Annotated in this window: 58 protein-coding genes and 1 tRNA gene (1 of these 59 only partly in view); 22 read left to right on the forward strand and 37 right to left on the reverse strand. The window is 68.9% G+C overall.

The features are described from left to right. Positions 1–200: 200 nt before the first annotated feature. A complete protein-coding gene (locus A4X17_RS04725) occupies positions 201–1,097 on the forward strand; it encodes a DUF559 domain-containing protein (RefSeq protein WP_064294527.1) in 897 nt (298 codons plus the stop codon). A gap of 339 nt (positions 1,098–1,436) precedes the next feature. On the opposite strand, the gene A4X17_RS04730 is transcribed toward A4X17_RS04725, so the two are convergent. The 3 genes from A4X17_RS04730 to A4X17_RS04740 form a co-directional block, all read right to left on the reverse strand. Further along, entirely contained in the window at positions 1,437–2,411 is a 975-nt protein-coding gene (locus A4X17_RS04730; protein ID WP_064294528.1) for a carbohydrate ABC transporter permease, read from the reverse strand. Further along, positions 2,408–3,541, reverse strand: a complete 1,134-nt coding sequence (locus A4X17_RS04735) for a carbohydrate ABC transporter permease (RefSeq protein WP_064294529.1) — start codon at positions 3,539–3,541, stop codon at positions 2,408–2,410. The genes A4X17_RS04730 and A4X17_RS04735 overlap by 4 nt, the downstream gene beginning before the upstream one ends. A 130-nt stretch (positions 3,542–3,671) precedes the next feature. Next, a complete protein-coding gene (locus tag A4X17_RS04740; RefSeq protein WP_064294530.1) occupies positions 3,672–4,985 on the reverse strand; it encodes an ABC transporter substrate-binding protein in 1,314 nt (437 codons plus the stop codon). A gap of 298 nt (positions 4,986–5,283) precedes the next feature. Here A4X17_RS04740 and A4X17_RS04745 point away from each other — a divergent pair, with 298 nt between their 5' ends. Next, positions 5,284–6,333: a LacI family DNA-binding transcriptional regulator gene (locus A4X17_RS04745; protein ID WP_064294531.1), complete on the forward strand. Its 1,050-nt coding sequence runs from the start codon at positions 5,284–5,286 to the stop codon at positions 6,331–6,333. A gap of 113 nt (positions 6,334–6,446) precedes the next feature. Here the strand turns inward: A4X17_RS04745 and A4X17_RS04750 are convergent, their stop codons facing one another. The 4 genes from A4X17_RS04750 to rplJ all read right to left on the reverse strand — a co-directional run bounded on the left by A4X17_RS04750 (position 6,447) and on the right by rplJ (position 9,800). Continuing rightward, a complete protein-coding gene (locus tag A4X17_RS04750; RefSeq protein ID WP_082915919.1) occupies positions 6,447–7,745 on the reverse strand; it encodes an MFS transporter in 1,299 nt (432 codons plus the stop codon). Continuing rightward, positions 7,742–8,203, reverse strand: coding sequence for a MarR family winged helix-turn-helix transcriptional regulator (locus A4X17_RS04755; RefSeq protein WP_064294532.1), 462 nt, complete (start codon positions 8,201–8,203; stop codon positions 7,742–7,744). Before A4X17_RS04755 ends, A4X17_RS04750 begins: the two co-directional genes overlap by 4 nt. Before the next feature lie 613 nt (positions 8,204–8,816). Beyond that, positions 8,817–9,203, reverse strand: coding sequence for a 50S ribosomal protein L7/L12 (gene rplL / locus A4X17_RS04760; protein WP_064294533.1), 387 nt, complete (start codon positions 9,201–9,203; stop codon positions 8,817–8,819). 78 nt (positions 9,204–9,281) lie between these two features. After that, entirely contained in the window at positions 9,282–9,800 is a 519-nt protein-coding gene (gene rplJ / locus A4X17_RS04765; protein WP_064294534.1) for a 50S ribosomal protein L10, read from the reverse strand. 320 nt (positions 9,801–10,120) lie between these two features. On the opposite strand from rplJ, the gene A4X17_RS04770 reads away from it, so the two are divergent. Continuing rightward, positions 10,121–11,278: an AAA family ATPase gene (locus tag A4X17_RS04770; protein ID WP_064294535.1), complete on the forward strand. Its 1,158-nt coding sequence runs from the start codon at positions 10,121–10,123 to the stop codon at positions 11,276–11,278. Positions 11,279–11,302: 24 nt separating this feature from the next. On the opposite strand, the gene A4X17_RS04775 is transcribed toward A4X17_RS04770, so the two are convergent. The 4 genes from A4X17_RS04775 to A4X17_RS04790 form a co-directional block, all read right to left on the reverse strand. Then, positions 11,303–11,713, reverse strand: a complete 411-nt coding sequence (locus tag A4X17_RS04775) for a DUF5684 domain-containing protein (protein WP_082915920.1) — start codon at positions 11,711–11,713, stop codon at positions 11,303–11,305. Positions 11,714–11,814: 101 nt separating this feature from the next. Next, positions 11,815–12,435 (reverse strand): phosphoribosylanthranilate isomerase, encoded by a 621-nt coding sequence (locus A4X17_RS04780; RefSeq protein WP_064294536.1) that lies wholly within the window; start codon positions 12,433–12,435, stop codon positions 11,815–11,817. A 27-nt stretch (positions 12,436–12,462) separates the two neighbouring features. Further along, positions 12,463–14,058 carry a cell wall metabolism sensor histidine kinase WalK gene (locus A4X17_RS04785; RefSeq protein WP_064294537.1) on the reverse strand — a complete coding sequence of 532 codons (1,596 nt, stop codon included), beginning with the start codon at positions 14,056–14,058 and terminating at the stop codon, positions 12,463–12,465. Continuing rightward, the gene (locus A4X17_RS04790; RefSeq protein WP_079003251.1) at positions 14,055–14,813 is read right to left on the reverse strand and encodes a response regulator transcription factor; all 759 of its coding nucleotides are present in this window, start codon (positions 14,811–14,813) and stop codon (positions 14,055–14,057) included. The genes A4X17_RS04785 and A4X17_RS04790 overlap by 4 nt, the downstream gene beginning before the upstream one ends. A 235-nt stretch (positions 14,814–15,048) precedes the next feature. On the opposite strand from A4X17_RS04790, the gene A4X17_RS04795 reads away from it, so the two are divergent. The 4 genes from A4X17_RS04795 (at position 15,049) to A4X17_RS04810 (ending at position 19,843) form a co-directional block, all read left to right on the forward strand. Then, positions 15,049–16,572 carry an FtsX-like permease family protein gene (locus A4X17_RS04795; protein ID WP_064294538.1) on the forward strand — a complete coding sequence of 508 codons (1,524 nt, stop codon included), beginning with the start codon at positions 15,049–15,051 and terminating at the stop codon, positions 16,570–16,572. Between the two features lie 90 nt (positions 16,573–16,662). Next, positions 16,663–17,343, forward strand: coding sequence for an ABC transporter ATP-binding protein (locus tag A4X17_RS04800; protein WP_064294539.1), 681 nt, complete (start codon positions 16,663–16,665; stop codon positions 17,341–17,343). 233 nt (positions 17,344–17,576) lie between these two features. After that, positions 17,577–19,334 (forward strand): MDR family MFS transporter, encoded by a 1,758-nt coding sequence (locus tag A4X17_RS04805; RefSeq protein ID WP_079003252.1) that lies wholly within the window; start codon positions 17,577–17,579, stop codon positions 19,332–19,334. 17 nt (positions 19,335–19,351) lie between these two features. Next, positions 19,352–19,843 carry a MarR family winged helix-turn-helix transcriptional regulator gene (locus tag A4X17_RS04810; protein ID WP_158596512.1) on the forward strand — a complete coding sequence of 164 codons (492 nt, stop codon included), beginning with the start codon at positions 19,352–19,354 and terminating at the stop codon, positions 19,841–19,843. Between the two features lie 75 nt (positions 19,844–19,918). Here the strand turns inward: A4X17_RS04810 and A4X17_RS04815 are convergent, their stop codons facing one another. After that, positions 19,919–20,758 carry an NAD(P)-dependent oxidoreductase gene (locus A4X17_RS04815; protein ID WP_064294541.1) on the reverse strand — a complete coding sequence of 280 codons (840 nt, stop codon included), beginning with the start codon at positions 20,756–20,758 and terminating at the stop codon, positions 19,919–19,921. A 108-nt stretch (positions 20,759–20,866) separates the two neighbouring features. Between A4X17_RS04815 and A4X17_RS04820 the strand changes: the two genes are divergently transcribed. Next, positions 20,867–21,127, forward strand: coding sequence for a hypothetical protein (locus tag A4X17_RS04820; RefSeq protein ID WP_064294542.1), 261 nt, complete (start codon positions 20,867–20,869; stop codon positions 21,125–21,127). A 46-nt stretch (positions 21,128–21,173) separates the two neighbouring features. On the opposite strand, the gene A4X17_RS04825 is transcribed toward A4X17_RS04820, so the two are convergent. From A4X17_RS04825 to A4X17_RS04840, 4 genes are read right to left on the reverse strand one after another with little or no spacing between them, the layout of a single operon-like run. Further along, positions 21,174–22,208 carry a sugar phosphate isomerase/epimerase gene (locus A4X17_RS04825; protein ID WP_064294543.1) on the reverse strand — a complete coding sequence of 345 codons (1,035 nt, stop codon included), beginning with the start codon at positions 22,206–22,208 and terminating at the stop codon, positions 21,174–21,176. Further along, the gene (locus A4X17_RS04830; protein ID WP_064294631.1) at positions 22,205–23,323 is read right to left on the reverse strand and encodes a Gfo/Idh/MocA family protein; all 1,119 of its coding nucleotides are present in this window, start codon (positions 23,321–23,323) and stop codon (positions 22,205–22,207) included. The genes A4X17_RS04825 and A4X17_RS04830 overlap by 4 nt, the downstream gene beginning before the upstream one ends. Then, positions 23,320–24,429 (reverse strand): Gfo/Idh/MocA family protein, encoded by a 1,110-nt coding sequence (locus A4X17_RS04835; RefSeq protein WP_064294544.1) that lies wholly within the window; start codon positions 24,427–24,429, stop codon positions 23,320–23,322. Before A4X17_RS04835 ends, A4X17_RS04830 begins: the two co-directional genes overlap by 4 nt. Continuing rightward, positions 24,426–25,172 carry a sugar phosphate isomerase/epimerase gene (locus tag A4X17_RS04840; protein WP_064294545.1) on the reverse strand — a complete coding sequence of 249 codons (747 nt, stop codon included), beginning with the start codon at positions 25,170–25,172 and terminating at the stop codon, positions 24,426–24,428. Before A4X17_RS04840 ends, A4X17_RS04835 begins: the two co-directional genes overlap by 4 nt. 154 nt (positions 25,173–25,326) lie before the next feature. On the opposite strand from A4X17_RS04840, the gene A4X17_RS04845 reads away from it, so the two are divergent. Together A4X17_RS04845 and A4X17_RS04850 are read left to right on the forward strand one after the other, a co-directional pair. Next, complete coding sequence (locus A4X17_RS04845) at positions 25,327–25,989, forward strand: YqaJ viral recombinase family protein (RefSeq protein ID WP_064294546.1); 663 nt, start codon at positions 25,327–25,329, stop codon at positions 25,987–25,989. Between the two features lie 42 nt (positions 25,990–26,031). After that, positions 26,032–27,258, forward strand: coding sequence for an ROK family transcriptional regulator (locus A4X17_RS04850; protein WP_064294547.1), 1,227 nt, complete (start codon positions 26,032–26,034; stop codon positions 27,256–27,258). Here the strand turns inward: A4X17_RS04850 and A4X17_RS04855 are convergent. Both A4X17_RS04855 and A4X17_RS19410 read right to left on the reverse strand, forming a co-directional pair. Then, positions 27,225–27,998: a DUF998 domain-containing protein gene (locus A4X17_RS04855; RefSeq protein WP_064294548.1), complete on the reverse strand. Its 774-nt coding sequence runs from the start codon at positions 27,996–27,998 to the stop codon at positions 27,225–27,227. The two genes, A4X17_RS04850 and A4X17_RS04855, sit on opposite strands and share 34 nt — an antisense overlap. Continuing rightward, positions 27,995–28,624 (reverse strand): Pr6Pr family membrane protein, encoded by a 630-nt coding sequence (locus tag A4X17_RS19410; protein ID WP_064294549.1) that lies wholly within the window; start codon positions 28,622–28,624, stop codon positions 27,995–27,997. Before A4X17_RS19410 ends, A4X17_RS04855 begins: the two co-directional genes overlap by 4 nt. A 301-nt stretch (positions 28,625–28,925) precedes the next feature. On the opposite strand from A4X17_RS19410, the gene A4X17_RS04865 reads away from it, so the two are divergent. Then, positions 28,926–29,882, forward strand: coding sequence for an NADP-dependent oxidoreductase (locus A4X17_RS04865; RefSeq protein WP_139205323.1), 957 nt, complete (start codon positions 28,926–28,928; stop codon positions 29,880–29,882). Between the two features lie 137 nt (positions 29,883–30,019). Here the strand turns inward: A4X17_RS04865 and A4X17_RS04870 are convergent, their stop codons facing one another. From A4X17_RS04870 to A4X17_RS04895, 6 genes are all read right to left on the reverse strand, one after another. Next, the gene (locus A4X17_RS04870) at positions 30,020–30,577 is read right to left on the reverse strand and encodes a GNAT family N-acetyltransferase (RefSeq protein ID WP_064294551.1); all 558 of its coding nucleotides are present in this window, start codon (positions 30,575–30,577) and stop codon (positions 30,020–30,022) included. Positions 30,578–30,656: 79 nt separating this feature from the next. Beyond that, entirely contained in the window at positions 30,657–31,346 is a 690-nt protein-coding gene (rplA, locus tag A4X17_RS04875; protein WP_064294552.1) for a 50S ribosomal protein L1, read from the reverse strand. A 114-nt stretch (positions 31,347–31,460) separates the two neighbouring features. Next, positions 31,461–31,892 (reverse strand): 50S ribosomal protein L11, encoded by a 432-nt coding sequence (gene rplK / locus A4X17_RS04880; RefSeq protein WP_056014074.1) that lies wholly within the window; start codon positions 31,890–31,892, stop codon positions 31,461–31,463. 93 nt (positions 31,893–31,985) lie between these two features. After that, positions 31,986–32,942 carry a transcription termination/antitermination protein NusG gene (gene nusG, locus A4X17_RS04885; protein ID WP_064294553.1) on the reverse strand — a complete coding sequence of 319 codons (957 nt, stop codon included), beginning with the start codon at positions 32,940–32,942 and terminating at the stop codon, positions 31,986–31,988. Positions 32,943–33,081: 139 nt separating this feature from the next. Then, positions 33,082–33,354 carry a preprotein translocase subunit SecE gene (secE, locus tag A4X17_RS04890; RefSeq protein ID WP_056014068.1) on the reverse strand — a complete coding sequence of 91 codons (273 nt, stop codon included), beginning with the start codon at positions 33,352–33,354 and terminating at the stop codon, positions 33,082–33,084. Between the two features lie 41 nt (positions 33,355–33,395). Then, a tRNA-Trp gene (locus A4X17_RS04895) sits at positions 33,396–33,468 on the reverse strand. A gap of 249 nt (positions 33,469–33,717) precedes the next feature. Between A4X17_RS04895 and A4X17_RS04900 the strand changes: the two genes are divergently transcribed. Then, positions 33,718–34,278, forward strand: coding sequence for a DUF805 domain-containing protein (locus tag A4X17_RS04900; protein ID WP_064294554.1), 561 nt, complete (start codon positions 33,718–33,720; stop codon positions 34,276–34,278). Here A4X17_RS04900 and A4X17_RS04905 read toward each other — a convergent pair. Next, complete coding sequence (locus A4X17_RS04905) at positions 34,253–35,521, reverse strand: low temperature requirement protein A (protein WP_064294555.1); 1,269 nt, start codon at positions 35,519–35,521, stop codon at positions 34,253–34,255. The genes A4X17_RS04900 and A4X17_RS04905 overlap by 26 nt on opposite strands. Before the next feature lie 237 nt (positions 35,522–35,758). Between A4X17_RS04905 and A4X17_RS04910 the strand changes: the two genes are divergently transcribed. Further along, positions 35,759–36,832, forward strand: a complete 1,074-nt coding sequence (locus A4X17_RS04910; RefSeq protein ID WP_064294556.1) for an alkene reductase — start codon at positions 35,759–35,761, stop codon at positions 36,830–36,832. Positions 36,833–36,892: 60 nt separating this feature from the next. Here the strand turns inward: A4X17_RS04910 and A4X17_RS04915 are convergent, their stop codons facing one another. Next, positions 36,893–38,386 (reverse strand): helix-turn-helix transcriptional regulator, encoded by a 1,494-nt coding sequence (locus A4X17_RS04915; RefSeq protein WP_064294632.1) that lies wholly within the window; start codon positions 38,384–38,386, stop codon positions 36,893–36,895. 151 nt (positions 38,387–38,537) lie between these two features. On the opposite strand from A4X17_RS04915, the gene aceA reads away from it, so the two are divergent. From aceA to A4X17_RS04930, 3 genes are all read left to right on the forward strand, one after another. After that, positions 38,538–39,884, forward strand: a complete 1,347-nt coding sequence (gene aceA / locus A4X17_RS04920; RefSeq protein WP_064294633.1) for an isocitrate lyase — start codon at positions 38,538–38,540, stop codon at positions 39,882–39,884. A gap of 94 nt (positions 39,885–39,978) precedes the next feature. Continuing rightward, positions 39,979–41,634 carry a malate synthase A gene (gene aceB / locus A4X17_RS04925; RefSeq protein ID WP_064294634.1) on the forward strand — a complete coding sequence of 552 codons (1,656 nt, stop codon included), beginning with the start codon at positions 39,979–39,981 and terminating at the stop codon, positions 41,632–41,634. 121 nt (positions 41,635–41,755) lie between these two features. Continuing rightward, positions 41,756–42,985 (forward strand): pyridoxal phosphate-dependent aminotransferase, encoded by a 1,230-nt coding sequence (locus A4X17_RS04930; protein ID WP_064294635.1) that lies wholly within the window; start codon positions 41,756–41,758, stop codon positions 42,983–42,985. Positions 42,986–43,033: 48 nt separating this feature from the next. On the opposite strand, the gene A4X17_RS04935 is transcribed toward A4X17_RS04930, so the two are convergent. The 8 genes from A4X17_RS04935 to A4X17_RS04970 all read right to left on the reverse strand — a co-directional run bounded on the left by A4X17_RS04935 (position 43,034) and on the right by A4X17_RS04970 (position 47,726). Beyond that, entirely contained in the window at positions 43,034–44,170 is a 1,137-nt protein-coding gene (locus A4X17_RS04935; protein ID WP_064294557.1) for a UDP-N-acetylmuramate dehydrogenase, read from the reverse strand. Positions 44,171–44,181: 11 nt separating this feature from the next. Then, positions 44,182–44,613 (reverse strand): MaoC family dehydratase, encoded by a 432-nt coding sequence (locus A4X17_RS04940; RefSeq protein WP_231884290.1) that lies wholly within the window; start codon positions 44,611–44,613, stop codon positions 44,182–44,184. Further along, the gene (locus tag A4X17_RS04945; RefSeq protein WP_082915924.1) at positions 44,610–45,059 is read right to left on the reverse strand and encodes a MaoC family dehydratase N-terminal domain-containing protein; all 450 of its coding nucleotides are present in this window, start codon (positions 45,057–45,059) and stop codon (positions 44,610–44,612) included. The genes A4X17_RS04940 and A4X17_RS04945 overlap by 4 nt, the downstream gene beginning before the upstream one ends. 63 nt (positions 45,060–45,122) lie before the next feature. Next, positions 45,123–45,920 carry a sulfite exporter TauE/SafE family protein gene (locus tag A4X17_RS04950; RefSeq protein ID WP_082915925.1) on the reverse strand — a complete coding sequence of 266 codons (798 nt, stop codon included), beginning with the start codon at positions 45,918–45,920 and terminating at the stop codon, positions 45,123–45,125. Further along, on the reverse strand, positions 45,917–46,507 hold the full coding sequence (locus A4X17_RS04955) for a histidine phosphatase family protein (protein ID WP_064294559.1): 591 nt from the start codon (positions 46,505–46,507) through the stop codon (positions 45,917–45,919). Before A4X17_RS04955 ends, A4X17_RS04950 begins: the two co-directional genes overlap by 4 nt. A gap of 9 nt (positions 46,508–46,516) precedes the next feature. Further along, positions 46,517–46,870 (reverse strand): DUF3253 domain-containing protein, encoded by a 354-nt coding sequence (locus tag A4X17_RS04960; RefSeq protein ID WP_064294560.1) that lies wholly within the window; start codon positions 46,868–46,870, stop codon positions 46,517–46,519. A gap of 21 nt (positions 46,871–46,891) precedes the next feature. Further along, positions 46,892–47,338: an ImmA/IrrE family metallo-endopeptidase gene (locus tag A4X17_RS04965; RefSeq protein WP_165767072.1), complete on the reverse strand. Its 447-nt coding sequence runs from the start codon at positions 47,336–47,338 to the stop codon at positions 46,892–46,894. Next, entirely contained in the window at positions 47,283–47,726 is a 444-nt protein-coding gene (locus tag A4X17_RS04970) for a helix-turn-helix domain-containing protein (protein WP_157583338.1), read from the reverse strand. The genes A4X17_RS04965 and A4X17_RS04970 overlap by 56 nt, the downstream gene beginning before the upstream one ends. Before the next feature lie 244 nt (positions 47,727–47,970). Here A4X17_RS04970 and A4X17_RS19150 point away from each other — a divergent pair, with 244 nt between their 5' ends. The 3 genes from A4X17_RS19150 to A4X17_RS04985 all read left to right on the forward strand — a co-directional run bounded on the left by A4X17_RS19150 (position 47,971) and on the right by A4X17_RS04985 (position 49,818). Continuing rightward, positions 47,971–48,261, forward strand: coding sequence for a hypothetical protein (locus A4X17_RS19150; protein ID WP_197479020.1), 291 nt, complete (start codon positions 47,971–47,973; stop codon positions 48,259–48,261). 113 nt (positions 48,262–48,374) lie between these two features. After that, a complete protein-coding gene (locus A4X17_RS04980) occupies positions 48,375–49,025 on the forward strand; it encodes a M23 family metallopeptidase (RefSeq protein ID WP_064294564.1) in 651 nt (216 codons plus the stop codon). A 103-nt stretch (positions 49,026–49,128) separates the two neighbouring features. Further along, positions 49,129–49,818, forward strand: coding sequence for a M23 family metallopeptidase (locus A4X17_RS04985; RefSeq protein WP_064294565.1), 690 nt, complete (start codon positions 49,129–49,131; stop codon positions 49,816–49,818). A gap of 102 nt (positions 49,819–49,920) precedes the next feature. Here A4X17_RS04985 and A4X17_RS04990 read toward each other — a convergent pair whose 3' ends face one another. Continuing rightward, positions 49,921–50,622, reverse strand: a complete 702-nt coding sequence (locus tag A4X17_RS04990) for an SDR family oxidoreductase (protein WP_064294566.1) — start codon at positions 50,620–50,622, stop codon at positions 49,921–49,923. A gap of 92 nt (positions 50,623–50,714) precedes the next feature. Between A4X17_RS04990 and A4X17_RS04995 the strand changes: the two genes are divergently transcribed. Then, complete coding sequence (locus A4X17_RS04995) at positions 50,715–51,113, forward strand: MerR family transcriptional regulator (protein WP_064294567.1); 399 nt, start codon at positions 50,715–50,717, stop codon at positions 51,111–51,113. 54 nt (positions 51,114–51,167) lie between these two features. Here A4X17_RS04995 and A4X17_RS05000 read toward each other — a convergent pair whose 3' ends face one another. Further along, entirely contained in the window at positions 51,168–52,484 is a 1,317-nt protein-coding gene (locus A4X17_RS05000) for an ArgE/DapE family deacylase (RefSeq protein WP_064294568.1), read from the reverse strand. Then, positions 52,481–53,821, reverse strand: a complete 1,341-nt coding sequence (locus tag A4X17_RS05005; protein WP_064294569.1) for an MFS transporter — start codon at positions 53,819–53,821, stop codon at positions 52,481–52,483. Before A4X17_RS05005 ends, A4X17_RS05000 begins: the two co-directional genes overlap by 4 nt. 106 nt (positions 53,822–53,927) lie before the next feature. On the opposite strand from A4X17_RS05005, the gene A4X17_RS05010 reads away from it, so the two are divergent. Together A4X17_RS05010 and A4X17_RS05015 are read left to right on the forward strand one after the other, a co-directional pair. Then, the gene (locus A4X17_RS05010) at positions 53,928–55,046 is read left to right on the forward strand and encodes a CdaR family transcriptional regulator (RefSeq protein ID WP_082915928.1); all 1,119 of its coding nucleotides are present in this window, start codon (positions 53,928–53,930) and stop codon (positions 55,044–55,046) included. A gap of 115 nt (positions 55,047–55,161) precedes the next feature. Continuing rightward, on the forward strand, positions 55,162–55,185 hold the start of the coding sequence (locus tag A4X17_RS05015; RefSeq protein ID WP_064294571.1) for a hypothetical protein. The gene runs 540 nt beyond the window's last position; the window shows 24 of its 564 coding nt (coding positions 1–24); its start codon is at positions 55,162–55,164; its stop codon lies beyond the right edge, outside the window.

Genomic DNA, 55,185 nt, shown 5'->3' on the forward strand with positions numbered 1-55,185 from the left:
CCCCTGTCCCCGTCCCGCGTCGGCCTCCCGCTCAGTGTCCTTTCTCAGGAGTCCGCCGGCGCGTCGCCTCGCCCGCTCCCCGACCCGCCGCAACTGTCCTGAGATAGGGTCACCGCTCCCCAGGTCCACTGCGGGGCGGATCATCCCCAGATGAGCAGCGTGACTCGGCGGTCCGGCGAGACCGGGTGGACGATCGACCAATGACAGGAGGAACCGACGCCTTCCGCCCGGCGTACGGTATCGCCACGGTGCACCAGCTTCGGGCTCGCGGTCATTCCAAACGGTCGCTCCGACTCGCGGTCGAGATGGCCGAGCTGATCAGGGTGAAACGAGGCTGGTACGCGGACCCCGGTGCACCCCCGGAGATCGTCCAAGCCGTTCGGGTCGGCGGGAGACTCGCGTGCATCTCGGCGGCCGCCTGGTTCGGCTGGGCCACACCGGAAGACCAGCGCCTACACGTCGCCGTCCCGTCGAACGCGGGACGCCTCCGCGATGTGAGCGACCGCCGATGTCATCCGCCCGCGCAGGATCGGGACGACACGGTCCTGCACTGGGACGACGATCAACCGGTGGTCCCTCGGGGCGGCTCGATCGCGCCGCTTCTCGTGGTGAGCCGCGAGTCGGCCGTTCGTCAGATCGTCACCTGCCAGCACCCTGACGTCGCCGGCGCGATCTTGGACTCCGTCCTGCACCGAGAACCCCACCGCGGGCGGGCGCTCCGCGCGTGGCTGGACGAACTCCCGCAAGCGCGCAGGCGCAGACTCCCTCGGTTGGAGTCGGGATGCGAGAGTTTCCTCGAGAGCATCGGTCGCATCCGGCTCGAACGCGCTGGGATCGTCGGTCGACACCAGGTCGACATCCCCGGTGTCGGACGCGTCGACGAGCTGATCGACGATTGGTTGGTGGTGGAGTGGGATGGACGTGCGTTCCACGACACCCCGGACGCCCATGAACAGGATCGCTGGCGCGACGCCCAGTTGGCGATCCTCGGCTATCGCTCTCTCCGTTTCACGTATCGCATGGTGATGGACGACTGGTACGCAGTCATCGGAGCGGTCCGGGCAGCGCTCGCGCAGGGCCGTCCAAGGCACCGCTGAGCGGATCCGATCACCCTCGCACCTGCCAGCCTGAACTCGTCCCTTCCTCAGGAATCCTTCGGCGCGCCGGGCGTACCCCGGCATGACGCACCGCAACTCTCCTGAGAAAGGCCCACCCCGGTCACTCGTCGACCAGAATTCAGCTTCGTCTCTTTCTCTGGACTCCCCCGGCACGTCGGGCGCACGCCGGCACGACGCACCGCAACTCTCCTGAGAAAGGACCATGTGCACAGCCGTACAAGACGACCCGCAGACGCACGGACGCCCCGGGAGCATGAGCTCCCGGGGCGTTCGCGCACCGACGACGCTGTCGATCGGAGGATCGAACCGCGTGTCGGGTCAGCCCTTCGTCGAACCGGCCAGGAGCCCGCGGACGAAGTAGCGCTGCAGGGCGAAGAACACCACGAGCGGGACGAGGATCGAGATGAACGCGCCGGCCGTGAGCAGGTGCCACTCGTTGCCACGCGTACCGGTGATCTCCGCCAGCAGCTTCGTGATAGGTGCGACCTCGCCGTCCGCGAAGATGAGCGCGACCAGAAGGTCGTTCCACACCCACAGGAACTGGAAGATCGCGAACGACGCGATGGCGGGCATGGTCAGCGGCAGCACGATCCGGAAGAAGATCTGACCGTGACCGGCACCGTCCACGCGTGCCGCTTCGATGACCTCGGCGGGGATCTCCGCGACGAAGTTGTGCAGCAGGAAGATCGCCAGCGGCAGCGCGAACATGGTGTGCGCGATCCACACCTGGGCGAAGGTGCCGCTCGCGTCCAGTCCCTCGCCGACCTGCAGGCCGAAGATGTTCAGGCCGCGGGAGAAGGTCGACAGCAGTGGCACGAGCGCCATCTGGATCGGCACCACCTGCAGCGCGAACACGAGGATGAACAGGAAGTTCTTGCCGCGGAAGTCGATCCACGCGAACGCGTACGCCGCGAGGCTCGCCACCACCAGCGGGATCAGGGTCGCCGGGACCGCGATGGCGATCGAGTTGACCCACGAGCCCGCGAGGTTGAGCGTCGAGTTGCCGGCCTGCAGCACCTGCACGTAGTTGTCGATGGTGACCTGGAAGTCGGAGAAGATCGTCCACCAACCGGTGGTCTTCACCTGCTGCTCAGGTCGGAACGAGGAGACGAACAGACCGAAGGTCGGGACCGTCCACAGCACCGCGATGATGACGGCCGCGATGGTCGCCCCGCGGCTGGTGAGCCGCTTCTTCGTCCGTCGGCTCGCGGCCTCGATGCCGCGTTCCCCTTGGGCGAGCTGTTCCTTGGTGGATTCGTCGATCGGTAGTTCGATCGGCTGCACAGCACTCATCGGATCTCCCTCTGCTTCTTGATCTGCCGTGCGTTGTAGATGACGATCGGCAGCACGAGCACGAACAGGACCACGGCGAACGCCGCACTCCGGCCGTTCTCGAAGTTCTTGAACTGGGTGTACATCTCGTTCGCGATGACCGAGGTGCCGTTGTTGCCGGCGGTCATCGTGCGGACGATGTCGAAGACCTTCAGCGAGGCGATCGAGATCGTCGTGACGACCACGACGAGGGAGGAGCGGATGCCGGGGACGATGACGTTGATGAAGCGCTGCCAGGCGTTGGTGCCGTCGAGCTCGGCGGCCTCGATCTGCTCGGTGGGGACCCCCTTGATCGCGGCGGACAGGACGACCATCGCGAATCCGGTCTGCACCCAGATGAGCACGACGATGAGGAACAGCGTGTTCCACGGCTCGTTCTGCAGCCACTGCACCGGAGTGCCGCCGAACCACACGACGATCTGGTTGAGCAGACCGATCTGGGTCGCGTCGGCCTCGCGGTAGGCGTAGATGAACCGCCAGATGATCGACGCACCGACGAAGGAGATCGCCATCGGCATGAAGACGAGGATCTTGAAGTACTTCTCACCGCGGGACTTGTCGATGAACACGGCGTAGGCGAGTCCGAAGGCCGTCGACAGCGCCGGGACGAGCAGCACCCAGATGATCGTGTTGATCACGGTGCGGATCGCGCTCGGCTGCGTGAACAGCCAGATGAAGTTGTTCAGGCCGACGAAGTTCTTGCCGGACGCCGACATGAACGCGGCGATCGTCGTGTTGATCGACGGCAGGATCAGGCCGATCAGCAGCAGCAGGAACGCCGGTGCGAGGAAGCCGACGAGCTGGACGAGGTACCCGACGCCCTTCTTCGAGCGGTAGTCGAGGAGGAAGAGTACGCCGCCGAGGACGGCGGCGACGGCCGCGGCCCAGAGGAACGAGCCGAAGAAGAGGACGACGACGACGGGCACCAGAACGCAGAACGCCAGACGGATGACCGTGTACAGGGTGCCCTTGCGTGGCGCGATGTCCACGAAGAAGAGGAGGAGGGCCACCACCGCGCCGAAGGCGATGACGACGATCGGGATCTGGGCGAGCGGAGGCAGTCCGCCCAACCAGTTGAGGAAACCTGACATAGCTGGCCTTTCGAGTACGGCGTTGGACCCTGAGTGAACCCTAGGGGGTTCCACTGCCGAGGCGGAAGCGCCGGAGGGTGGTGATCACCCTCCGGCGCTCCCGCTCACGAGCAGCAGTTCCGGATATCGATTACTCGCTGGAGGGCCAGCCGGCTTCGATGTCCTTGAGGACCTGGTCGGTCTCGTCGCCGTTGATCCAGTTCACGAGGCCCTTCCAGAAGGTTCCGGCGCCGACGGCACCGGGCATCAGGTCGGAGGCGTCGAAGCGGAACGTGGTCTTCTCGTCCTGCAGGATCTCGATCGCCTGGCTGAGGATCGGGGTCGAGGCGTTCGCCGGGTCGAGGCCGTTGTTGGCGGAGATGACGCCGCCGAGCTTGACCCGCTTGTTCGCCCACTCAGGGCTCGAGAGGTACTCCTGGACCTTGACGGTGCTCTCGTCGTCGCTGAACGCGCCGACGATCTCGCCACCACCGGTGACAGCGGTCTCGCCCTCCTTGATGCCGGGGGTCACGAAGGCCCACACGTCACCGTCGGGGGCGACGGTCGCGCCGGCGTCCTCGAGGAAGCCGGAGAAGAACGATGCCTGGTGGTGGAGGGCGCAGGCGCCGGAGGCGAGCGCCGGAGCGACGTCACCGAACTCGGTCGAGTTGATCGAGGACACGTCGCCGAAGCTCGCGTTCACGTACTCCGGGTTCTTGAGGATCTCGCCGACCGAGTCGAACGCTTCCTTGATCTTCGGGTCGGTGAACTTGACCTTGTTGGCCACCCAGTCGTCGTAGACGTCCGGGCCCTGCTGGCGCAGGACGAGGTCTTCGATCCAGTCGGTGCCGGGCCAGCCCGAGGCGTCGCCGGAGCCGAAGCCGGCGCACCACGGTGCGGAACCCGTCTTCTCCTGGATGGTCTTGGTCAGCGTGAGCAGCTCGTCCCAGGTCTTCGGGACCTCGACGCCCCACTCCTTGAACTTGGCCGGCTGGTACCAGACGAGGCCCTTGACGCTCGCCATGAGCGGAGCGCCGTAGACGGTGTCGTTGACGGTGCCGTAGGCGGCCCAGTCCTTCGACCAGTACTTCTCGATGTTCGCCTTGACGCTGTCGGGCGCGGGCTTCAGGTAGTCGCGCTTGGCGAGGTCGGCCAGGAGGCCGGGCTGCGGGAAGATCGCCAGGTCGGGCGGGTTACCACCCTGGGCGCGGATGCCGATCTGCGACTCGAACTCCTTGGAGGACTCGTACTTGATCGTGATGCCGCTCTCCTTCTCGAAGTCGGCCCAGCTCTCCTCGAGCAGCTTCGCCTCGGTGTCGGCGATCGTCCCGTAGATGGTGACGGTCTTGTCGTCGTCGCCACCGCCGCTGCTGCCCGATCCGCCTGAACAAGCGGTGAGCGCGACGCCCGCGACGGCCAGGACGGCCAGCGGCAGGGCCGTCCGGCGGGTCCGAATGAAACTCATCTGTGTCCTCCTCATTGAGTGCTGCAGGTTCGAACGTCTCCAGGGTCGAGCCGTTCCGATGATGCACTGGTGCGGAATCGGTCCGGATGCGGAACCGTTTCCATGCGCCAAAGTACTTCACCCGGCGACAGGATGCAAGCACGAGAACATAACGAAATAGACAGTGAGAGCGCTCCCACCAAAATCACGAGGCCGGGCGGACCCTTCGTGCTCCAGTTGTTATGGATCAGTTCCAGTCGGCAGTTCCAGGTCTGTTCCAGATTCGCTATGGTGGTGCTACCCAACGGAGGGAGTCGGCATGAGTGGTGCCATCAGCGATGTCGCGGCCCTCGCCGGCGTCTCGAAAGCGACGGCCTCGCGAGCGCTCACCGGGCGCGGATACGTGTCGGCCGAGACCCGGGAACGGGTCGTGCAGGCCGCAGCCACGATCGGGTACGTCGCCTCGCCCATCGCCGCGAGTCTGTCCACCGGACGCACGCTGGCCATCGGCGTCCTCACCTCGTTCCTCAACCGCTGGTACTTCGGGGAGGTCCTGGAAGGCGCCGAGGGCGCCCTCCGTGCGCGGGGCTACGACCTGACGCTCCACCATCTGCCGCCCGACTCCCCGGAGCGCGATCGCATCTTCGACGCCTACCTGACGAACAAGCGCTTCGACGGCATGATCTCGATCGGGATCGAGGCCTCGCAGGACGAGATCGCGCGACTGCTCGCCAATCCCCGTCCACTGGTGTCGATCGGCGGCAACATCCGTGGCGGTCACTCCATCAACATCGACGACCAGGCACTCGGCCGTGAGGCGACGGAACATCTCATCACCCTCGGGCACACGCGCATCGCCCACATCACCGGGCACGACGCGGAACTGCAGACGGACACCGTGCACGGGAGGCGCCTGGCGGGCTACCTCGCGGCGATGGAGGATGCCGGACTCACCTCAGCCGTGCACGTCCTGCCCGCCGTCCATTCGTTACCGGGCGGGTACGAGGCCGCGGCGCAGTTGCTGCGGGACGCGAGGATCCGGCCGACGGCGGTGTTCGCCTCGACGGACGAGGTGGCGATCGGCATCATCATCGCGGCACGTCGCCTCGGGATAACCGTTCCGGCGGAGCTGTCGGTCATCGGGATCGACGGGCACTCCTATGCGGAGATGTTCGCGCTCACCACCTTCGAGCAGGAGCCCCGCGCGCAGGGACGGCATGCCGTCGAGATCCTCCTCCAGGACCTGGAGGACGAGCAGCGCGCGCAGGCTCCGGACTCCGGGGACCCGGGCACAACGGTCTCCGAGGTGCGCTGGCCGACCCGCCTGGTGATCCGACAGACCACGACGCGCCCCGAGCCCGCGGACTAGACGACCCGGCTGCGGTCCCAGCGCGGTGCGCTGGCACGAGCGCGCCCCACCGACGTGAGCGCGGGCCCCCGGAGGGTCGCGCTCGCGTCGGTGGGGCGCAGTGACCGGTCGGATCAGCTCGCGTCGGCTGCGGTGATCGCGATGGCCTCGTCGAGCTCACTCTCCACCGGGCCGTCGACCCGGGCGAGGTGCTTGCGTCCGAGGACCACGATGAGGACCGCGACGATGAGCGAGCCGGCGGCCACATAGTAGGGCGCGGCGGGCGAGATGAGCTTCGCGATCTCCGCGGCGGCCGGTGGCGCGATGGCCCCACCGAGGAACCGGACCGACGAGTAGGCCGAGGATGCGACGTTGCTCGGCAGGTCCGTCGCCTCCATGACCGCCTCGGTCAGCACCGTGTTCATGACGCCGAGCAGCAGCCCACCGACGACAATGCAGACGATGAGGCCGACGGTGGACTGCACGAGGAGTCCGGCCGCGACGAGGTCGATTGCCAGCAACGGCAGGACGAGCTTGATCACGGAGGTGCGACGCATCCGGGCCGTGAGCAGCGGTGCGACGAACACGCTCGTGATCGCCAGCGCGACACCCCACCCGAAGAAGGTGAACCCGAGACCCATCGCATCGAGGCCGAGTGGGAACGGCGAGTACGCGAGGAGCGTGAAGAAGCCGATGTTGTAGAACAGTGCGGCTGCCGCGAGGATGCCCAGCGACGGGATCGCCAGCGCCTTGAACGGCGCGGACAGCTTGAGCGGCGCGGGCTTGGGGCCTTCGGTCTTCAGCAGGGTGACGATCGCGATGAACCCGACGGCCATGAGCGTCGCGGTGCCGAAGAACGGCCACTTCCAGCCGATGCCACCGAGGAGCCCCCCGAGCAGCGGACCGATCGCGATGCCGAGCCCGAGGGCGGCCTCGTACAGGATGATCGCGTTGGCGCGTCCGCCCGCTGCGGCTCCGACGATGGTGGCGAGTGCCGTCGAGATGAAGAGCGCGTTGCCGAGGCCCCAGCCAGCCCGGAAGCCGATGACGGCACCGACGGAGTCGGAGAGGCCCGCGAGGAGCGCGAACAGGACGACGAGCGCGAGTCCGATGAGGAGCGTGCGCTTGGCACCGATCCGGCTCGACAGCCAGCTCGTGAACAGCATCGCCACGCCGGTGACGAGCAGATAGCTCGTGAAAAGCATCTCGGCCTGGGTCGGCGTCGCCTGGAGGTCTTCGGCGATCGCGGGCAGGATCGGGTCGACGAGGCCGATGCCCATGAAAGCGATGACGCTCGCGAAAGCGACCGCCCAGACGGCCTTCGGCTGGTGCAGGATGCCGCCGAGGCCGGCACTGTGGCCTGCGGCGTGGCCGTGGCTCGACGCTGCGGGGGTGGGCACGGAGGACGTGTGTGCGCTGGTGTCGGCGCTCATGCCGTCAGCTCCGAGGCGACCTCGACGGCCACGCGGGCCTGGATGATCTCGACGGTCCTGGCGATCGCGGCGAGGTCGTCGTCCTCGAGGTCGGTGAAGGCCGGCTCCAGGGCGTCGGTGAGCTCGTCGCGCCAGGCGAGGAGGGCGGCCGTCCCCTTGGGGGCGATGGCGATGAGCCACGCGCGGTGGTCATCGACGTCGGCGATCCGCTTGATCCAGTCGCGCTCGTCGAGGCTCTGCACCAGCTTCGTCATGGTTGGTTGAGACACCCGGCTCTGGCGGGCCAGTTCGCCGACCCGGACGGGGCCGACCGTGGTGAGCACGGAGAGCGTGCGCCAGACGGCGGGCGATTCGGAGGATCCGGTGGCCTGGGCGGCAAGGCGGGTGAGCCGGTGCGATGCCGTGATGAGGTCGCCGAGGATGGTGTGCAGGGGTGAATGCGTACGGTTCTCGGTCATGATGTGACCAGTATACATAGCCTGGCTATGCACTTGCACCTGCAGTCCGATGATCACAATTCAGGAGGCTCCCGGCGCGTCGGCACCGGGAGCCTCCCGCAGGGCGGGACTCGCCCAGGCGGTCCTGAATTGTGAACCGGGTCAGCGCATCCAGGTGGTGAAGGATTGGCTGACCCGTGGATCGGGCGGGTGGGCGTCGCTCGCCCGTTCCGACTCGGTGAAAGCGGATGCGAGCTGGGCTCGGATCCAGGTGATGGTTGCACGCCAGCGTGCGTGGGTGTTCATGGTGGTGGGTTCTCCCGATTCGGGCACCGCACCGACAGCCCCCGCTCACCGGGAGCGGAACGACGACGCGGATGCCTGCGTGAACCGTCGACGAACGTCGTCGACGGGGTGCAGAGCATCCGCGTGCATGGAGGGGCGCGACGAATCGCAGGCCCTCCGGTTAACCGACGGAGGGCACCGCTCCCGAACGAATCGGGGGCGATGCCCTCCGATCACGGATGTCTCTGCCGAGTGCACACAGCACTCGTCTCAGGAATATCCGCGATCGTCAGCGGCGACCGACCGGAGTCGGTCGCCAGCCCAGTGGTTGTCCCCCGCAGGGGACCGACTACTTGAGCGTGACGGTGGCGCCGGCAGCCTCGAGGGCTTCCTTCGCCTTGTCAGCGGCTTCCTTGTTGGCGCCTTCGAGGACGGCAGCCGGAGCGCCGTCGACGAGAGCCTTGGCCTCGCCGAGGCCGAGCGAGGTGAGCTCGCGGACCGTCTTGATGACCTGGATCTTCTTGTCGCCAGCAGCCTCGAGGATGACGTCGAAGTCGGACTTCTCCTCGACCTCTTCAGCAGCAGCGCCGCCGGCAGCAGCCGGGCCGGCAACGGCGACGGGAGCAGCAGCGGTGACCTCGAAGGTCTCCTCGAACAGCTTGACGAACTCGCTGAGCTCGATGAGCGTGAGCTCCTTGAACGCGTTGATCAGTTCTTCGTTTGACAGCTTTGCCATGATTGTTCTCCTTGTTTCATGCCCTGCAACCGCATCACGCGGCGCACAGGTACGGGGTTGATGGTTCGCGGAACCGAATTACTCGGCCGCGGACTCCTGCTTCTCGCGCAGCGCCTCGACCGTGCGAACGGCCTTCGAGAGCGGTGCGTTGAAGAGGTAGGCAGCTCCGAACAGCGAGGCCTTGACGGCGCCGGCGAGCTTCGCCAGCAGCACTTCACGGGACTCGAGGTCGGCGAGCTTGCGCACCTCGTCAGCGGTCAGCGGGTTACCGTCGAAGTAACCGCCCTTGACCACGAGGAGAGGGTTTGCCTTGGCGAAGTCACGAAGAGCCTTCGCGACGGTGACCGGGTCACCGTGCACGAATGCGATCGCGGACGGACCGGCGAGCTCGTCGTCGAACGACGAGATGCCGGCGTTGTTCGCCGCGATCTTGGTCAGCGTGTTCTTCACCACGGCGTAGGTTGCGTCCGCACTGATGCTCTTGCGCAGGGTCTTGAGCTGAGCAACAGTGAGGCCGCGGTACTCGGTCAGCAGAACGGCGGTCGAGCTCTGGAACTTCTCCGTGAGTTCGGCAACCGAGGCTTCCTTGTTCGCCATGGCCACTCCTTTTCGAATCTTGAATGCATGCAGCGGAGGCCGCACACACCAACCGCCGGACCGGTGAAGGATTCGGGCATGAAAAAAGCTCCGGCGCAAGCGCACGGAGCTGGGGAGAGGCGAGCCTCGATCAGATCTTCATACACCTGCGCTGGACGTCTCGTCACGAGAACCTTCGACTGTCTCGTTTGCACGCGACAGTGACCGGCGGTCTTTGGTTTCCACAACCATAACACACCCCCGACCCCGCTCCGACAGGCGTGCTCCGGGCGCTCACGACCGCCCGCCCGGATGTCCGAGGCGACCGGCACCATGGAGCCATGATCCAGACGCTCGCCATCTCCGGCTACCGGTCCATCCGAGACACCGTGCTGCCGCTGCACGGCCTCGACGTCGTGACCGGCGCGAACGGCACCGGCAAGTCCAACCTCTACCGGGCACTCCGACTCCTCGCGAGTGCGGGCGACGGCGATGTCGTCGGATCACTCGCCCGCGACGGCGGGCTCTCCTCGACGCTCTGGGCCGGCCCCGAACACGTGAGTCACGCCATGGTCGACGGCTCCGTCCCGGTCCAGGGCACGCGCCGCTCGGGGCCGATCAGCCTGCGACTCGGGTTCGCGACGGACACGCTGGGGTATCTCATCGACCTCGGGATCCCGCAGCCGTCCACGACCCTGTTCGGCCGCGACCCCGAGATCAAGCGGGAGCAGATCTTCGCCGGCGCACTGGCCAAACCGAGCAGCCTGCTCGTCGACCGGCACGGTCCGGCGGTCCGCGTCCGCGACGGGTCGTGGCGTCCGATCGGTCGAACGCTCGGCACCTCGGAGAGCATCCTCACCGAGTTCTCGGACGCCGACGCGACGCCCGAGGTCCTCCGCGTGCGCGGCCAGGTGCGCGGCTGGCGGTTCTACGACCAGTTCCGGACCGACCGCGAGGCCCCGGCGCGTGCGCCGCAGGTCGGCACGCGGACGCCCGTGCTCGGACACGACGGTGCCGACCTCGCCGCCGCGGTGGAGACGATCATCGAGTCCGGCGCCCGGGACCGCCTCGACGCCGCCGTCGACGACGCGTTCCCCGGCAGCGTGCTGCGTGTGCGCGCCGACGACGGGGTGTTCCGGCTGGAGCTCGAACAGCCCGGCATGCTCCGTCCGCTCTCGGCCGGCGAGCTGTCCGACGGCACGCTCCGCTACCTGCTGCTCGTCGCGGCACTCCTGACCCCTCGCCCGGCCGAGCTCATGGTGCTGAACGAGCCGGAGACGAGCCTGCACGGCGACCTCCTCCCGCAGCTCGCTCGGCTCATCACCGCGGCGAGCGCCGACACGCAGCTCGTGGTCGTCTCCCACGCCCGCCCACTCATCGAGGCCATGCTCGAGGCCGGCCAGGTGCATGAGCACCGGCTCGTGAAGCGACTCGGCGAGACGACCGTCGAGGATCAGGGCCTGCTGTCGACGCCGCCGTGGGCTTGGCCGTCCCGGTGAGCGTCCGGCCCCGGTGACCGCCGGCTAGGCGCGGTCGGCCTGCTTGCCCAGGTAGCGGTCCGAGCCGTAGCTGAGGATGAAGAAGCCGATCAGCTGGAACAGGATGAGCCCGAAGATCCGGAACACCGTGCTCTTGTCGAACTGCTTGCCGATGTGCCAACCGACGATCCAGCCGAACACGATGTTCACGAGCGGGATGAAGTAGAGGATGGTCGCCGCGCCCGTGAAGCCGGCGAGTTTGACGACGACGTACCAGTTGTAGATCGGGATGATCGCGGTCCAGCCGGAGCGGCCCGACTTCTCGAACATGCCCCACACGGAGGCGACGAACAGGGCGTAGCCGATGATGCCGCCGAAGACGTTGGCGGGGGCGTTCATGAACTCGATGGCGGCACGACCGTTGTCGTCCGCGGCGAGCAGGATGGTGTCGAACACGGTGGTGGCGCTCCTTGTCGTCGTCGCGGTCGACCGACCGCCTCATCCGACGAATGTAGCGTGCGGGTCACACCGCGGACCAGCGGGTGTCCCGTTGACGCTCAGACCGCCCGGGCGGTGCGGGCGGCGTGCACGAACGACCGGATGAGCTCCGGTGATTTCACCCCGCGCGAGGACTCGACCCCGCTGGACACGTCGACCCCCCAGGGGCGGAGCTCGGCGACGAGGCCCTGGACGTTCTCCGGCGTGAGCCCTCCGGCGAGGATCCAGGTGCGGGTGGGTGGGTTCGCCACCAGGGCGATCGTGTCGAAGGTCCTCCCGGCTCCCGGGTCCGGGGCATCGAGCAGCAGCAGCTCTTCGGCGTAGGCGGCGCGCTCGGCGGCGTTCTCGGAGGCGTAGCGCACCGCCGAGGTCGCCCGGAGCGTCCGCCACCCCATGGCCTGCAGCTCGTGGAACGCCTCCGGTGGTTCATCGCCGTGCAGTTGGACGGTCTGCACCCCGGCAGCACCGGCGATCCGCGAGACCTCCTCGACCGACTGGCGCCGGAAGACGCCGACCGTCAGCACCGACTCGGGGACGTCGGCGAGCAGCGAGGCGACCCGTTCGGGCTCGACGGTCCGGGGCGACCCCGGCGCGAACACGAAGCCGATCGCGTCGACTCCGGCGTCCACCGCCGCAGCGACGTCGGACGCCTCGGACAGACCGCACACCTTCACCCACATGGGGACCACGCTACCCGGCCGCATGGATCACTCCGCCGACGGGACGAGGACGTCCGCGGTGGCGACGGCCGGTAGCTCGACGCGGAACACCGTCCGTCCTGGTGCGCTCTCGCATCGGACGGTGCCGTGGTGCGCGGTCACGACGGCGTGCACGATCGCGAGCCCGAGGCCGGTGCTCCCCGTGGCCCGTGAGCGGGAGTCGTCACCGCGGACGAAGCGCTCGAAGAGGTTGGGTTGCAGCGCAGGGTCGATGCCGGGGCCGTCGTCCGACACGGTCAGCACGGCGATCTCGCCCGCAGGACCGCTCTCGACCGCCAGCCCCGTCCGTACGGTCGTCCCGGCGGGCGTGTGGGTCCGCGCGTTCGCCAGCAGGTTCACGATCACCTGTTGCAGCCGGGACGCGTCTCCCGTGACGAGGACGGGCTCTTCGGGGAAATCCAGTTCGAACACGTGGTCCGGCCCGGCGACATGGGCGTCGCCGACGGTGTGGATGACGAGTTCGGTGAGGTCGACGGGGCGCTTCGCGAGTTCGCGTCCCTCATCCAACCGCGCCAGCAACAGCAGGTCCTCGACGATCGTGGTCATGCGACCGGCCTCGGAGCGGATCCGGCCGAGGGAGTGGGTGACGTCCTCCGGCAGCGCGTCCGACTTCCGCGCGGCGAGTTCCGAGTATCCGGCGATGGAAGCCAGCGGGGTCCGGAGCTCGTGGCTCGCGTCCGAGACGAACCGGCGCACCTTGTTCTCGCTCGCCTGCCGGGCGTTCAGTGCGGACGAGACGTGCCCGAGCATGCGGTTGATCGCCGATCCGACGCGTCCGACCTCGGTCCGCGGGTCGGTGTCCGACTCCGGTACCCGGACGGCGAGCGCCACCTCACCGCGGTCGAGGGGCAGTTCGGCGACGACCGCGGCCGTCGCGACGACCCGGTCGAGCGGGCGGAGCGAGTACCGCACTATCGCGAACGCCGCCAGTCCGGCGAGCAACAGGACCACGACGCTCATGATCGCAATGAGGGTGACGAGCTGCATGACCGTCGACGCGACCTCGGCGAGCGGAAGCCCGATGATCCTCGTCGCGCCGCTCGCGTCGGTGACGGCGACGACGCGGTAGTCGCCGAGGTGCTCCCCGAGGTTGATGGTCGACGGCCGGTCGCCGGCCGACACCGTGAGGATCATGGCGTCCTGGCTCTCGGTGCACGGGACCGTGCTGCCGTCGGCGCTGAGGTATCCGGCGTTGACGATGGTGCCGTCGACGACGATCGCCCCGAGTGCGCCGGGCCCGAGGCCCGGAGCACCGATGAAGGCGGGCGGCTCACGCGTGCCCGAACCACCGCCGTAGCCGTCGGGGATGCCGGAGTCCGGCAGGGATTCCGGAGCGGGGAGCTGGCCGTTGCGGCCGTAGTCGACGATCCGCTCGGCGGCCTTCGTGAGCTGGTTGTCGACGCCCTCGGTGAGGAGGCCGCTCACCGCGACCGCGCTCGCGACGCCGACGATGGCGCTGCCGAGGGCGAGGAGGCCGACGACGACCACCATGAGGCGTCGACGGAGCGTCCACGGAGCGCGCTTGGGGCGGGTGGAGTCGACGGTCGTCGCTGTCGCGTCGGTGACGGGAGGTCTCGTGGTCACGAACCGACCGTCGGGATCTTCAACATGTAGCCGGCACCGCGCACGGTGTGGATCATGGGCTCGCGCCCGGCGTCGATCTTCTTCCGGAGATAGGAGATGTAGATCTCGACGACGCTCGCACGACCGCCGAAGTCGTAGCTCCACACCCGGTCGAGGATCTGGGCCTTGCTCAGCACCCGGCGCGGGTTCCGCATGAGGAACCGCAGCAGCTCGAACTCGGTCGCGGTGAGCTCGATGGGTTCGCCGTCACGCGTCACCTCGTGGCTGTCCTCGTTGAGCACGAGGTCGCCGACCACGATGTCCGGGCCGGACTCGTCGGCGGCCAGCAGGGTCGACCGGCGGATGAGCCCGCGCAGCCGCGCGACGACCTCTTCGAGACTGAAGGGCTTCGTCACGTAGTCGTCGCCGCCGGCGGTGAGGCCGGCGATGCGATCGTCGAGCGAGTCCTTGGCGGTGAGGAACAGCACGGGGACGTCGCTCCCCGAGGTCCGCAGGCGGTTCAGCACCTGCAGTCCGTCCAGGTCGGGCAGCATGATGTCGAGCACGATGGCGTCCGGTCGGAAGTCGCGGGCGATCGTGAGGGCCTCACGGCCGTCGGCGGCGGTCCGGATCTCCCAGCCCTCGTAGCGCAAGGCCATCTGCAGGAGGTCCGTGAGCGTCGCCTCGTCGTCGACGACGAGCACACGGACGGCGGTGCCGTCGGCGCGTTTGAGTGCGCTTCGCGCGGCACCGGGCGCCTGGGTCGGGATGTTCACGCGTTCAGTATTCGCCTCCGCCCTATGAGCTGTCTATGAACGGGCCAGACGGATGCTGTGCCCTCCCCGAGCCGGCGGAGTGCCCGCAGCGGCCTGGGCCGATTCATAGCGTCACCGAGGCGCAGGCCAAGCGAGCCTCCGTAGCGTCCGGTCCAAGTCATCCGCGACGTGCGGATCGTCGGCGTCGCGCAACGGGGACGCCGGCACGTGCACCAGAGCAGAAGGAAACGCAGACATGTTCGGAACCTATCTCCGGCGGGAACTCGTCGGTCGCCGCAAACAGACCATCATCATCGCCATCGGGATGGCGCTCGCCATCGCCCTCGTGATCATCGTCAACTCGGTCGCCGCCGGCGTGAAGACGGCGCAGGCGTCGGTGCTGGAATCCGTCTACGGGGTCGGAACGGACATCACGGTGAGTCAGGCGGCCGAGGCGCCGACGGACGGCGGCGGGCCCGGCCAGAACTTCGATTTCGGCTCAGGCGACGGGTCGACGAGTGACGGGACGACGACCGTCAACCAGTCGCGGTTGGAAGCCGCGCGCGGCACGTCGACCTTCGACGCGACGGCCCTCGGCACGGTCACCGACGTCGCCAACGTCGAGGCCGCCGCAGCCACCCTGTCGCTCACGAACACGACCTTCACGGGCGAGCTGCCCGACTTCTCACAGGCACAGGGGTCCGACGGGGCGGCAGGCGTCCCGGGCGGTGACGCGAGCGGCGCGACCCCGCCACAGGGTGGTCCGGACGGCGCAGGCGGGAGTTCCTTCGGCGTCGACTCCTTCACGGTCCTCGGTCTCGACCCCTCGGGCGACGCCGTGGGTCCGCTCTCGGCCGTCACCCTCAGCGACGGTCGCTCGCTCGCAGCCGACGACGCGGGCACGGACGTCGCCGTCCTCGACGCCTCCTACGCCACCGAGGCGGGGATCGCCACCGGCGACACGATCGACATCGCGGGCACCACGTTCAGCGTGGTCGGCACGGTGACCGCCTCCGGGGCCGACGCGACGACCGCATCGAACGTCTACATCCCCCTCGACGTGGCGCAGTCCCTCGCAGGGCTCGACGGCCAGGTCAGCGACGTGTACGTGCAGGCCGCCTCGTCGACCGACATCACGCAGGTGCAGACGGACATCGAGGCGGCACTGCCCGACGCGACCGTGAGCACCCAGGAGGACCTCGCGTCCACCGTGTCGGGCTCGCTCGCCTCGGCGTCGACGCTGGTGTCGAACCTCGGCACCTGGCTGTCGCTCATCGTGCTCGCCGCCGCGTTCCTCATCGCGATCCTCTTCACGATCTCCGGCGTCACGCGCCGGACCCGCGAGTTCGGCACGCTCAAGGCGATCGGCTGGAGCGACCGGCGCATCGTCGGCCAGGTCGCGGGTGAGTCCGTCGTGCAGTCACTCATCGGCGGCGCCGTCGGTGTCGCTGTCGGCCTCATCGGCATCATCGTGGTGAACCTCGTCGCTCCGACCCTCAGTGCAGCGGCGACGACCTCCGCCGGTGGTGGACTCGGCGTCCCCGGCGGTGCCGCGGGCATGCCGTCGGATGCGGCGGCGGGAGCGGCCGGTGGGTTCGGCGGTGCCCCGGGCGCTGCGGCCGCGACCACCACCGACATCGTGCTCCAGGCTCCCGTGACCGCGTGGATCATCGTCATCGCCGTCGGGATCGCCATCCTCGGCGGGCTGCTCGCCGGTGCGATCGGCGGGTGGCGCGCCTCACGACTGCGCCCGGCCGAGGCACTCCGCTCCGTCGCCTAGGCGACGCACCAGACACCGCCGGGTGGCCGTCTCCCCCGCGACCTCCCGGCGGTCCGACTTCTCACTCCGACCAGCAGAACGAAGGACCCCATGTACACGATCACCGGCCTCACCAAGCAGTACCGCCAGGCGAAGCGCTCCGTCACGGCGCTCGACGGCGTCGACCTCGAGATCCCCGATGGACAGCTCGTCGCCATCCAGGGCCCGACCGGCGGCGGCAAGTCGACGCTCCTCCAGATGCTCGGCGCACTGGACCGACCGACCGCCGGCAGCATCTCCCTCGCCGGCGACGACCTCTCGACGCTCAGCGAGACGAAGCTCGGCAGGATCCGCGCCACGGAGATCGGCTTCGTGTTCCAGGGGTTCAACCTCATCCCGACGCTCACGGCACAGGAGAACGTCGAGATGGCCCTGGTCCCGATCGGCACCCCGCGGGCAGAACGCGAGACCAGGGCTCGTGCGGCGCTCGCGTCCGTCGGACTCGCCGAGCGGGGTTCACACCTCCCCGCCGAGCTGTCCGGCGGGCAGCAGCAGCGGGTCGCGATCGCCCGTGCGCTCGTCAAGGAGCCCGAGGTGCTGCTCGCCGACGAACCGACCGGCAACCTCGACGAGGAGACCCGCGACGAGATCATGGACCTCCTCGAGGGCCTGTGGCGGGACCGCGGGCTCACGGTCGTGGTGGTGACGCACGACACCGCGGTCGCCAAGCGCGCCGAGCGTCGTCTGCACATCGCGAACGGGAAGCTCAAGGACGTCACGACTCGGCGCTGACCGGCCCCTCGGCAGGCTCGGGGAGCGGCTCCCATCCGCTCCCCGAGCCGCCCACCCCGGTCCCTGAGCCTGTCGAAGGGCCACGGGAATACGCCGCCACCGTGATTGGTTGACACCGATCAACTACTTCTCATATAGTTGACGCATATCAACTAGCTGACGTCACCACGATCGCGGAGCCCATGTCACACACCACCTCAACACCCGCCACGCCCGCTCGCGCGGACAACGGCATGACGCATCGCCAGGTGCTCGAGGCCCTCTCCGGCCTCCTCCTCGGCATGTTCGTGTCGATCCTCGCCGGCACCGTCGTCTCGACCTCCCTCCCCCGGATCATCTCCGACCTGAACGGCGACCAGACGGCCTTCACCTGGGTCGTCACGGCCACCCTCCTCGCCACCACCGTCTCGACGCCCATCTGGGGCAAGTTCGCCGACCTCTTCAACCGCAAGCTGCTCATCCAGCTGGCGCTCGGGATCTTCGTCCTCGGCTCGGCGCTCGCGGGCTTCTCGCAGGACACCGGCACGCTCATCGGCTTCCGCGTCCTGCAGGGCCTCGGCGCCGGTGGTCTCACGGCGCTCAGCCAGATCATCATGGCCGACATCATCAGCCCGCGTGAGCGTGGCCGGTACATGGGCCTCTTCGGTGCGGTCATGGCGGTCGGCACGGTCGGCGGCCCGCTCTTCGGCGGCCTCCTCACCGACTCGCTCGGCTGGCGCTGGAACTTCTTCGTCGGCGTCCCCTTCGCGATCGCCGCGATCTTCCTCCTGCAGCGCACGCTCCACCTCCCGAAGCGGAACGTCGGCAAGGTCAAGATCGACTACCTGGGCGCCGCCCTCATCGCCGGCGGCGTCTCGCTGCTGCTCATCTGGGTCACCCTGGCCGGGACGCAGTTCGAGTGGGCGAGCTTCACGACGCTCGTCATGGTGGGCATCTCCGTCCTCCTGCTCGCCGCGGCGGTCATCGTCGAGATCAAGGTCGACGAGCCGATCATCCCGATGTCGCTGTTCAAGAACCGCACCTTCACCCTCGCGGTCGTCGCGAGCATCTCGGTGGGTGTGGCGATGTTCGGCACCTCGGTGTTCCTCAGCCAGTACATGCAGCTGGCGCGTGGAGCGACGCCGACGGAGTCGGGCCTGCTGACGCTCCCGATGATCGGCGGCCTCCTGATCGCCTCCATCGTGGTCGGGCAGTTCATCTCCCGCTTCGGCCACTGGAAGCCGTACCTCATCGTCGGCTCGATCCTCCTCACCGCCGGCCTGTTCCTCATGAGCACGATCCACTACGACACGAACTACCTGCTCGTCTCGGTGTTCATGTTCATCCTGGGCGCCGGCGTCGGCATGGTGATGCAGAACCTCGTGCTCGTGGTCCAGAACGACGTCCTGCCGCAGCAGCTGGGTACGGCGAGCGCGGGTGTCGCGTTCTTCCGCAGCCTCGGCGGCACGATCGGCGTCTCGGTCATGGGCTCCGTGCTCGCGACGAAGGTCACCGACATGCTGGCCGACCGCCAGGCCGACCTGCAGGCGGCCATCGTCGCCCTCGGCGCACCCGGCGCCAAGATCGCCGAGACGCTCTCGAGCGGCACGATCCCGAAGGTGAGCACGCTGCCCGAGTCGGTGCGGACCATCATCGAATCCGTCTACGGTGACGCGGTGGCCGACATCTTCCTCGTCGCCGCACCACTCGCGATCCTGACGATCATCGCCGTGATCTTCCTCCCGAACAAGAAGCTCGGGTCGAAGAACGCCGTGCAGCGCATGGCCGAGCAGCGTTCCGGGGAGCCCGCCCTCGTCGGCGCGGCCACCGGGTCCGTCACGACGGCCACCGGGTCCACGTCGACCCAGTCATTCGCGACCGGTGCGCTCGACGTGGCCGAGGCCATGATCGGTGGCGAGGCGGACACCCGACTCGAGCGAGGACGGGACGAGACCGCCGACACCGACGGCGGCACGGAGACCGAGGCACACAGCCCCCGCCACGGCCGCTAGTCCGTACAATGCGAACGATGTCCATCGATCACGACGCCCAGGCCGGGCCGGCCGCTGCCGACGACGCAGCGGCCGGCACCGCGCACGACCTCGCGATCGGTGCCGTGGAGGAGCAGTTCGCGCTCCTCGTCAACCGCATCCGCAACGGTATCCGCGACCGCGCCGAGCGGATCTCCCCCGGACTCCAGCCGGCCGGCTACAAGTTGCTCAGCATGGTCTCGCGCTCCGGAGCGATCCGCGCCGGTGCCCTGGCCGAGATGCTCGCGACGGACAAGAGCGCGGTGAGCCGTCTCATCCACCAACTGGAGACGCTCGGCCTCGTCACGAGGACGCCGGACCCCGAGGACGGCCGTGCGAGCCTCGTCGTCGCGACCGCCGAGGGCGAGCGCCGGATGGAGTCGACACGGGCCAACGACCAGGCGATGCTCTACCAGCAGCTCTCGTCCTGGGACGAGGCCGAGGTGCGGCGGCTCGCCGAACTCCTCGCGAAGCTCAACGGCGCCCTCTGAAGTCCCTTTCTCAGGAGTCCGCCGGAGCGCCGGGCTCGCGAGCAAGCGACGCGCCGAGGAACTCCTGAGAACGGGTCAGCGCCAGCTGTGCTTCGGGTCGTACCCGAGGACCTCGCGGGCGTGGTCGATCGAGAGCAGGGTGCCGTTGCCGGCGATGTCGCCGGTGACGGGGACGTCCGGGAAGACCTCTGCGACGAGCTCGACGTTGTCGCGCGACATGACCGTGTCGGCAGCCGCGATGATGAACCGGTCGAATCCCGTGGCCTGGTGCTCGAGCGCGAGTCGCACGGCCTGCGCGCCGTCGCGGCCGTCGATGTAGCCCCAGAGGTTCCACTTGCGGAGGGTGGCGTCGGCGTCGAACGAGGGGAACGCCGCGTAGTCGGCCTCGTCCATCACGTTGGAGAACCGGAGGGCGATGATCTTGAGCTCGGGGTGCCACCGCGTGAGCTCGATCGCCAGCTGCTCCTCGAGGTGCTTCGACAGCGAGTACGTCGACTCGGGTCGTGCGGCGTAGGCCTCGTCGACGGGGATGTACGGGGGCGGGGTGTCGAACGGCAGCCCGAGCACGGTCTCGCTCGACGCCGTGACGATGTTCGTGATGCCGGCCTTGATGGCGGCGTTGAACACGTTGTAGGTGCTGAGGATGTTGTTCTGGAAGGTCGCGGTGTTCGTCGAGAGCCCCGGCGCAGGGATGGCGCTCAGGTGGACGACCGCGTCGAACCCGTTCGGCGCCTGCTCGTCGACACCGGTGAGGGCGTCGAACACCTGGCCCGCGTCACGCAGGTCGATGCGGACGAAGCCGTCACCGCGCTCTCCCGCCTGGTCGAGGTTGATCACCAGGTGACCGTGTTCCCGAAGATGGCCGACCACTGTTCGCCCGAGCTTGCCCGAGCCTCCCGTCACTGCGATTCTCATGACGCCATCCTGGTCCATCCGACGAGGAATGGGTGGGCGATTGACAACTCACCCAGGAACCGGCGGTCGCGGTGGAATGGCGGACCGTCGGCTCGCGTTGGAGGAGATGTGAAGCTCACCCTGTACACCTCCGCGTTCTGCGCCCCCTGCATGCAGGCTCGCGCCGTCCTGGCCGAGGTCCCGGCACTCGTGGCCGGAGCCGTCGTCGAGGAGCGCGACGTCGCCTTCCGTTCGGCGGAGGCGGAGGCCGACGGCATCCGTTCCACCCCGACGGTCATCATCACGGCCGACGACGGCACCGAGGTGTTCCGCGCGACCGGGGCACCCACGCTCAACCAGGTGCTCGTGGCGGCGGCGAAGGCGTTGTAGCCCTTCGACAGGCTCAGGGACCGGGGAAGCGACTCAGGGACCGGGGCTACTGGGTGCTGAACGCCGCGTCGAAGGATTGCTCGGGCAACTTCCAGAGCAGGTTCCGGATGTACCCGACGGCCTCCTCGGCTCCGTGCAGGCGGTCCATGCCGGCGTCCTCCCACTCGATGGAGATCGGCCCGGCGTAGCCGATGCTCGAGAGGGCACGGAAGGCGTCCTCCCACGGCACGTCGCCGTGACCGGTCGACACGAAGTCCCAGCCGCGTCGCGGGTCGCCCCAGGGCAGGTGCGAGCCGACGATGCCGGCGTGACCGGTGGCCGGCCGGATCCGGGTGTCCTTGCAGTCGACGTGGTAGATCCGGTTCGCGAACTCGACGATGAACCCCACCGGGTCGACGCCCTGCCACATCATGTGCGACGGGTCCCAGTTGAAACCGAACGCCGGGCGGTGGTCGATCGCCTCGAGGGTGCGGACACTCGTCCAGTAGTCGTATGCGATCTCGGACGGGTGCACCTCGTGGGCGAAGCGGACCCCTTCGGCGTCGAAGACGTCGAGGATCGGGTTCCAGCGGGTGGCGAAGTCCTCGTACCCGGCGTCGATGACGGAGGCCGGTACCGGCGGGAACATCGCGGAGTACTGCCAGATCTTCGACCCGGTGAAGCCGACGACCGTGTCGACGCCCAGCTTGCGGGCGACCCGCGCGGAGCGCTTCATGTCCTCGGCCGCGCGCTGACGTACCCCCTCCGCGTCGCCGTCGCCCCAGGTGTAGTCGCGGACGATCGCCTGGTGGCGGAAGTCGATCGGGTCGTCGCACACGGCCTGGCCGGTGAGGTGGTTCGAGATCGCGAAGACCTCGAGGCCGTGCCGGTCGAGGATGTCGAGGCGGGACTGCAGGTAGGCGTCGTCCTCATCCGCGCGCTTCAGGTCGAGGTGGTCGCCCGAGGCCGCGATCTCGAGGCCGTCATAGCCCCAGGAGGCGGCGAGGCGGGCGACCTCCTCGAAGGGGAGGTCCGCCCATTGTCCGGTGAACAGGGTCACCGGGAGGCGGCTCGCGTACTGCTTGTCGGTGGTGTCGGTCATGCGGTGATCCTCTGCTCGTCGTCGGTGGAGGTGGCGATCGCTTCCCAGCGACCGGTGTCGGCCGCGTCCAGAACGGCCTCGGTGATGCGCGCGGTTCGGAGTCCGTCCGCGAAGACGGGCAGACCGTCCGGCGACTGTCCGGCCATCGCCGCGTAGCTGTCGGCCACGAAGGCGTTGAAGGCGTCCTGGTAGCCCATCGGGTGCCCCGAGGGGACGATGGACAGGCGTGCGGCGTCCGGGTGCAACTGGTCGGCGTCGCGAGGCAGCACCTGCGTCCCCGACCGACGGCCGAGCCAGAGCGTCTCCGGCGCTTCCTGGTCGAAACCGATGCTGAGTTCCGTCCCGGCGACCTCGAGGTGCAGACGGTTCTTCCGACCGGGCGCGACCTGCGAGACGAGCAGCGTGCCGATGGCGCCGCCCTCGAGCCGGATGACGACCGCGGCCGCGTCCTCGGTCGTGACCTCCGGGGTGTTCGCGCGTTCGGCGAAGAAGGTGCGGACCGTCGAACTCAGCTCGGTGATGTGCGCGCCGGTGATGAACTCCAGGAGGTCGACGAGGTGGGAACCGATGTCGGCGAAGGCGCGCGAACGGCCCCCGGCCGCCGAGTCGACCCGCCAGTTGTCGTCGGCCTGCGCGAGCAACCAGTCCTGGAGGTACGACCCGCTGATCGTGAGCAGGGTCCCGAGGTCGCCCGCGGCGACACGCGCGCGGGCCTCCCGGACGAGCGGGTGGAAGCGGTAGACGAACGGCACCGTGCCGACGACACCGGCCTCGGCTGCGGCGCTGACGAGACGCTCGGCGGTCGCGGCGTCGGTCGCGAGGGGTTTCTCACAGACGACGTGCTTGCCGGCCGCGATGGCCGCGAGTGCCTGCTCGGCGTGGAGCGCGTTCGGCGTGCACACGTGCACCACGTCGACCGAGGGGTCGGCCAGCAGCTCGTCGAGCGAGCCGTACCCGCGCTCGAACCCGAGGTTCGCGGCGACCTCCCGCGAGCGCTCGGGCGTCGAGGCGACGACACCGACCAGCCGGGCACCCGCCGCGCGGGCCGCCCGGCTGTGGACGGTGGCCATGAAGCCACCGCCCACCACCGCGATACCGGGACCGGCCACGGTCATGCTCCGAAGGTGCCGTCCGCCGGCGTCCACGACTCGGGGAGCGCGGGAGCGAGCTCCACGGTGCTGACGACGTCGACCGAGGTGCGGCTCAGGCCCGACTCGGCCGTCGAGACCATGACGTCGAGCACGTGGTAGGCGAGCTCACCGGAGGCACGCTCGGGACGACCGGCGCGGATCGCCTGCGCGAGCTCGACCACACCGGTTCCGCGGCCCTGCGTCGGACCGGTCGACGGGATCGACTCGGGTTCCTCGCCACCGCCGTAGACGAGCAGGTCACCCTCGAAGGTGTTCGGGTCGGGGACGACGAGCGTGCCGGTCGAGCCGGCGACCTCGAACTGCGTGCGACCGAGCTTGGAGTCGAAGCTGAAGACGCTCTGCGCGAGCTGGCCGCTCTCGAACTCGAAGAGGGCGCTCACGTGCGTCGGCACCGTCACGTCGAACGACTCACCCGCGCGCGGGCCGGATCCGATCGTCCGCTGCGGGAAGGCCTGTGAGGCCAGAGCGGTGACGCGGGCGATCGGCCCGAACAGCTGCACGAGCGCCGTGATGTAGTACGGGCCGATGTCGAAGAGCGGACCGGCGCCGTCCTGGAACAGGAAGTCGGGGTTCGGGTGCCACGACTCCGGGCCGGGGCTCTGCATGAGGGTCAGCGCGGTGAGGGGCTGGCCGATGCCACCGGCCTCGACGAGTCGGCGGGCGGACTGGATGCCGGCGCCGAGGAAGGTGTCCGGTGCCGTGGCGACGCGGAGCCCCTTCTCCTTCGCGGCGGCCAGCAGGGCCTGCCCGCTCTCACGGTCGAGCGCGAAGGGCTTCTCGCTCCACACGTGCTTGCCGGCGTCGAGGATCTGCATGGCGACCTCGACGTGGACCTTCGGGATGGTCAGGTTGACGACGATCTCGATCTCGGGGTCGGCCAGGAGTTCGGCGACCGAGCCGTGGCCGCGCACCCCGTACTTCTCGGCCTGCGTCTTCGCCCGCTCGAGGTCGAGGTCCGCGACGAACCGGACGTCGAGGTCGGGGAAGGTCACCAGGTTGCCGAGGTACTGGTCGCTGATGACGCCGGCGCCGATGAGTCCGACACCGACCGTTCCGGTGCTGTTGCTCATGCCTGGACTCCGTTCGTGGTGAGGTAGGTGAAGCTCTGCTCGAGCCCCTGGAAGATGTCGCCGTCGAACGCGTCGAACTCGACGACGCGCAGGGCCTGCGGTGCCGCGGCGAGGATGTCGAGCACCGGGACGACCCCGGCACCCGCGGGCAGCTGCTTCAGCGTGTCGCGGGAGGCGTCACCGTCCTTGACGTGGATGAAGCGCACGCGATCACCGATCGCGCCGAGGACGTCGACCGCGCGGCGTCCACCGACCTCGACCCAGTAGGTGTCGACCTCGAACACGACGGCCGGGTCGGTGAGTGCGGCGAGGTGCTCGAGCGGGCTGGTGCCCGCGACGTCGCCCTCGAGCTCCCACCAGTGGTTGTGGTAGCCCACCTGGACCCCGTGACCGGCGGCGACCGCCGCCGCGGCGTTCAGCTCGTCGGCGATCGACGCGACCGTCTCTGCCGTGGCGAAGCGCTCTTCGGCGATGGCGGGGTCGATGAGGACCTGTACGCCCTGCTCAGCAGCGGCGCCGAAGGCCGCCGACAGGTCGATGCCCTCGGCGATGACCTTGCCGTGCGCGCTCGGGGTGGCGAGGCCGGCATCGTGGATGTCCTGCAGGCTGACGCCGGGACCGAAGCCGAACGGCTCGGCCTGACGGAAGCCGATCTCGGTCAGGCGCTGCAGCGCTGCGGCACGATCCGCGGTGAGCGGCTCCCGTACCGAGTAGAGCTGGACAGAGAGTTGGGAAGTCGACACGATGCTCCTCAGTGATGATGGTGTCAGGCAGCCGCTGCTGCGAGATCCAGGCTAACCACACTTCTGTCGGTGGTCAAACAAAAGTCTCCCACCGGTCGCCACTCCCCCGGCGACGAATACCGCAGGAGTCGGAAGCGTGGGGGACAATGGAGAGGTGAACTCAGCTCTGCTCTCCCGGATCGTCGCTGATTCCAGCGACCGCATCTCGTGGCTGCGGGCTCGTTCGCGCGGGATCACCGCGACCGACGTCGCCACCCTCTCGACCCCGGCCTCGATCCAGCGGGCGGCCGACGCGAAGCTCGGCGGGACGGGCTTCTCCGGCAACGCCTTCACCGACCACGGGCGCGCCCGCGAGCCCGAGATCGCCCGGTGGGTCGCCGCGACGCACGGGATCAACCCCTCGTCGGCGCTGTTCCGGGCCGAGGTCGAACACCGCCACCTCGCCACCCCCGACGGCATCGCCGTGACCGAGCGCGGGGCCGTCGTGCTCGCGGAGATCAAGACCACGACGAAGTCCTGGCGCTCGATCCCCCGCAACTACCTGCGTCAGGTGTGGTGGCAGCAGTACGTGATCGGCGCGGAGCGGACACTCGTGGTCTGGGAGGAGCACAAGGACTTCGTCCCCGTCGACGACGAACCGCTCTGTCGATGGGTCGAGCGCGACGACGCCGAGATCGCGAAGCTGGTCGGCCTCGCGAACGCACTCATCGACGAGCTGTACCACCGCACCAATCCAGCCGCCCGGCGCCCGGTCCTCCCGGAGCCCGCGCCCGTCACTCGGCAGCTCCGGGAACCGCTACTGAGCCTCGACTTCTGACGACAAGTCGACAGAAGTCGGCCGAGGTGGTTGACTGTCGCCATGACCGAGCCGCAACGCCCCTCCCCCGGAGCACCGGGCGCCGGCGACCTCTTCCAACTCTTCCGCGGCGGTGAGGCACGCACGAAGTCGGAGTTGTGCGCCCTGACCGGTCTGGCCCGCTCCACCGTCTCCCTCCGCATCGACGCCCTCGTTGCAGCGGACCTCCTCCGTCCCGCTGGAGAGGCAGCCTCCTCGGGTGGCCGCCCGCCCGCACGGATCGCGTTCAACCCGCTCGCGCGCGTCGTCGTCGCCGTCGACTTGGGGGCGACGCACGGGACGGTGGCCGTCACCGACCTGGCCGGAGCGATCCTCGCGACGAGCCGCGCGGAGCTGCAGATCGCCGCAGGACCCGAGCCCGTCCTCGACTGGGTCGTCGAAGCGGCGTCGGCCCTGCTGGCCGCTCCGCAGACGTGGGCCACACCCCAGCCGGTCGCTCCCCCGGTCATCGGGATCGGGATCGGCCTGCCGGGACCGGTCGAGCACTCCACCGGACGGCCGACCAACCCGCCGATCATGCCGGGCTGGGACCGCTTCGACGTCCCCGCCTACATCCGCCGGACCCTCGACGTCCCGGTCCTCGTCGACAACGACGTCAACGTCCTCGCCCTCGGGGAGCACGCGATCTCCTGGCCGGACACCGACGACCTCGTCTACGTGAAGGTGTCCACGGGGATCGGTGCCGGCATCATCGCGGGTGGCGAACTGCAGCGCGGCGCACTCGGTGCGGCCGGCGACATCGGGCATGTGCAGGTCCCCGTCGGACGGGACTCCCCGCGCGCAGCCGACGACGACCGCGACCTCGAGGCCATCGCGAGCGGGCCGGCGATCGCCACCGAGCTCCGCGCCCACGGGATCGACGCCATGAGCAGTCGCGACGTCGCAGCGCTCATCCGCGCGGGCGACCGGACGGCCATCGAGACCACCCGGCAGGCCGGCCGGGAGATCGGTGAGGTGCTCAGTGTCGTGGTGAACCTCCTGAACCCCTCGGTGATCGTGCTCGGTGGGACGATGACGCGTGCCGGCGAACATCTCCTCACCGGCGTCCGCGAAGTGGTCTACCGTCGGTCGATGCCGCTCGCCACCGGGCACCTCGGCATCGTCACCTCGACGGCCGGCGAGGAGGCCGGGGTCTTGGGAGCGGCGATCATGGTGCTGCGCGACGCCCTGTCCGCACCCGCGATCGACGCGATGACTCAGCCTCGGGCGCTCGACGCCGCATCGACCTGACGCGCGTCCTCCATTGTGGAACCAGGGCGTCCGTCGTCGTCCGCCTTCCCGACGGCGAGCACCTCCGCCAGGCCGTATCCGACGAGCCAGAACAGGGCGATCGTCATCGCCGCGAACTCCAACCAGCTCCCGACCTGCTGCCCCACCTCGGCGAGCGAGAGGAGGCCGCCGAGCCCCGCGATCACCGCGACGGCTGACCCCGCGAACCAGGACAGCCGCCGGACGGCGCGCAACCGCGATCCGAGGGCCGACCCGATCATCGCCAGGCAGGCGAGCGCGAAGCCCAGCACCGCGAAGGAGATGTGCACCGCGTCCTGGAGCGTGAACAGCGGGTTCGACGGGATCGGGCACTCGTAGGTACAGGTCACCCGGGACGCCACGAGGAAGCACAGGCTCGACAGTCCGACGAGCAGCCAGGGGACGAGCAGCAGTCCGACCCTCGTGCGGCGCTGACCGGGCTCGCGGGACGGGAGGACTCGCTGCAGCGCTCCGGCGATGCTGAGACCACCGATCGCGACCATGAGCAGTGCCGCGTTGAAGACCGGAGCCGTCACCTCGCCGGTGGCGCCGAGGCCGCTCACGTAGCTGTTCTTACCGAGACTGAGACGCGCGGCCCAGATCATGACCGTGGCGACCACGACGAGCACGCCACCGATGATCGCGAACGCGAGGGCGACGGACCGGCAACGGCGGACCGCCGAGGAGCGAGGGACCCGCTGGTCCGATGTGGCTCCCGTCATCCGCGGATGAGCCTCGTCCGGCTCAACGCGATGACGGCGCAGCCCATCAGGCCGATGAACCCGGCGATGGCGATCATGTAGACGACGACGGCTCCCCAGCCGCCGGGCTGAGCCGGGTTGAGGAACGGGTACGGGTACCAGCCGACGATCGATCCGCGGATCATCGTGTAGACGGTCCAGACGAGCGGGAACGCGATGATCGCCCACACCTGACGCCATTCCAGGCGGGACTTGCCGGGCGTCACGATCCAGACGAGCACCAGGTAGATCGGTGCGATGAGGTGCAGCACCTCGTTCGACCAGCCGAGGGTGTGCCCCTGGTCGAGGGCGATGCCGCGGAGCAGCAGATTGTAGACGACGCCGGTGGTCGCCATGTAGGTCACGACGCAGCCGAGGACGAGGTTGTACCAGGCCGGATCGCGTCGCAGCCGGAAGCAGTACCCGGCGCCGACCAACAGGACGATCGCACTCAGCGCGTTCGACAGGATCGTGAAGTAGCTGAAGAAGTTGACGAAGAAGTCGTCGGGCGCATCACCGAAGGACAGGGTGTAGACGAACTGGCCGACGATGGCGGCGATGATCACCCCACCCGCGATGATCCTGATGACTCCGAACAGTGCGCGCATTGCGCCACTGTATCGGAAGCACGCTCCCGACGATCGGGCGACAGCCGGGCAGCCGTGTCCCCCGAAGAGAGGGAATCGTTTCCAGCCAATTGACACCCCCGTAACAGCGCCGACTCATTCGACGGGTTTGATGAGAACAGAGCCGGACCACGCACCGGAGCGAGACTCGTCGCCGAGCCGACCTCCGCCGGGTGGAGCTTTCGGGGGATGAACGACGAAGGAGTACTCGATGCGTCAAGGAGTCGGACACTCCTGGTCTCTGGCGACAACCGCGGACGCGGTGAAGCCGGCACCGGAGACCATGCGAGCCGCGGTGATCGACGCCGTCGGCAGCCCTGAGGTCCTCCGGATGGAGACCGTACCGACACCGCGTCCGGTCATGGCGGAGTTCCTCGTGAAGGTCGTCGCGGCCGGCGTGAACCCGGTCGACGCCAAGACCCGCGCGGGCCGGGGCGTCTCCTCGGCCATCACGACGATGCCGGCCGTCCTCGGGTACGACTTCAGCGGCATCGTGGTCGAGTCGCCCTTCGCTGCGGCCGGCCTCCTGCCCGGCGACGAGGTCTACGGCATGACGAGTTTCCCGCGGACGGGCGGCAGCTATGCCGAGTACGTCACGGTGTCCTCCCTGAGCCTGACGCGGAAGCCGACGACCCTGTCGCACGTCGAGGCAGCCGGGGTCCCCCTCGCCGCACTGACCGCGTGGGGCATGGTCGTCGACGTCGCGAAGGCGCACGAGGGGCAGCGCATCCTCGTCCACGCCGGGAGCGGCGGTGTCGGGCACTTCGCCGTGCAGTTCGCCACCTACTTCGGCGCGCGGGTGATCGCCACCGGCTCCGGTCGGAATGTCGGTTGGCTGCGCGAACTCGGCGCCCATCAGGCGGTCGACCACGAGTTGCACCGGTTCGAGGACGTCGTCGACCAGGTCGACGTCGTGATCGACCTCGTGGGCAACACCGTGGAGGACACGGGGTCGCGATCCCTGCGGGTCCTCCGCCCGGGCGGGCTCATCATCAATGCGCCGACCGGTTCCTGGCCGACACTCGAGGAGGAGGCCCGGGCCGCGGGCGTCCGCGCGACGCGGTTCACCGTGGCACCCGACGGCGCCACACTCGACACCATCAGCAGGCTGCTGGAGTCCGGGGACGTCCGGGTGTTCGTCGACCAGGTGTTCGACCTCGACGCCGTCCGGCAGGCCCACGTGCTCCTCGAGGGCGGGCACTCACGCGGCAAGATCGTCCTCAAGGTCGCCGACGGCTAGGCTGCCGCCCTTCGACCAGCTCAGGGACCGGTTGGGGGCGCTCAGGGAGCGGTTGGGGGCGCTCAGGGAGCGGCGACAGGACCCCGCCCTTCGACGAGCGCAGGGACCGGAGAACCGGTCAATGAGCCCCACCCCGGTCACTGAGCCTGTCGAAGTGCGCTCCCGAAGACCTGCTCCATGACGAAGTCGTCGTGCCGTTCGGGTCCGACGAGGAAGGTCTTCGTCCCCACGACCGTGAACCCGCTCTTGTCGTAGAACCGGATCGCCCTGGCGTTCTGCTGGTTCACCCCGAGCCACACCGACGTCACCTCTCGGGACCGGGCGTCGTCGAGGGTCGCCTCCATGAGCGTGCGCGCTCCGCCGGCACCGTGGCTCGCGGGGAGCACGTACAGCTTGCTGAGTTCCGCCGTCGGGCGGTGCGCGACCGCAGCGAGCACGTCGGCGTCCACCGGATCGCCGAAGACGAGCATCGTGTAGCCGATGGCCGTGCCGTCATCGTCATCGACGAGGAGCCGGAGCGCGCGTCCGGGATCGGCCAGGTAGCCGGTGAACCGGTCGAAGGTGAAGTGCTCGGCGATGAACGCGTCGATGTGCTCCTGCGCGGTGCCGGGCGGGCAGGCGAGGGCGAAGGTCGCTGCGGCGAGCGTGGCGAGGGTGGCGGCGTCATCGGCCGTGGCGGTGCGGGTGGAGACCATCCCTGCATCGTACGACGCCACCCCGTCGTACGACGAAGGCCCGGTCGCGTGACGCGACCGGGCCTTCGTGCTGGTGAGACTAGATGGAGTTGACGTCCAGCGGGATGCCGGGGCCGAACGTGGTCGACACGGCGCCCTTCTGGATGTAACGGCCCTTCGAGGAGGACGGCTTGAGGCGGAGGATCTCCTCGAGCGCGGCGTTGATGTTCTCCTCGAGCTGCGAAGCGTCGAACGAGGCCTTGCCGACGACGAAGTGCACGTTGGAGTGCTTGTCGACGCGGAACTCGATCTTGCCGCCCTTGATGTCGGACACGGCCTTGGCCACGTCCGGCGTCACGGTGCCGGTCTTGGGGTTCGGCATGAGGCCACGGGGACCGAGGACCTTACCGAGACGACCGACCTTGCCCATGAGCTCCGGGGTGGAGACCGCGGAGTCGAACGAGGTGTAGCCCTCGGCGACCTTCGCGATGAGCTCGTCGCCGCCGACCTCGTCAGCACCGGCCGCGATCGCGGCTTCTGCTGCCGGGCCCGTCGCGAAGACGATGACGCGGGCGGTCTTGCCCGTGCCGTGCGGGAGGATGACCGTGCCGCGGACCATCTGGTCAGCCTTGCGCGGGTCGACACCGAGCTTGAGGGCGACCTCGACGGTGCTGTTGAACTTGGCGGAACCGGTCTCCTTGGCGAGGGCGACGGCCTCGTTCGGGGTGTAGTACTTGTCAGCCTCGATCTTCTCGGCTGCGGCCCGGTAGGCCTTCGACTTCTGTGCCATGTGCGTTCTCCTATGAGAAATGTGGTCATCTGCGCCTGGCCGGCGCTGCCACGAGTGAAAAAGTGAGACGTGCGCGGTTCCGCCTGGTGGCGTCCCCGAAGCGGGTCGAGAGGGTTAGCCCTCGACCGTGATGCCCATGGAGCGGGCGGTGCCGGCGATGATCTTCGCGGCTGCGTCGATGTCGTTCGAGTTCAGGTCGGGAGCCTTCTGCTCGGCGATCTGACGGACCTGCTCCTTGGTGAGCTTCGCGACCTTGACGGTGTGCGGGGTACCGGAGCCCTTGGCGACGCCGGCGGCCTTCTTGATGAGCTCCGCTGCGGGCGGGGTCTTCAGGATGAAGGTGAACGAACGGTCCTCGTAGACGGTGATCTCGACGGGGATGACGTTGCCGCGCTGCGACTCGGTGGCCGCGTTGTACGCCTTGCAGAACTCCATGATGTTGACGCCGTGCTGACCAAGGGCGGGGCCGATGGGGGGAGCAGGGTTTGCGGCGCCGGCCTGGATCTGCAGCTTGATGAGACCCGTGACCTTCTTCTTCGGTGCCATGTTTCTTCCTTCTTCTGGGGTTCGAGCGCCATCGGATGATGTGCGCTCTCCCGCGCGCCCGTCGGGCGGCGGTGGACTGTGGAGCCGTGTGGCTTAGAGCTTGGTGACCTGGTCGAAGCTGAGCTCGACCGGCGTCTCGCGCTCGAAGAGGGAGACGAGCACCGTGAGCTTGCCGCTCTCGGGCTTGATCTCGCTGATGGAGCCGGGGAGACCCGCGAACGAGCCTTCCTTGATCGTGATGGTCTCGCCGATCTCGAAGTCGACCTCGGCGGGGATGACACGCTGCTGCGTGGCGCTGCCCTTGGTGCCGGAGCCCTTGACGGGCGCGGTCTCCTTGACCTCGACGAGCGACTTCAACATGTTGAAGGACTCCTCGAAGCGGAGCGGCGTGGGGTTGTGCGCATTGCCGACGAAGCCGGTCACGCCAGGCGTGTGGCGGACGACCGACCAGCTGTCCTCGTTGAGGTCCATGCGGACGAGCACGTAGCCGGGGATGCGGACGCGGGTGACCATCTTGCGCTGGCCGTTCTTGATCTCGACCACGTCTTCCATGGGGACCTCGACCTGGTAGATGTAGTCCGCGACCTCGAGCGTCGACTTGCGCTGCTCGATGTTGGCCTTCACCTTGCGCTCGAAACCGGCGTAGGAGTGGATGACGTACCACTTGCCGGGCAGGAAGCGGAGTTCCTTGCGGAACGCGTCGTAGGGGTCCTCCTCGGACTCCTCGGCGGGCTCGGCGTCGGTGGGGTCGGCCTCTTCTTCGGCGATGGCCTCTGCTGCGGCTTCGACCTCGGCGGCCTCATCGAGCTCGAGGGCGTCGTCGACGACGGCGTCGGCCTCGGGGTCGACGGCTTCTGCCATCGCGTCGAGCACGGCGTCGAGGTCGACCTCGGTGTCGCCGGTCTCCTCGACGTGGACGGCGTTGTGCTCAGCGGGGTCGACGGAGTGCTCGTCGGCCGAGAGCACGTTGCCCTCCTGGGCCTCGTCGTCCTCCGAGGACTGCTCGGCAGCGGTTGCCCAGTCGACGTCGTTCGAGTTTCGCTCAGACACTGATTTCCATTCCGTTTCTGTTGTGCGGATCGCGGGTGATCCCCGACCGCGGCGCCGGATCCTGGCGCGTGACGACTGCGTCGCCGTCTGTGATTGTGGAACCCGGGTACCGGGCCGGAGCACCGGAACCTGAGCGGAACTAGCTCGCGGTACCGAACACCAGCGTGACGACCCAGGCGAAGACGAAGTCGATGCCGTAGACGAGCGCCATCATGATGCAGACGAAGATGAGCACCACAGCCGTGTAGCTGAGGAGTTCCTTCCGCGTCGGCGTGACGACCTTCTTGAGTTCCGCGAAGACCTGCTTCAGGAACAGGACGATGCCCGAGAAGAAGCCGCGCCGTTCGGCACGGTCCGCCTTCGCCTTGACGACGACGTCCTCGCCGGGCGTGTCGGTACTCTTCGGGGCCACTCGTTACACCTTTCGTGTGCCGGTGCATACGCACCGACTCGCAGGGCGGACAGGACTTGAACCTGCAACCTGCGGTTTTGGAGACCGCTGCTCTACCAATTGAGCCACCGCCCTTCAGTGCTGACGCACCGGAGGGGTCGAAGCTACCCTGACCTCCTGTGCGTTGCCTCACCACACGGGTGAAAACAGGCGCAGAAAATCATGGCAGATTTCAACTACCTCCATCTAGTGTACGGCACGGTCGCCCGGCTGTAAAACCGGCGTCAGGTCTCGCCGGCGAGGGATCCCTCCTCCTGCACTCGGAGCGCTTGCTCGCGTAGGGTTGCTCCTTCGGACGCACGACGACTCGACCCGGGGGGACCGATGAGCAGCGCAGACGAACACGAGACGACCTCGAAGGCGGCGGAGACGAACCGCGAGGACGATCGCCGGATCCCGCCCCGCTTCGCGGATGACAGCCCGCTCCCGGGAGCCGGCCCGATCCAGGCGTTCCTCCGCTTCTGGAAGCGGTATCCGATCTTCACCGGGCGGGCCAGCCGGAGCGAGTTCTGGTGGTGGGTGGTCGTCCACGCCGTCATCGTCACCGCACTCCTGGTGATCGGACGCGGCGTCGACGTCGCGACCGGGGTGACGGCCGGTTTCTGGGAGGGTCAGGTCACCGAAGGCCCCGCATGGGGCGTCCAGAGCATCCTGTCCGGGATCTGGGGTCTCGCGACGATCATCCCGGGGCTGTCGCTGAACGCACGCCGAATGCACGACACGGACCACAGCGGCTGGTGGCAGCTCATCAACCTGGTCCCGATCTTCGGGTGGTTCTTCTTCATCTGGCTCGCGGCGCAGCCGAGCGACCGGGGCGGTGCCCGCTACGACACGGGGCCGAACCGCGAGGGCGCCGAGATCAAGCCTGGCGACGCTCCGCAGTGACCCGCCGGTCCGGGAGGACCGTGTCGGCGATCGCGGCGAGGACGAGCACGCCGGTGCAGAGACACCCGAGGACGAGTTCCCCGAGCTGCGGCAGGAGGAACGCGGCGACCGCGCAGCCCGCGAGCATCGCGAGGCCGATGACCGGTGCGAGGGGTACGGCGCGGTCGACGACGAACCGGAACAGCGACAGCCCGAGCAGGTAGAGGACCGGGCCGCCGAGGATGACGACGCCCCCGGCGAGTTCGACGGCGTCGGCGGGTCGGTCGAGGATCTCCTTGTCCCCCACCGAGACGAGCACGATCCCGGCGACGACCACGACGTGGGCGTAGCTGTATCCATCGCGCGCGATGCGTCCGAGGCGTCCCGGCCCGCGTCGTCCGGAACGACCCTCGTCACCGTCGGCGCGGTCGGCCTCCTCCTCGGCGGCCTCGACCGCTCGGCGTCCCGCCGCCTCCGTGCGGTGGAAGTACAGCCACCACAGCGCGACCGCGGAGACGAAGGCGCTCAGCATCCCGACGACGGCGTCGACCGACGTCTCGAGCTCGACGAACGCGAACCCGGTGACGAGCAGGGACTCACCGATCGCGATGATGATGAAGAGCGACGCCCGCTCGGAGAGGTGCGCACCGGAGAGCTCCCAGCTCTCGACCTCCGAGCGCCGCACCCCCGGCAGTCGGAATCCGAGGGCCCCGCCGCCGTACTCGACGGCGACGGCGCAGATCCAGAACGCCAGTTGCCAGTCGGCCGGCACCAGCGCGCCGGCGATCCAGAAGACGGCGGCGAACGCGGTCCAGACGAGGACGCGTGCGAAACTCAGGGCCACGTCCCGGTCGTGCCGCCAGGTCGCCACGACCATGAACAGCGTCCGGACGAGCTGGAGCACGACGTAGGCGACGGCGAACGCCAGCGCGCGATCGGTGAACGACGCCGACACCGACACCGCCGCGACGAACGCCAACAGGCCGAAGCCGATGAGCGCGAGTCGCACCGCGAGCCGTTCCGGGTCGAGCCAGTTCGTCACCCAGCTCGTGGACACCCACGACCACCAGAGCGCCAGGATGAGGACGATCGACTCGAGCGCGGCGGTGACGCTCTGGTCGTCGGCGATGAGCTTGCTCAGCTGGGTGAGCGCGAAGACGAAGACGAGGTCGAAGAACAACTCGACGAACGTGACGCGCTCGGCGCGTTCGCCGGACTCCGGGCGACGGAGATCGGAGACGAGGCCGAATCTGGGGGCGGACATCTTCGTATCCTGGCAGGGATCCCGGTGCCGACGCCTCCCCCTCGGATTCGTCGACACCGGGTCGTGCTCGTCGCGAGCTGCGGGGACAGAGCCCGACGACCACCCTGCGAGCCTAGCAAGAAGTATTCCAGATGCACAAGGTCCAGAAGCATCATCGGAATATCGACGGTCACCGGCGGGTTGCGTCCGGAGGCCGCGTCGTCCGCGTGCCGCACCCCCACGAAAGGCATCACCCGTATGGATCTCTTCGCCCCCGTCCGACTCGGCGACCTCGAACTCGCCAACCGCGTCGTCATGGCCCCGCTCACCCGCATGCGGTCCGGAGCCGACGGCGTCCCCGGCGACCTCGTCGCCGAGCACTACAGCCAGCGCGCAGGACTCGGGCTCATCATCACGGAGGGCACCTACCCGAGCGCCGAGTCGCGCTCCTACCCGGGCCAGCCCGGCATCGTCACCCCCGAGCAGGTCGAGGGCTGGCGGGGCGTCGCGGAGGCCGTGCACGGCGCAGGCGGGCTCATCGTCATGCAGCTCATGAACGGTGGCCGTGTCTCGCACACCGACATCACTGGCACCGACCGCATCGTCGCGCCGAGCGCGATCGCCATCGCCGGCGAGGTCCGGACGCCCGCGGGCGCCCAGCCGTACCCCGTCCCGCACGCGCTGACCGCCGAGGAGCTCGACACGGTCCGCGAGGAGTTCGTCCAGGCGGCCCGCAACGCGATCGAAGCAGGACTCGACGGCGTCGAGCTCCACGCTGCGAACGGCTACCTGCTGCACCAGTTCCTCTCCCCCGTCTCCAACGTGCGCGACGACCGCGCCGGAGGCAGCCCGGAGGCTCGCGCGTCGTACGTCGCCGAGGTCGTCAGCGCCGTCGCCGAGGCGGTCGGTGCAGCGCGCGTCGGCATCCGCATCTCCCCGATGAACGGTGCCGGTGACACGGCGGAGACCGACGAGGCCGACGTCCGCGCGACCTACGAGGCGCTGCTCGACGCCCTGGCACCGCTCGGCCTCGCCTACCTCAGCATCCTCCACGAGGACCCGGCCGGTGCGCTCGTCCAGGACCTGCGCGGTCACTTCGGCGGCAAGCTCATCGTCAACAGCGGCTTCGGCACCGTCACGACGCGCGACGAGGCGATCGCCCTCGTCGAGCACGCGCACGCCGACGCCGTCGCCGTCGGGCGTCTCGCCATCGCGAACCCCGACCTCGTCGAGCGTTGGGCGGGCGAGCACGAGGAGAACACGCCGAACCCGGCCACCTTCTACGGCCCGGGCGCCGAGGGCTACACCGACTACCCGCGCCTCGCGAGCTGATCACGCTCAGGTGAGGCACCTCGTCGCTCGACACCACCTCGGGCGACGAGGTGCCTCACCTCAGTCCGCCCGTGGCGCGTGCGACTCGAGGAACTCGTACACCTCGACGGAGTCGACCCCCGGGAAGGATCCGGTCGGCAGCGCCGCCAGCAGACTCGTCGGCGTCCGCGCCGCCGGCCAGGCTCTCCCCTCCCACCGTTCGGCGAGCGCCGGTGACGCCCGACGACAGCATCGCTCGTCGGGGCAGCTCGAGGTGGACCGGTGCGGCGTCTCGCGTCCGCGGAACCACTTCACGTGCGCGAACGGGACGCCGACGCTGACCGAGTACTCGCCCTCCTTGGCCTTCTCGATCCGCGAGGTGCACCAGAAGGTGCCCGTGTCCATGTCCGTGTACTGATACCAGGGACTGAAACGGTCCTCGACGTCGAAGACGGTCCTGGCCGTCCAGTTGCGGCAGACGAGCGAGCCTTCCACCGCTCCGAGGACGTCGGACGGGAACGTGACCCCGTCGTTCTCGTACGCCTTGATGATCGTCCCCGACTCGTGCACCTTCATGAAGTGCACCGGGAGTCCGAGGTGCCTCGTCGCGAGGTTCGTGAAGCGGTGCGCGGCGGTCTCGTACGACACCGCGAACGCGTCGCGCAGGTCCTCCATCGAGATGCGCCGGAGCTGTTTCGCCTCACCGAGGACGCGCACGGCGTCGCGCTCGGGCAGGAGTATGGCCGCCGTCAGGTAGTTGGTCTCGACGCGCTGCCGCAGAAAGTCCGCGTAGTTTCCCGGCTCCTCGTGTCCGCACAGGTGACTGGCGAACGCCTGGAGGATGGGTGATCGCGAGTCACGCGACATCGAGGGTTCGGTCGGCATGTAGATCCGACCGTTGCGCCGGTCGGTGACCGAGCGCGTCGAGTGCGGCAGGTCGCCGACGTAGTGGAGCGAGAACCCGAGGTGCTGCGCCATCTCCGCGACCGTCTGATGCGAGACCGGCCCTCCGGTGTAGCCGACGGCGTCGAGCAGCCCTTTCGCGACGGCCTCGAGCTCGGGGAAATGGTTGTCGGCCGCCCGCATGTCCGCCCGGAGGACCGCGTTGGCCCGGCGTGCCTCCTCGGGTGTCGCCGCGCGCTCCCGATGCAGGCGGGCGACCTCGTCGTGCAGCGCCAGCACGGTGCGCAGCGTCTCGTCCGCGGTCCCTTTCGAGACCCGGATGGGCGCGATCCCGAGGGCGGAGAAGACGGGGCCCCGCTGAGCACGCTCGACGGCGATCTCGAGCGCGGCCCGGTCGCTCGGCGGTTCGTCACGGAGCAGGTCGTCGACGGTGGTGCCGAGGGCGGCGGCGATGACGCGGAGCATGGACAGGCTCGGCTCCCGATGCCCGTTCTCGATCGCCGATGCCTGAGACGGTGCTCGGTCGATCGCCTGCGCGAGCTCGTCGAGCGTGAGGCCTGCGCGAGACCGGGCATCGCGGATCCGGCGACCGAGGACGAGGGCGTCCGCGTGCGGAGCAGGTCCGTCACCAGGGGTGGCGGAGGCGGGTGGAGCAGCGGCGGTGCTGGTCATGGTGATCATGCTCACACGCGCCGGTTGTTCCGGCAAACAGAAGGTCGGCCGTTCTTCTGTCCACGGATGACGTCCGTCGGGGTTGCGGCGAGCGCAGGATCGTTCCCACAGCACGACCCGCCCCACCGACCTCGACACCACAGGAGTCATCGTGAGCAACGAAGCCACCCGACCGACCGACCACCGCACGCCCCTCCGCGCCGGCGACCAGACGCAGACGGCCGAGGAACTGCAGCGCGAGTGGGACACCGACCCGCGCTGGGACGGGGTCCGGCGCGACTACACCGCCGAGGACGTCGTCCGCCTGCGCGGCGGTGTCCGGGAGGAACCGACACTCGCCCGCCGAGGGGCGGAGCGACTGTGGAACCTCCTCCACACCGAGGAGTGGGTGCCCGCCCTCGGCGCGATGACCGGCAACCAGGCCGTGCAGCAGGTCCGGGCCGGCCTGCAGGCGATCTACCTCTCCGGCTGGCAGGTCGCCGCCGACGCGAACCTCTCCGGGCAGACCTATCCCGATCAGAGCCTCTACCCGGCGAACTCGGTTCCGGCGGTCGTCCGGCGGATCAACAACGCGCTGCTCCGGGCCGAGCAGATCGACTTCGCCGAGCGGGCCGTCGGGGAGGACCCGGGACGCGAGGCGATCGACTGGCTCGCGCCGATCGTCGCCGACGCCGAGGCCGGCTTCGGTGGACCGCTCAACGCCTACGAGCTCATGGCCGGCATGATCCAGGCGGGCGCCGCCGGCGTCCACTGGGAGGACCAGCTCGCCAGTGAGAAGAAGTGCGGCCACATGGGCGGCAAGGTGCTGGTGCCGACGGGCCAGCACATCCGGACGCTCAATGCGGCCCGGCTGGCGGCGGACGTCGCCGGTGTCCCGACCATCGTCATCGCCCGCACCGATGCGCTGGCCGCCACGCTTCTCACGAGCGACATCGACGAGCGCGATCTGCCGTTCCTGAACGGGAACCGGACTCCGGAGGGCTTCTACGAGGTGGAGAACGGCATCGGTCCGGTGCTCGCGCGCGGACTCGCCTACGCGGAGTACGCCGACCTGCTCTGGGTCGAGTCGGCGGAACCCGACCTCGACCTCGCCCGTCGATTCGCCGAAGCCGTCCACGAGCGGTTCCCGGGCAAGCTGCTCGCCTACAACTGTTCGCCGTCGTTCAACTGGAAGTCGCACCTCGACGACGCGCAGATCGCGTCCTTCCAGCGCGAGCTCGCCGCCATGGGGTACGCGTTCCAGTTCATCACCCTCGCCGGCTTCCACGCGTTGAACCACTCGATGTTCACCCTGGCGAGCGACTACCGGGAGCGGGCGATGAGCGCGTACGTCGACCTCCAGGAGGCCGAGTTCGCCGCAGAGTCCAGCGGCTACACCGCCACCAGGCACCAGCGGGAAGTCGGTACCGGCTACTTCGACCTGGTCGCGACCGCCCTCAACCCCGGCAGCGCCACCCTCGCCCTCGCCGGCTCGACCGAGGAACAGCAGTTCCACTGATCCATCCCAGCCCCGCCCTTCGACAAGCCCAGGGACCGCTCGAAGGGCCCATCCGACGCACGACCATCCGAAACGGAGTCACCCCATGAACACCATGCTCGCTTCCCCGTCCACACCCACCACCGCGCCGGTGCCCACGCAGCGCACGGGCCCCGCCGTCGAGGTCGTCGGTCGTCTCGGTGACCGGTACGAGGAGATCCTCACCCCCGACGCCCTCGTCTTCCTCGCGGACCTGCACCAGCGGTTCGCGGGTGCGCGGCACGACCGCCTCGCCGAGCGCATGCGCCGACGCTTCGAGATCGGGAACGGCCGCGACCCGCGGTTCCGCGATGACACCGCGGCGATCCGGGAGGACCGCTCCTGGCGAGTCGCCGGCGCCGGGCCCGGTCTCGAGGACCGTCGGGTCGAGATCACCGGCCCCACCGATCCGAAGATGACGATCAACGCCCTCAACTCCGGCGCGAACGTCTGGCTTGCCGACCAGGAGGACGCGACGAGCCCGACGTGGGCCAACGTCATCGGTGGTCAGCTCTCGCTGCGCGACGCCGTCCGCGGCGAGCTGGCGTTCACGAACGAGGCGGGGAAGGTGTACCGCGTCACCGCGACGGAGACGCCGACGATCGTCATGCGCCCGCGCGGCTGGCACCTCGTGGAGAAGCACCTGCGGTTCATCGACCGCTCCGGGGCGGCCATGGCGGCCTCCGGGAGCCTCGTCGACTACGGCCTCTACGTCTTCCACAACGCCCGAGCGCTCATCGACGCCGGCCGCGGGCCGTACTTCTACCTCCCGAAGCTGGAGTCGAGCGAGGAGGCGCAGCTCTGGGACGACGTCTTCACGTTCACCGAGGAGCGTCTGCGTCTCGACCATGGGACGATCCGCGCCACCGTGCTCATCGAGACGCTGCCGGCGGCGTTCGAGATGGACGAGATCCTGTACGCGCTCCGCGACCACTGCGCCGGTCTCAACGCCGGTCGGTGGGACTACATCTTCTCGATCATCAAGAACTACCGGGGGCGCGGTGCCCGGTTCGTCCTGCCCGACCGCAGCGAGGTGACGATGACGGTGCCGTTCATGCGGGCCTACACGGAACTCCTCGTGCAGACGTGCCACCGCCGCGATGCGCACGCGATCGGCGGGATGTCCGCGTCCATCCCGAACCGACGCGATCCGGAGGCGACGGCGCGCGCGATCGAGAAGGTCTCGGCCGACAAGCGTCGTGAGGCCGGCGACGGCTTCGACGGGACCTGGGTGGCGCACCCGGACCTCATCGAGACCGCCAGGGCCGAGTTCGACGCGGTCCTCGGCGATCGCCCGAATCAGCTCGACCGTCTGCGTGAGGACGTGTCGGTGACACCGTCGCAGCTCCTCGACGTCCGCATCGGTCGCGCGGTCACGGACGTCGGTCTCCGCGACAACGTGTCGATCGCCGTCCGCTACCTCGACTCCTGGCTCCGCGGGATCGGCGCCGCGGCCATCGACGGACTGATGGAGGACGCGGCGACGGCGGAGATCAGTCGATCGCAGGTCTGGCAGTGGATCCACCAGGACGTCGCGACCGACGACGGCCGCCCGATCACCCGTGAGCGGGTCGAAGGCCTCCTCGACGAGCTCCTCGCCTCGCTCCCCCGCGCCGCGGACGACCGCTTCGACGATGCCGCCGAGCTGTTCCGCGAGGTGGCACTGCGCGACGAGTTCCCGACCTTCCTCACCGTCCCGGCGTACACGAGGTACCTCGTCGACCCCGCGTGACGACCGAGGTGAGGCACGTCGTCGTTCCCCGATGGACCGGGCGACGAGGTGCCTCACCTCGCTGCACGCGAGGTCGGACACATACTGTCCTCTCGATACCGGGTTCGGTACGCTCGGACTCGTGCCTGAATCGACTCCCACGCCCCGCCTGTCCACGAAGATCTCAGCGATCGCCGAATCCGCCACGCTGAAGGTGGACGCCAAGGCGAAGGCGCTGCAGGCGCAAGGCCGGCCCGTGATCTCCTACGCGGCGGGCGAGCCGGACTTCCCGACGCCCGAGCACATCGTCGAAGCGGCGCTCGTCGCCGCCCGCGACCCGAAGGCGCACCGGTACACCCCGGCGGCCGGCTTGCCGGACCTCCGCGCCGCCATCGCGGAGAAGACGCTCCGCGACTCCGGTCTCGAGGTCGACCCGGGCCGCGTCATCGTCACCAACGGCGGCAAGCAGTCGGTGTACGAGGCGTTCCAGGTCCTGCTGAACCCGGGCGACGAGGTCATCGTGCCGACGCCGTTCTGGACCACCTACCCCGAGGCCATCGCGCTCGCCGACGGTGTCGCGGTCGACGTCTTCGCCGACGCCTCGCAGAACTACCAGGTCACGGTCGAGCAGCTCGAGGCGGCTCGTACCCCGCGCACCAAAGTCCTCCTGTTCGTCTCGCCCTCGAACCCGACCGGCTCCGTCTACTCCCCCGAGCAGACGAAGGCGATCGGTGAGTGGGCGCTCGAGCACGGCATCTGGGTGATCTCCGACGAGATCTACCAGAACCTCACCTACTCGGCCGGCGACAGCGGCGAGGCGGTGAAGGCGATCTCCATCGTCGAGGCGGTCCCCGAGCTCGCCGAGCAGACGCTCCTCGTCAACGGCGTCGCCAAGACCTACGCGATGACGGGCTGGCGCGTCGGGTGGACCGTCGGACCGTCGGACGCGATCAAGGCGCTCGGCAACCTCCAGTCGCACCTCTCCGGCAACGTGAACAACATCGCGCAGCGTGCGGCGATCGCGGCACTGACCGGCCCGCAGGACGCCGCCGAGACGATGCGCGAGGCCTTCGACCGCCGCCGCAAGCTCATCGTCGGCGAACTGAACAAGATCGACGGCTTCCAGACACCGACACCGCAGGGTGCGTTCTACGTGTACCCCGACGTCTCGGCGTTGCTCGGGCGGACCTTCGGCGGGGTCACCCCGACGACCTCGCTCGAGTTGGCCGACCTCATGCTGGAACAAGCCGAGGTCGCGGCGGTGCCCGGCGAGGCGTTCGGGCCGTCCGGCTACCTGCGCTTCAGCTACGCGCTCGGCGACGACCAGCTCCTCGAGGGCGTCCAGCGTCTCCAGCGCCTCTTCGCGTCCTGACCCGAGGCCCGCTCGCTCGTCTCCGGGCGAGCGGGCCTCGCATCAGCGTCAGATCGTGACGCCGACCACCACGGGCTCGGGCTGCAGGAGGACGCCGAACTCGGCGTGGACGCGTGCCTGCACGAAGCGGGCGAGTTCCGCGATCTCCGTCGCGGTCGCTCCCCCACGGTTCGTGAGTGCGAGGGTGTGCTTCGTGGAGACCGCAGCGTGCGATCCGGGGAGCGCGAACCCGCGACGGACACCCGCGCGCTCGATCAGCCAGGCGGCCGAGAGCTTCGCCAGGCGTTCCACGGGGGCCGGACGCGGCGAATTGACGACGTCCCCGAGCGGGAAGACGTACTCGGTGTCGTCGTCGGCCGGTGGGTCCACCGGCCACCACGGGGCGTCGCCCGGCAGCGACCGGGCGACGTGCTCGGACACGATCGGGTTCGTGAAGAACGACCCCGCGCTGGCGGTGTCGGGGTCGTCGGGATCGAGCACCATGCCCTTCGACGCCCGGAGCGCGAGCACGGTCGTGCGCACCTGGGCCAGGCGCACCTGCTCGCCGACCTCCACGCCGAGCGCGAAGGCGAGCTGCTGATAGGCGATCGGTGCTGCCAGGCCGTCGGCGCCGACGTCGTCGAGGTCGATGATGATCGCCACGACCACACCGGAGCGCTCAGGCTCTCCGCCACCGTGACGCTTCAAGACCGACGTCCGGTAGCCGAGACCGAGCTCCGCGGCGGGAACGCGTTCGACCGTCTGCGACTCCTCGTCGAGCAGGTCGACGGCCACGAGCGACGACACGATCTCCTGCCCGTAGGCGCCGATGTTCTGCACGGGCGCAGCCCCGCAGGATCCCGGGATGCCGGAGAGCGCCTCGATACCCGCCCAGCCGTGCTCCACGGTGAAGGCGACGAGCGCGTCCCAGTCCTCACCGGCCTGCACCCGCAGGCGGACCCGACCGGACGGAGCGTCGAGGCGTTCGATGCCGCGGTTCGCCGCGCGGATGACAGTCGCGTCGAGGGGCTCGTCGCCGATCAGCAGGTTCGATCCGCCGCCGAGCAACAGCCACGGCTCATCGGTGTTCCAGACGTCGAGCACGGCCTCGATCAGCTCGGCCTCGCTCGCGCATTCCACGAAGCCCGCGGCCGGCCCACCGACCCCGAGGGTGGTGAGCTCGCTCAGACGGATGGCGTCGTTCATGGTCCTCCGGGTCAGGCGAAGCTGATGACGAGCTGCGCCTTGCCGAGCACCGTCTGCTCGGCGTAGGTGACGGTGAGGTCGACGCGCGCGGTACGCGCTTCCTCGTCGACCTTGCCCACCTTGGCGAGGATCTGGAGGTCGGCGCCGGTCTCGGGGTCGACGACGACCGGTCGAGTGAACCGCACCTGGTACTCGAGCACCCGACCGGGGTCGCCGATCCAGTCGACGACCGGCTGGGCCGCGATCCCCATCGTCAGCATGCCGTGGGCGAGCACGCCCGGCAGCCCGACGGACGCGGCGACGTCGTCGCGGTAGTGGATGGGGTTGAAGTCTCCGGAGGCTCCGGCGTACCGCACGAGGGCGTCGCGCGTCAGGTGGACGGTCCGCTCCGCGACGACGTCTCCGACGGCCGGCATGGTCGGGGTCTGCTGCACGTCGCTCATCCTTCGTCTCCTCGCACCACGAGCGTCGAGGTCGCGGTGACCACCGGCTCGCCGGCAGCATCGGTCATGACCGAGTCGCACGTCACCATCGAGTGTGCACCCAGGGACTTCACCGCGGTGACGGTCAGCTGCGCGGTGAGCTCGTCACCGGCGACGATCGGACGGTGGTGCACGAAGCGCTGGTCGCCGTGGACCACCCGGCTGAAGTCGATACCCGCGTCGGGTGCGGCGAGCAGTTGCTGGAGCGTGTGCTCCTGGACGACGACGGGGAAGGTGGGCGGCGCCACGACGTCGGCGTATCCTGCGGCGCGGGCCGCCTCCGGGTCGAGGTTGATCGGGTTCGTCGCGAAGACGGCCCGCGAGAACTCGCGGATCTTCTCGCGTCCGACCAGGTACGGGGCGACGGGCGGGAAGACCCGACCGGCGAGCTCTGGGTTCACTGACACGCCCTCCAGCCTACCCGCTGCACCGGCCGGGAGGCCGGGCACGGACGGACCGGCAGCGGTCGGTCAGGAGCGTTTGAGCGCCTGGAACACCATGCGGATGGCGATGACCACGAGGAACGCCGCGAAGAGCAGGTTGCCGACGAACGGCGGGACGACCGACGCGACGGTGGCGCCGAGGGCGGTGGTCGTGCACGCGGCGATGCCGATGATGGCTGCGGCCGTGAGGTCGACGTTGCCTCGCCGGACGTTGCCGATGGTGCCGGAGATCGCGGTCGGCACCATCATGAGCAGCGAGGTGCCCTTGGCGATGAGGTCGCTCGCGCCGAACAGGAGGATGAGCATCGGCACGACGACGACCCCGCCGCCGATGCCGAGCAGCCCCGACAGGACGCCGGTCAGGAAGCCGAGCACGATGAGGCCGATGATCGATCCGACGTGCAGATCGATCTCGGCCGTGCGGGACGGGACGATCAGGAACAGCGAGACCACCACGACGAGCAGGAAGCCGATGAAGCCCCACTGCAGCGCCCTCTTGGGGAGCTTGGAGAGGAGGTAGCTGCCGAGTTGCGCCCCGCCGATCGCACCGATCGCCAGGAGGATCGCCGCCACCCAGTCGACGGTCCCGTTCACCGCGTACGACACGACGCCCACGAGCGAGGTCGGGACGATCGCCGCGAGTGAGGTCCCCGCCGCGAGCCGCTGGCCGAAGCCGAGCAGGAAGACGACGGCGGGGACGATGAGGATGCCGCCGCCGACCCCGAACAGCCCGGAGAGGAACCCGGCGGTCAGTCCGATGCCGATGAGCCAGGTGATGCCCGACGGGGAGCGGACCGGACGGCCGGTCGAGTCGTTCCCGCTCACTGCGCGCTGGAGCCGGACAGCGCCGTCTCGAGCGACGGCGTCGTGCGAGCGGTACCGGCGTCCAGGAGTGACCAACCGGAGTCCGTCGCCTCGATGACCGACACGGAGCAGTTCTCCAGCGGTGGGACCGTCGTGCCGGAGAGGTGGCTCAGGGTGAGTCGGATGAGCGTGCCGTGGCTCACGACGAGGACGTTCTGCCCGGGGTAGTCGCGTGCGATGGCGTCGATGCCACGCAGTCCGCGCTCGATGACCGACTCCTCGGTCTCGAGGTTCGGGTACTGGTGGTCGGGCCAGTTCTCGAGGACCATCTGCGCCGTCGCGCCCTCGGCGTCGCCGTAGTGGCGCTCGACCACGTCCGGGTAGGTGGGGCCGAGCTCGAGACCCAGCGCGTCCGCGATGATCTGCGCGGTCTCGCGTGCGCGCCCCAGTGGGGAGCTGACGACGACGTCCCAGGTGCCGGTGAGCCGAGGGGCGACCGTGGCCGCCTGCTCCCGCCCGGTGTCGTTCAGGGGGATGTCCGTCGTGCCCTGCAGCCGTCGTTCGAAGTTCCAGGCGGTCTGTCCGTGACGGATGAGGGCGATGGTCATGTCTCCAGCCTAACCGGCGTCGGACCGAGCTCCTCCGGTCTCAGGACGACAGGGAGCGCACTCCTCGGCGTCGGCGTCCTCGGCCCATCGGATCCGGATGGGGCCGCGGACCGTCGCGCGGTCGACCGCCGCGTCACCCTGCGTGATCCGCACCCGGCCCTCGTCGACCAAGCGCCAGGCGACTCGGCGGGTGTCGTCCATCAGCGCTCGCCAGTCGTCCCCGCCGACGGCTCGGGCCACGTCGGACGGACAGATGGACGACGTCGCGGCCCGCTTCCCCAGCAGGTCGAGCATCGTCGACTCCAGGACGTCGTCGCCCACGGCCGCCTCAGGCTGCGGGTCCGGTGCGGCTTCGTCGGTCATGGTCCCAGTATGCGCGCGCCGCTACGCGAGGTCGGCGTGCTGGGCCAGGTCCGCGTGCTGCGCGACGAATGCCCGCGCCAAGCGCTTCGTGACGCCGAGTTCCGCGACGAGATGCTCGAGGTCCGGAGCCCAACGCGCGATGGCCCGGAACTCGTCGAGGTCGATGAGGTTCGACGCGGCGAAGCGGTCGGCCTGCACCTCGTGCTTCGGTCGGTCGTCCTCGTGGCCGAGCACGCAGTGTGCGATGCCATGGGCGAGGGCGTTCCGCCGGTGGACGGACCGGAGCGACTCCTGGATGACGATCGTGTGCGCGGACGGCAGCCAGCGCTCGTGGGACACCCGCAGCGGCCGGAAGATCACGGCGAGACCGAGCTCCTCCGCATGCGCATACGGGTCGTAGGCGCGCCCACGCTCACGGGGCTTCCGGCTCGGGTTGCTCCAGTTCTCCATCGGTGATTGCCGCCCCACGTTCCCCCTCCAACTGCTCCGTCGTCCACGACGCAGCTTCCCGCTGCCGGCGTTTGCGATCCAGCTCGTCATTCGTAGCAGTGGTGTCCGACACCGGAGCCACGCGCTCGTCGTCGCTCGCCTGCAGTTCGGCCTCGATCTGACTCATCCCCCCGACCGCTTGCAGCGCGTCCGCCAGGAGGCGCACCGGATCGGCGCCGGTCGCCGCGCAGAGCGTGACGAAGGTCGGGCCACTGATCTCGCTGCGACCGGCGAGGACACGTTGCAGCGTCGTCGGACTCATCCCCGTCGCCTCAGCCAGGGCGCGCTGATTCATGCGTCGCCGCTTGTAGGCGGCGACGAGTTCGTCCGCCAACGCCTGATTGACCATCGCCTCTGCTGCGTTCACGCTTCGATCGTAGCCAGAAACCCTGTCGTGAGCGGCAGAAAACCTGTCCTATGCGCTCTATAGTGTCACCTCCGACCTGAATGATGCCAGATGAGACAACTTCTGGAAGCCATCCAGGTTGTCCATCACCACCCACGACGCCTGAGGAGGCACCATGACCGAACGCCGGACCACTCCGGACCAACCACCCACATCACCGACTCCACCACCCGTCCCGTTTCCGGCACAGCGGATCATCCGCACGGTGATCCAGACGACCGCGGCCGTGATCTTGAGCTCGGTGGCCTGCATCACCACCGCGAGCATCATCGCGCCACAGCTCCTGGAGGCGATCCGGGAACTCCTCCCGGACGACGTCTACGCCTGGGCGGCGGCAGCAGTGGCCACGACGGCCGCGATCGCCGCAGCACTGGCCCGGATCATGGCGATCCCCGGCGTGAACGGCTTCCTGACGAGACTGAGAGCGGGAACCACACCGCGCCATGCGCGACTCGATTCAGGCGTCGAATCTGCCACTGAAGAAAGAATTTCATGATAAATCGGCAAAATAAACTGGACAAGACGACGAGATGGCCATAGAGTCTCTTTCGAACACACGTTCGAATGTCGGAGGACACTTCCTCCACGAAACAACAGATTGGAGGCAGAGTGGCGCTCAACAACTACGTGCTGAACGGCCCGTCCACGGTGATCGCGGACGACAACCGCGATCCCTACGTGTCCTGGCAGCACCACCTCGACCGGAGCGGCCGCGGTGGGGTCGACCTCGTCGCCGCTGTGGGCACCCCGGTGCTCGCACCGACGCCAGGAACGATGAACTGGGTTCCGAACGACGGATCAGCAGGCAACTCGTGCCGCTTCAACCACGACCAGAACCCCGGATGGGCCGATGTGTTCTCGCACCTCGACCGGTACGTCGGGAGCAACGGTCAGCATTTCAACCAGGGCGACATCATCGCCTACTCGGGCGACACCGGACCGGTGGATCAGCACCTCCACCGTCACCTGCTCGACCCCTCTGGCAGCCGCCAGAACCCGTGGAGCTACTTCGGCTCCGCGAACCCATCCACAAACACAGGAGAACAACTCGTGAAGATCATCCGTCAGGGACAGTCCGGCTACGTCTGGCAGGGCAAGCAGACCTTCGGCGCCATCGCGCTCGTCGGCCCCGGCTACGTCCGCTACATCGCAGCACCCGTCGTCTACGACGCGTTGGTGCCGACCTACGGGCCGTACGTGAACCTCACGGGCGACCAGTTCTACACCACCATCCGGGAGCTCACGTCGAACCAGGCGTAGCGCACCGGTGACCGCGAGTCACCACTGACCGGCAACGGAGAACGGCCTCCGAGCAGACCGTAACTGCTCGGGGGCCCACCCTCCGCGCCACGAAAGGAGCCACATGGTCCTCCGCTATCAACACCCGTTCCCGCAGATGGATCTGGCCGACGGCTGGGGATCGATGGCCGGCGGGCGGACCCAACCGCACCGCGGGCTGGACTACCAACCGGGCGCCGGGGCCGCGATCCCGGCGGTCGCAGCCGGCATCGTCTCCGCCAACCGCTGGAGCGACGCGCTCGGCAACGTCCTCGTCATCGCCCACCCCGACGGCATGTACTCGGGCTACTCGCACCTGGCGGGCGCCTCACCTCATCAGGTCGGCATGGCGATCGCCCGCGGTGAACCCGTCGGTGTCGTCGGGAACACCGGATCCGCTTCACGCGGAGCCCATCTGCATCTCACCATCACCTTCACCGCGGACGGCACGTGGAACAACGCCGACCTCGGCGTCACCACGGATCCGTATCCGTTCATCAACGCTCGCCTGGACGGCGACGACCCGGGACACCCGCTCAAGGAGTCAGACATGCCCAAGATCATCAGCGTGCCGGCCGGCACCATCGCGCTCGTCACCGAGACGTTCGGAACGATGTACACCTCACCCGGCGGCTCGCAGGGGTTCTCCATCGCCGCCAACACGAAGGCCTACGGCCAGGTCACCGGCCTGACCGAAGACCAGGTGAAGACCCTCGTTGCCGAGGCGAACGCCCGAGGCCAGCGCATCGCCGACCTCGTCGCCGCCGCGCGGTAGTCCACGCCGGCACGAGGAAGCCCCCGAGCAGACCGTAACTGTTCGGGGGCTTCCTCCATTCTGCACCGTCCACGCCCGGAGTACGGCGTGCGGCCTCGATGCTCAGGCGAACTGCGCGTAGAACGCGTCCGGGCCGTGAGCGAGCGAGGCCTTGACCATGGCACTCCACTCATCGACGACGACCTCGGAAGCGCCGGACGTGACGCCGTCGAGGCTGGCCCGTGCGACGTCCGCCGGGTCGACCATCGGGCCGTCGTAGCCGGCCATGATGTCGGTGTCGGCGGCCCCGAGGTGGAGCCCCTGCACCGTGACACCCTTCGGCGCGAGCTCCAGACGGACCGCGTTCGTCATGTTCCACTCCGCCGCCTTGGCCGCGGCGTATCCGCCGGAGCCGGGGTGGGCGAACCAGCTCAGGGCGGAGAGCACGTTGACGATCGTCCCTCCACCGTTCGCCTCGATCACCGGCGCGAACGCACGCACCATGGCGAGGTTGCCCCAGTAGTGCGTGTCCATCTCCCGCCGGGCGTCCGCGAGGTCGCCGGTCAGCATCGAGCCCTGCGTCGCGATCCCGGCGTTGTTGACGAGCAACGTGACGTCGGTCGCGATCTCGGCCGCCGCAGCGACGGACGCCTGATCGGTGATGTCGAGCTGCAGCACCTCCACGCCCGGGATGTCGACGAGTTCCGGGCGCCGCGCGGTCGCGTACACCTTCGAGGCCCCGCGCTCGAGCAACTGCACGACGAACCTGCGTCCGATGCCCCGGTTCGAGCCGGTGACGAGTGCGACGGATCCTGCGATGTCCATGATTCCCTTCCGCGTGCGGGGCGATCCCGCAGCAGCCTGGTTAGGCTAAGACCTCACATCAATGTCAGGTGCAAGCCAGGAACGGAAGCTCGATGCGCATCGGAGATCTCGCGGCTCGGACCGGGGTGAGCGTCCGCTCGCTCCGCTACTACGAGGAGCAGGGGCTGCTCACCGCCACCCGCACGACGAGTGGCCAGCGGACCTATGAACAAGCGGCGGTGGAACGCGTCGAGCTCGTGCAGCAGCTCTTCGCCGCCGGGCTGCCGAGCCGCACGATCGTCCAGCTGCTCCCCTGCGTCGATGCGGGCGTCGCGACGGCTGAGTCGCTCGCGCTGCTCCAGACCGAACGCGACCGCATCACCGCGCAGATGGCCGACCTCGAAGCAGCGCGCGCCCGCTTGGAAACGGTCATCGACATCACCCTCCACCCGACGCCGGAGCACTGCCCCGCGCTGCGCGAGGATCGACTCCCAGACCTTGATGCCGCCTGAGCGCCGCCCGCGCAGCTGATGCGGGCGGCGCTCAGGACCGACGTTCGGGTTCCGTCACGAGGAGTGCGAACGTCCGGGATCGGACTCGGCCCGCGCCTCCGTGATCCCGCACCACTCGGCGATGAACAGCGCGATGGACTTGGTGATGCGGCGGACCGACTCGATGCTCACGCGTTCGTCGTACCCGTGGATCGCCTCCGAGATCGGGCCGTACACCAGCGCGGGGATCCCCCCGTACTGGGTGAAGACCCGGCCGTCCAGGTAGCCGGGGGTCGTGAAGGTGCGCAACTCGTCGCCGAACACCTCGCGGTGCGTGCTCCGGAGGACGTTCTCGGCGTCGCTGCCCTCGTCGAGGACGTACCCCTCGGCGAAGAAGCCGTTGCGGGTGGTCCTGGCGGTGATCGGGTGCCCATGCTCGTCGTCGACGACCGTGGCCAGGTGGTCGGTGATCTCCGTCCACGCGTCTTCGGCGGTCACCCCCGGGTACAGTGCCACGCGCAAGTCGACCTCGCACCAGGCGGGGACACTGGATGCCCAGTCTCCACCGGCGATCTTGCCGAGGTTGAAGTTGATGGGGTGTTCGAGATCCTCGAAGTACCGGTGCGAGTCCTTCTGCGCATTCCACCGGTCCTCGAGCTCCCGCAGCCGACCCACGACGTGGTGAGCGGCGTCGATGGCGTTGAAGCCGGAGGACATCTCGCGAGGGTGGGTGGGTTTGCCAGACACTCGGAGCCGGAACCAGATGACGCCGACGTTGGCGCGGACGAGCATGTCCTCCTCGGGCTCGGGGATGACGACGGCCTCAGCCGTGTACCCGCGCTGCAGTGCGGCCAGCGACCCGTTCCCGGTGCACTCCTCCTCCACGACGGACTGGAAGTGGATGCGGCCGGCTGGGCTGAGCCCCGCCCGACGGATGGCGTCGAAAGCGAACAGGTTGGCGACGAGACCGGCCTTCATATCCCCGCTCCCCCGCCCGGTCAGCCAGTCCCCGTCGATCCGCGAGTCCCACGGGGACGTCGCCCACTCGCTCTCCGGACCCGTGGGGACGACGTCGATGTGACCGTTCAGGATGAGGGAGCGGCCGGCTTCCAACGCGGGGTGGTAGGTGCCGACGACGTTGTCCACGTCGTCGTAGGAGACGTCGATGATGCCAGCGCCCTCATGCGACGCGATGTCGTCGACGTCCAGCTCCCAACGGTCCATCTCGAGGCCGCGATCCTGCATCGCCGCGAACATGAGGTCCTGCGCGCTGCTCTCCTCCGTTCGGAGCGAGGGGTGGCGGACGAGTTCCTGCGTGAAGGCGAGCTGTGCGTCGAACCCGGCATCCACCTCGGCGAGGATGCGTTCACGGGTGGCGTTGTCGAGTGTCATGCGGGTGACCTTTCGGTGTCGGCGGTGACGACGGCGTCTCGGATCCGGAGACGCTCTCCGATGAGACCGCCGACCGCGGTGATGAGGGATACGGCGACGAGCAGGAGCGCAGCGGACCAGGACTGGTTGCCGCTGGACGCGAGGAACGCGGTGGCGATGAGCGGCAGAAAACCACTGATGGCGCCGGCGAGGTTGTAGCCCAGCGCGACACCGCTGTACCGGAGGTGCGGCGGGAACAGATCGGTGAGCAAAGCGCCGGTGACGGCGTACGCGAGGGTGATCAGGAGGATACCGATACTCACTGCGGCGATTATGCCGATCGCGTTCTGCGTGTCGATGAGCCAGAAGAGCGGGAAGGCGGCCGCGGCGGTGAGGAGCGCACCGAACAGGGTCATGCGCCCGGGACCGAACCGTTCGGCGAGCCGCCCCGAGAAGATCGTCATCGGGATCTGCAGCACGGCGGCGACGAGCGTCGCATTGACCATCACCCCGCGGTCCACGCCGAGGGTGTTCGAGCCGTAGCTGACGACGAAGGTGGTCATCAGATAGAACCCGCCGACGCCGAGGAGGGCGGCCGCGATGGCGACGAGCAGGCGACCCCAGGCCTTCGTGAACACCTGCAACGCGGGGACCTTGACCCGCTCCTCCTGTTGGACGAGCTGCGTGAAGACCGGCGACTCCTCGACCTTGAACCGGATGTAGAGGGCTACGGCGAGCAACGGGAACGCGCCGAGGAACGGCAGGCGCCATCCCCAGGCGTCGAACGCCTCGGCCGGCAGGAGGAGGACGAGCGCGAAGGCACTGGAGGAGAGCAGGGTTCCCACTGGCGAACCGATCTGCACGAGTGCCGCGTACCGTGCACGCTTCTCGATGGGCGCGTGTTCCACGGCGATGGTGACCGCGCCGCCCCACTCCCCGCCGACGGCCAGACCCTGCACGAGCCGGAGGATCGCGAGCATGACGGGCGCCGCCACTCCGACGGCGAGGTAGTCGGGGAGTACACCGATGAGGCCGGTCGCGACGCCGATCATGACGATCGTCACCAGCAGCGCCGGGCGACGGCCGAACCGGTCGCCGATGATCCCGAACACGAACGCACCGATGGGACGTGCTGCGAATCCGACGCCGAAGGTGGCGAACGCGGCGAGCGTCGCTGCGGTCGCGTCGAGGTCCGTGAAGAACAGGCGGTTGAAGACGAGGGCTGCTGCAGTGCCGAAGAGGAAGTAGTCGTACCACTCGAGCGCCGTGCCGACGAACGCAGCCCCGGCGATGCGCCGCGCGTCCTTCGAGCTGACGTGGACGGGAGCGGTGGAGCGCGGGGATGAGCGTTGCGTCATGAGTGCCTCCGGAAGTCGGGATGGGGACCTGCGCTTCAATACTCCGAAGGCGCTCGCCCGGTCGCAATGCCACCCTGCATCGTCTTGGGCCCTCTAATGTGTGCATATGCACACCACAGCGCTCCGCGACGTCGCCGACCGATGCCGCGGCCGCCTGTCCAAGATCGCCGAGGAGTACGCGCAAGAGGTGCGCCGACTCCCTGGGTACGCAGTGGCGACGGTGACGGACGACGAGCTCTCCCGCACCGCCCGCGAGGTCCTGGACCTCCTCATGCGGATGCTCGCGGGTGACGACGTCCGCGGCACGCTGAGCGCTGTCTCCGAGCGGGTCGGGAGGCATCGCGCACAACAGGGCCTCGCACTGGACTCGCTCCTGCGGGCAGTCCGGATGGACTTCCGGTTCCTCTGGGAGGTGCTCCGCGACGAGGCGGATGCGGACGAGGTCCTCGCGCTTTCCGAGGAGGTGGCCACGGTCTGGGAGGCGGTCGAGGTCCACACCAGCCACATCCAGGCCGCCTACATCGACGAGCTCGTGTCGATGAACCGGCAGTTGGAGCTCGAACGGGCCTCATTGCTCCGGCGCCTCCTCGTCGGCGAGACGAGCGACCCGACGCAGCTCGCACACCTGGCGTCGGCGCTCGGCCTGCCGGTCCTCGGCCGGTATCGGGTCCTCGTGGCCGCCCCGCGCTTCGCGGACGCCTTCCGACGCTGGGCGAAGGAACACGTGGCAGGTGCCGACCTGCACGTGATCGACGGCACGCAGTTCCTCATCGTCGAGCGATCCGGGCCGCGGACGCCGCCCGAGGCCCGGCTACAATCCGCGCCGGCGGGCCTGTCGCCCACCATCGACGGACTGGCGGGCCTCGGCGTCGGCTGGCAGATCGCCCGCCGTCTGGCCGACGAGGTGACGGAGCCGCAGAACGCCGCGACGCTGCTCACCCACTGGCCGATGCTCGTCGAGGAGGGCCTCGGCGAGGCCTGGCCGATCGCTCGTCGTGAACTCACGAGCCGACTCGACGCACTCTCGGCGGGGAAACGGAGTGCCATCGTCGACACGGTTCGTGCCTACCAGTCTTCCGGATCGATCGGCGACACGGCTTCCCGACTCTTCGTCCATCGCAACACCCTCCTGAAACGCCTGCAGCGGTTCACCGAGCTCACCGGTCTCGACCCCACGGTTCCGTCCGACGCCGCGCTCATCACCCTGATCCTCGCGCGGCCGTAGCGTTCCATCGCGGCTACCATGTCGATGTCGGAGGCCCGGGATGCGAGCCGGGCTCCGTCGTCATGGCAACCGAGCCGGGCCTGTTCGAGCCCGGCTCCCGATCGGGGGATCAACGATGAGGGAACCAGCGAAGCAGGGA

Source organism: Plantibacter sp. H53 (genome assembly GCF_001650455.1).
Classification (GTDB): Bacteria; Actinomycetota; Actinomycetes; order Actinomycetales; family Microbacteriaceae; genus Plantibacter; species Plantibacter flavus_A.

What these genes read in the sequence shown, in the direction of transcription:
- A4X17_RS04795 (WP_064294538.1), top strand. Translation starts at nt 15,049, where the DNA reads ATGTTCGGAACCTATCTCCGGCGGGAACTCGTCGGTCGCCGCAAACAG.
- A4X17_RS04905 (WP_064294555.1), bottom strand. Translation starts at nt 35,521, where the DNA reads ATGTCCGCCCCCAGATTCGGCCTCGTCTCCGATCTCCGTCGCCCGGAG.
- A4X17_RS04745 (WP_064294531.1), top strand. Translation starts at nt 5,284, where the DNA reads ATGAGTGGTGCCATCAGCGATGTCGCGGCCCTCGCCGGCGTCTCGAAA.
- A4X17_RS04800 (WP_064294539.1), top strand. Translation starts at nt 16,663, where the DNA reads ATGTACACGATCACCGGCCTCACCAAGCAGTACCGCCAGGCGAAGCGC.
- A4X17_RS04870 (WP_064294551.1), bottom strand. Translation starts at nt 30,577, where the DNA reads ATGGTCTCCACCCGCACCGCCACGGCCGATGACGCCGCCACCCTCGCC.
- A4X17_RS04725 (WP_064294527.1), top strand. Translation starts at nt 201, where the DNA reads ATGACAGGAGGAACCGACGCCTTCCGCCCGGCGTACGGTATCGCCACG.
- A4X17_RS04935 (WP_064294557.1), bottom strand. Translation starts at nt 44,170, where the DNA reads ATGAACGACGCCATCCGTCTGAGCGAGCTCACCACCCTCGGGGTCGGT.
- A4X17_RS04735 (WP_064294529.1), bottom strand. Translation starts at nt 3,541, where the DNA reads ATGTCAGGTTTCCTCAACTGGTTGGGCGGACTGCCTCCGCTCGCCCAG.
- A4X17_RS04865 (WP_139205323.1), top strand. Translation starts at nt 28,926, where the DNA reads ATGCGAGCCGCGGTGATCGACGCCGTCGGCAGCCCTGAGGTCCTCCGG.
- rplJ (WP_064294534.1), bottom strand. Translation starts at nt 9,800, where the DNA reads ATGGCGAACAAGGAAGCCTCGGTTGCCGAACTCACGGAGAAGTTCCAG.
- A4X17_RS05010 (WP_082915928.1), top strand. Translation starts at nt 53,928, where the DNA reads ATGCACACCACAGCGCTCCGCGACGTCGCCGACCGATGCCGCGGCCGC.
- A4X17_RS04995 (WP_064294567.1), top strand. Translation starts at nt 50,715, where the DNA reads ATGCGCATCGGAGATCTCGCGGCTCGGACCGGGGTGAGCGTCCGCTCG.
- A4X17_RS04740 (WP_064294530.1), bottom strand. Translation starts at nt 4,985, where the DNA reads ATGAGTTTCATTCGGACCCGCCGGACGGCCCTGCCGCTGGCCGTCCTG.
- A4X17_RS04990 (WP_064294566.1), bottom strand. Translation starts at nt 50,622, where the DNA reads ATGGACATCGCAGGATCCGTCGCACTCGTCACCGGCTCGAACCGGGGC.
- A4X17_RS04755 (WP_064294532.1), bottom strand. Translation starts at nt 8,203, where the DNA reads ATGACCGAGAACCGTACGCATTCACCCCTGCACACCATCCTCGGCGAC.
- A4X17_RS04960 (WP_064294560.1), bottom strand. Translation starts at nt 46,870, where the DNA reads ATGACCGACGAAGCCGCACCGGACCCGCAGCCTGAGGCGGCCGTGGGC.
- A4X17_RS04985 (WP_064294565.1), top strand. Translation starts at nt 49,129, where the DNA reads ATGGTCCTCCGCTATCAACACCCGTTCCCGCAGATGGATCTGGCCGAC.
- A4X17_RS05000 (WP_064294568.1), bottom strand. Translation starts at nt 52,484, where the DNA reads ATGACACTCGACAACGCCACCCGTGAACGCATCCTCGCCGAGGTGGAT.
- A4X17_RS04835 (WP_064294544.1), bottom strand. Translation starts at nt 24,429, where the DNA reads ATGAGCAACAGCACCGGAACGGTCGGTGTCGGACTCATCGGCGCCGGC.
- A4X17_RS19410 (WP_064294549.1), bottom strand. Translation starts at nt 28,624, where the DNA reads ATGCGCGCACTGTTCGGAGTCATCAGGATCATCGCGGGTGGGGTGATC.
- A4X17_RS04910 (WP_064294556.1), top strand. Translation starts at nt 35,759, where the DNA reads ATGGATCTCTTCGCCCCCGTCCGACTCGGCGACCTCGAACTCGCCAAC.
- A4X17_RS04825 (WP_064294543.1), bottom strand. Translation starts at nt 22,208, where the DNA reads ATGACCGACACCACCGACAAGCAGTACGCGAGCCGCCTCCCGGTGACC.
- A4X17_RS05005 (WP_064294569.1), bottom strand. Translation starts at nt 53,821, where the DNA reads ATGACGCAACGCTCATCCCCGCGCTCCACCGCTCCCGTCCACGTCAGC.
- A4X17_RS04955 (WP_064294559.1), bottom strand. Translation starts at nt 46,507, where the DNA reads ATGACCATCGCCCTCATCCGTCACGGACAGACCGCCTGGAACTTCGAA.
- A4X17_RS04750 (WP_082915919.1), bottom strand. Translation starts at nt 7,745, where the DNA reads ATGAGCGCCGACACCAGCGCACACACGTCCTCCGTGCCCACCCCCGCA.
- A4X17_RS04940 (WP_231884290.1), bottom strand. Translation starts at nt 44,613, where the DNA reads ATGAGCGACGTGCAGCAGACCCCGACCATGCCGGCCGTCGGAGACGTC.
- A4X17_RS04830 (WP_064294631.1), bottom strand. Translation starts at nt 23,323, where the DNA reads ATGACCGTGGCCGGTCCCGGTATCGCGGTGGTGGGCGGTGGCTTCATG.
- A4X17_RS04815 (WP_064294541.1), bottom strand. Translation starts at nt 20,758, where the DNA reads ATGAGAATCGCAGTGACGGGAGGCTCGGGCAAGCTCGGGCGAACAGTG.
- A4X17_RS04855 (WP_064294548.1), bottom strand. Translation starts at nt 27,998, where the DNA reads ATGACGGGAGCCACATCGGACCAGCGGGTCCCTCGCTCCTCGGCGGTC.
- A4X17_RS04770 (WP_064294535.1), top strand. Translation starts at nt 10,121, where the DNA reads ATGATCCAGACGCTCGCCATCTCCGGCTACCGGTCCATCCGAGACACC.
- aceB (WP_064294634.1), top strand. Translation starts at nt 39,979, where the DNA reads ATGCTCGCTTCCCCGTCCACACCCACCACCGCGCCGGTGCCCACGCAG.
- A4X17_RS04850 (WP_064294547.1), top strand. Translation starts at nt 26,032, where the DNA reads ATGACCGAGCCGCAACGCCCCTCCCCCGGAGCACCGGGCGCCGGCGAC.
- rplK (WP_056014074.1), bottom strand. Translation starts at nt 31,892, where the DNA reads ATGGCACCGAAGAAGAAGGTCACGGGTCTCATCAAGCTGCAGATCCAG.
- A4X17_RS04780 (WP_064294536.1), bottom strand. Translation starts at nt 12,435, where the DNA reads ATGTGGGTGAAGGTGTGCGGTCTGTCCGAGGCGTCCGACGTCGCTGCG.
- A4X17_RS04900 (WP_064294554.1), top strand. Translation starts at nt 33,718, where the DNA reads ATGAGCAGCGCAGACGAACACGAGACGACCTCGAAGGCGGCGGAGACG.
- rplA (WP_064294552.1), bottom strand. Translation starts at nt 31,346, where the DNA reads ATGGCACAGAAGTCGAAGGCCTACCGGGCCGCAGCCGAGAAGATCGAG.
- A4X17_RS04805 (WP_079003252.1), top strand. Translation starts at nt 17,577, where the DNA reads ATGACGCATCGCCAGGTGCTCGAGGCCCTCTCCGGCCTCCTCCTCGGC.
- rplL (WP_064294533.1), bottom strand. Translation starts at nt 9,203, where the DNA reads ATGGCAAAGCTGTCAAACGAAGAACTGATCAACGCGTTCAAGGAGCTC.
- A4X17_RS04730 (WP_064294528.1), bottom strand. Translation starts at nt 2,411, where the DNA reads ATGAGTGCTGTGCAGCCGATCGAACTACCGATCGACGAATCCACCAAG.
- A4X17_RS04915 (WP_064294632.1), bottom strand. Translation starts at nt 38,386, where the DNA reads ATGACCAGCACCGCCGCTGCTCCACCCGCCTCCGCCACCCCTGGTGAC.
- A4X17_RS04810 (WP_158596512.1), top strand. Translation starts at nt 19,352, where the DNA reads ATGTCCATCGATCACGACGCCCAGGCCGGGCCGGCCGCTGCCGACGAC.